A 56506-nucleotide genomic window follows, 5' to 3' on the forward strand; every position below is an offset into this window, starting at 1 on the left:
AGCCCTTAAACCCCACCCTCACGCACACCCCACCCCCTTAAAACCCACCCACACGCACACCCCACCCCCTTAAACCCCACCCTCACGCACACCGCACCGCGGGTCCGGCCCGTGCGCCCTCAGCGCGGCGTACCGGCGATTGACTAGACTCAAGGCATGCCCGAGGAGAAGAACGCCGCCGTTGCCGCATCTGGCCAAGTGCAGAAGCACAGCGGTGAAGCAGCGTTCTTCGACGTCGACAACACGTTGATGAAGGGCGCCAGCCTCTTCCATGTCGCGCGCAAAATGTACGAACGCAAGGCCTTTACCCTGCCCCAAGCGGCGGGCTTCGCCTGGAAACAGTTCAAGTTCGTGATGCGTGGCGAAAATATGGAAGACGTCCATGCGGTTCGCGACTCTGCCCTGACCCTCGCAGCCGGAATCAGCGTTGAGGACATCAAGGCGCTCGGCGAAGAGGTCTATGACGAGATGATCGAGTCGCGGATCTGGCCCGGAACGAAGGCTCTGGCCGAGCAGCATCTTAGGGTTGGCCGTAAGGTCTGGCTGGTGACGGCAACACCCATCGAGGTCGCAACCGTAATTTCCACGCGCCTCGGATTGACGGGTGCGCTGGGCACCGTAGGCGAAGTGCATGAAGGTATGTACACAGGGAAACTGGTTGGCGACATATTGCACGGTCCGGCCAAGGCGGTCGCCGTCCGGCTCGTTGCCGAACGGGAGGGCCTCGATCTGGACCACTGCTGGGCCTACAGCGATTCCGCCAACGACATTCCGCTCCTGACCATGGTGGGGCACCCCGTCGTCATCAATCCCGATGCCAAGCTGCGACGGCATGCCCGCGACAACAACTGGCCCGTGTACGATTTCCGTTCCGGTCGGCGCGCTGCAACCCTCGGACTGAAGGCCGCAACAGTGGGCGGCGCAATCTATGGCCTGTGGCGTGGCTTCTCACGCTTCCGCAGCCCCCGTCTATAGCTGACGCATCCCTCGCTCACATCCCACGCACCAGGACCAAACCCTCATCCACATCCCACCCGCTTGAACCAAACCCTCTCCCACATCCCGCGCCCTGATCCAGTAGGCCTGTGGATAACTTCTGCGCCCCGAGCCCCAAGTGCGTAACAATGCCATATGCAGATACCGATCCCCGTGCCCTCCCAGCTGAAATCCGCTCCCTTTACCCTCGCAGAGGCCATTGAGGCCGGCCTGACTCATCGAGACCTTTGGGGTCGGGTCAGCATAGAACCGGTGAGCAAGGGCATTTACCGGCCGTCGAGTTGGGACTTTGACCTCGAGGGAGCTGCGAAATCGCTTTCGGCTGCGAGCCCGGGGGCCTGGATTTCGCACATCACGGCCGCCAGGCTTCACGGCTTTCCGCTTCCTCCCTGGCTATCCGACTCAAACGAACTGCACCTCAGCAAGCCGCGGCGCCTCCCGGCAGTACGGCGGAAAGGGGTTACGGGGCACACTCTTGTGGTTGCTGAGGGCGAGATTGAATCGAATCGAGGGCTTTGGATCAGCACACGTCCCAGAACCTGGCTGGACCTTGCCCGCACGCTGCCTTTGAACGAACTCATCTGCGTTGGTGACCACCTCATTCGCGTGCCGCGAGCCGAGTTCGAACAGCGGGACACTGCATACGCGACGATTGACGGCCTCCGTGCGATGGTAGACCGCCACAAGAACCTGCAAGGCGTCGTCCGCGCGCGGGAGGCACTCGAACTCATGCGGGTCGGCGCGGATTCAGCGCCCGAATCCATGCTCCGCCTTGCCATGCTGGATGCCGGGCTGCCGGAACCGGAGCTGCAGATACCCCTCCGGATTGGCGACCGGCTGTCGCCTTCAGCCGACCTCGGTTACCGCGAGCGTCGGCTTGCCATCCAGTACGACGGCGGCCATCACCTTGAGGAGGAACAGATCCACAGTGACCGACGCAGGGACAAGGCGTTCCGCGCCGCCGGCTGGACTGTCCTTGTCTTTGGGAAGGACGACCTGGCTGACGGTTTCAGCGACGCGACAGGGAGAATCAAGGGCGCCCTGCGGAAAGCATGGACAGATCCCGCCATACAGGCTGGCTTCGCACGCCCGAAGGGGTGAACGAGCGTCCACACCAAACCCCGGGAACGTGAGAGAGCGCCAGCGGGAAACCCGGGGAACGTGAGAGAGCGCCAGCAACAAACCCCGGGAACGTGAGAGAGCGCCAGCGGGAAACCCGGGGAACGTGAGAGAGGGTCGGTGGGGATGCAAAAATGCCCGCCACCTCGAGAGGCAACGGGCATTCACGCTTGGTGAAGTATCTCTACTTCTTATTGCGGCGCTGGTGGCGAGTCTTGCGAAGCAGCTTGCGGTGCTTCTTCTTGGCCATACGCTTGCGGCGCTTCTTAATAACTGAACCCACGAAAGTTCCTTACAAACTAGAAGGTCCTGTCTGTTGGAACGGATCCGCGGAAGCAGACAGTACAACTGACAGATTCTTACATTGACGTAAAACGTTCCTTAACAGAGTACCGCTTCAAAGAGGTACCCCATGACCACGGTCCGCGAAACGGACCCCGGCGGCCTCAGGCGGTCTCGGTTTGTCCGTCGACCACAGCACCTTTAAGGTACTGGGCTACGGCTTCCTCCGGAACCCGGAAAGAACGGCCAAACCTGACGGCTGGCATTTCCCCTGAGTGAACCAGGCGATACACGGTCATTTTGGAAACACGCAGGACGTCGGCCACTTCGGCCACCGTCATGAAACGCGCATTCGAGAAGTTAGTCTCCGCGGACATTTCCCATATTCCTTTGCTCTCAGCCGACAGGACACCCCCAGGAAACGGTGTGACGATGCTGAGCCATCCAACAACCATGTGCTAGATACTCTAGAGGCTGATGGGGCCTAAGTGAAAGCTTTTCGAAGAAGTGGGACACTACTCCCCCGAGACCTCCCTGCGCTTCCGTGCGGAGGCAGCGAGCTGATCCAGTACCGACGCCGTGACGTCCCACTCCATGCAGGCGTCCGTGACACTCTGTCCGTACACGAGTTCCTGCTCGCCAGACAGCTGCTTGGCGACATCCAGGTTCTGCGCACCGCCCACCAGGAAGCTCTCCAGCATCACGCCGGCGATGGGGGAAGACGAACCGGCCTCCAGCTGCGCCCCGATTTCCAGCGCGACTTCAGCCTGGCGGTGGTGGCTCTTGCCACTGTTGGCGTGGCTGGCGTCGACGATGAGGCGCGGGTTGAGTCCCTTGCCAGCGAGCTTCGATGAAGCCGCGGCAACGTCGGCGGCAGAGTAGTTCGGCCCCTTGCGTCCGCCGCGCAGGATTACGTGTGTGTCCGGGTTTCCGGCCGTCGCCACCAAAGCTGCACGGCCGTCGTCGTCGATTCCCAGGAAGGCCTGCTCAGCGGCCGAGGCGCCGCAAGCGTCGATGGCCACCTGGAGGTCGCCGTCGGTGCCGTTCTTGAAGCCAATGGGCATCGAGAGCCCGGAGGCCAGCTGCCGGTGGATCTGACTCTCGGTGGTGCGCGCACCGATGGCACCCCAGGAGACGAGGTCTGCCATGTACTGGGGGCTGATGGGCTCGAGGAACTCGGTAGCAGTGGGCAGGCCCAGCGCCGTGACCTGCTTCAGGAATCCACGGGCGGCGCGCAGGCCGGCTGCGATGTCGTGGCTGCCGTCCAGGTGGGGATCGTTGATGAGGCCCTTCCAACCGACCGTTGTCCGCGGCTTCTCGAAGTAGGTCCGCATGACAATCAGCAGGTCTTCCTTGTGCTTCTCGGCCTGGCTCACCAGCCGACGGGCGTACTCGAGTCCGGCCTTGGGGTCGTGGATGGAGCACGGACCAACGATCACGAGCAGGCGGTCGTCCACGCCGTCCATGATGGCGCGGACCTGGTCGCGGCCACGGTCGACGACGGCAGCCGAGCGGGCGTCCAGCGGCAGCTCTGCGATGAGGTCCTGCGGCGCCGGAAGCGGCTCGAAGCGGGCCACCCGAAGGTTGGAGGTGGCGGGCTGTGCGGATTCGTCCGAGGTCAAGGTTTCGGGGGCGATGCTGGTCATTTCTGGGTCCTGTCCGGGATGCGGAGCGGGCCCCTTTTCAGAACCCGCCGGATATGGCGAAGGGCAGAGAATGATCTCTGCCCTGTTGGCTCTGAAGGAAAGTTGGATGCGTGTCAGTTAGACGCGGGCCCCTCCAGAGCCAACGAAAAATACGCATACCAACGGTTTGTCATAGCCACACCATAACCACTGCCCGTCAAGCCCGGCAAATCGTGTCCGTCATGATGACAAGAGTTTGCGCAGGAACTGCAACTGCTTGATCCAGTGGTGCTCCTGTCCGCCCTCGTGGTTGTTGAACCGGTAGACCTCCATGTCCTTCTCCGGGGACCCGCCAATAGCGCCGTAATTGTTGTAGCTCGCGAACACCGTGGACGGCGGGCAAATGTCGTCCATCTGGGCAGCCGAGAACAACGCCGGGACGGTTGCCGCCTTGCCCAGGTGCACGCCGTCGAAGTAGTTCAGTACGGCCAGCATTGGCTCGTAGCGGTCCCGGTGCCTGCCCAGGAACGACGCGATCTCCGGGTACGGACCGCGTGGGGCAATATCGATCGCACGGGGGAAGTCCTGAAGGAAGGGGACGTCCGGCAGCGCGGCGATAACGCCGTCGAGCCTTCCGGCCGTCAGCCCGGCGGCAGCGACGGTGATGCCGCCGCCCTGGCTCACTCCGGTGAGAACCACGGCGGAAGGGTCGACGGCGGCGTGGCTCTGCGCCGCTTCGACGGCGCGGAAGGCGTCCACGTAGACCCGGCGGTAATAGTAGTTGTCCTGGTGGTCCGCACCCCGGGTCATGAGGCCCGCGTAGTTGACCTCACCCGCCGAAGGGTGCGGATCCGGAGTGTCCCCGGAGACTCCGCCGTACCCTTGGCCGCGGGTGTCCATAATGAAGTGGGCATACCCGGCCTGCGCCCAGCGGGTGTTTTGATTGACCAGGCCGCGACCACCCGAGTAGCCGATGTACTCCACCACCACGGGAAGCCGCGTGCCGGGCTCCAGGTGCGCCGGAAGGTGCAGCCACCCCTTGATCCTGTCTCCTCCAAACCCCGAGAAGGTGACGTCGAAGGTGTCGATCACTGACAGATAGTTGTCCACCGGCTCGAAGACAGCGTCCAGCGGCAGAGCCCTGGCCTCGGCGATGGTACGGTCCCAGAACTGGTCCAGATCGGCGGGAGGTACGGCGCTGGAAGTGTAGTCGCGGAGCTGCTCAAGGGGCAGATCAAAGAGTGGCATGGGGACATCCTACGTCATGGTTTCGTGTGCCCCGTCACAGGGCTGGAGGCTCATGTGCCAAGCCGGCAGAAAGCAGCGAAAGCGCGGCCCCGGTTGATCACTGATGACCAACCGGGGCCGCGGTTTCGGCGCGTAACAAGCTAGCTGATGGCGGACTTCATTTCGTCCACAGCCTTCTTGCCGGCTTCTTCAGCCGAAAGCCTGTTGAACATGACCTCCGAGGTGTAGCGCTTGATTATTTCCTGGATGGCACCGGCGCCCTTCGGCGGTGCGGCAGGCGCCTCGCCAAGCTCGTCCTTGATGGCGCCGATGAAGTCCACTACCTTGACGTCGGCCTTTGCCAACTTGGGTGCGATTGCTTCGCGGACATCGGAGTTCGGGTAGACGCCGCGGTCTGCCAACAGGATTTCGCCGGCCTTGACGTTGTTGGTGAGGAAGTTGATGAACTTGGCGGTTTCCTCAGGGTGCTTGGTCCGAGAGGAAGCTGACCAGAACTGCGAGGCCTTGTACCACAGTCCGGCGTCGTCAGCCTTGCCCGTCTTCGACGGGAAGCGGAGGATCTGGAGTTCCCCACCCGCTGCCTTTTCGAGGGCCGGGAGCTGGTTGGACCACCAGAACGCCATGCCGTTCTTGCCGGTTGCCAGACCACTCTGGTCCAGCGGAGCGGCTTCCGCTTCAACAATTTCCGACGCCGACGGGACAGCCTTCTTCTCGCTCATGTCCTTCAGGAATTCCCAGTAGCCCTTGATGTCAGAGGGCTCGAAGCCGAGCTTGCCATCCTGGGTGTACAGCGACTTGCCGTTCTGTCGCAGCCACACGCCAAGCGAGGCCTCATCCGTGCCATAGGCTGCGGCACCATACGTACCCTTGGGAGACTTGGCGGTTACCTCTGCGGCGATACGCTCGAAATCATCCCAAGTCCAGGTCTTGTCGTCCGGCAGCGCTACGCCGGCGGCCTGGAAAACAGCCGGATTGGCGAGAATGGTGGCGGCGTTGATACCCGCCGCAATACCCGTCAGGCCCTTTTCACCCTTGCCGGCGTTCAGCGCGGCCTCGTCCATCTTGGACGTATCGATCTGGTACTTGGACAGGTCAAGAAGTGCACCGCGGGTGGAGTATTCGGTGATGTATTTCTCGTCCATCTGGATGATGTCAGGAGCATCATTGGCGGCCACCTGTGTTGCCAACTTGTCCCAGTACCCGGACCAGTCGCCAAACTCTGCCTTGATCTTGATGTTCGGGTTTTCGGCCTCGAATGCCTTGATGGCTTCCTGCGTCAGCTGGGCCCGCTTGTCGCCGCCCCACCAGGAGAAACGGAGCTCGACCTTGCCGTCTGCGCTCTTGGCCTCGGAACCTCCGCCGCAAGCGGTGAGTGCAAGGACTGCGGCAGCCGTGGCCGCGATCAAAGCAGAGGCACGGAGTTTGCGCTTGCTGCGTTTGGCCTTGGCAATCAAGGATTCTCCTGTTGTTGCTGCTGCGGGGGCGACTGCTTCACCCTCTGAATGTGCGGGCACTGATGTCTCCGATCTTCGTTGATCCTGATGCGATATGTATGAGAAAGCGTTTTCTTGAATTATGGTACAAGTCACATTCTTGTATTACAAGATACTGTCTTGTTCCTTTTTCCACAGAATTTCGACGGCGGCGTCTCGGCAGGGCGCCATGCCCCAGCAGGGGCGGCATGCCATCCGCTGAAGCCCGGGCGCCTACTTGATACCCGTGGTTGCGATGCCCTTGATGAGGAACCTCTGTCCGAAGAGGAAGACCAGGAAGACGGGCAACAGGGACACGATGGACATCGCGAAGAGCGAGCCCCAGCTGGTGGCCGACTGCGAATCGACGAACGCCCGCAGGGCAACCGGAACTGTGAACATGTCCGGATCCGTCAGGTAGATCAGCGCGCCAAAGAAATCATTCCAGGTCCAAATGAACGTAAAGATGGTGGTGGTGGCAAGCGCCGGAACCATCAAGGGCAGGATCACCCTGAGGAAGATCCTGGGATGGCCTGCGCCGTCAATGCGGGCTGCCTCGTCCAAGTCCTTGGGAATGCCGCGGATGAACTGGACCATGAGGAACACGAAGAACGCATCCGTAGCCAGCAGCTTGGGCACGATCAACGGCCAGAAGGTGTTCACCCAGCCGATCTGCGAGAACAGGATGTACTGCGGGACGATGACCACGTGGAACGGGAGCATGATGGTCAGCAGCATGATGCCGAAGAACAACTTCTTACCGCTGAACTGGAGTCGGGCAAAAGCGTAGGCGGCCATGGAACACGAGACCAGGTTGCCAACGATCGAACCCAGGACCACGATCGCCGAGTTGATCATGTAATGCCCGAACGGGTGGGTCAGCGCCGACCAGCCATCGGTGTAGTTGCTCATTTCCAGGTTGTTCAACCACAGACCCGGTTCCCGGAAAATGAGGTCGTTCGGGCGCAGGGAGGAGATCACCATCCACAGCAACGGATAGATCATCACTCCACCAACGATGATCAGGATGGCGTGCTTGATCAGGCCCTTGATGCGGGCACTGCGGCTGAAAGCCAGGTTGCCGCGGGATTCACGACGGCGAGGGTTCTTGTCGTTTTTGGCAGCGGAATCGCCGCTGGCCGCGGGAAGAGTCTGGAGCTTAGTCATCGTAGAACACCCAATACTTTGAAGCGATGAAGTTGATGGCAGTAAAGACACCGATGATGACCAGGAGGAACCAGGCCATTGCCGAGGCGTAGCCCATATCAAACTGGCCGAAGCCCTTTTGGTACAGGTACAGGGTGAAGAACATCGTGGAGTCGGACGGGCCACCGTTGCCGCCGGAGACGATGAACGCCTGGGTGAACGACTGGAACGAGCCGATGATCTGCAGCACGAGGTTGAAGAAGATGATGGGGCTCAGCATGGGCAGCGTGATGCGCCCGAACTGCTGGAGCGTAGTGGCACCGTCAACCTTGGCTGCCTCGTAGTACATGTTCGGGATCTGGCGCAGTCCGGCCAGGAAGATGATCATCGGGCTGCCGAAGGTCCACACGTGGAGCAGGATGATGGAGCCAAGGGCTGTGTTGGGATCCGAGATCCACCCCGGCCCCTCGATCCCAATCATTGCCAGCACTTGGTTCACCAGTCCCGTGGTGCCGAAGATCTGCTTCCACAGGATAGCTACGGCCACGGAACCGCCCAAAAGGGAGGGCAAGTAGAAGATCGAGCGGTAGAAGGGCAATCCACGCAGTCCCTTGTCCAGGACCAGCGCAATCACCAGGGCAACGGCCAGCTGGAGGGGAACGCCTACCAGCACATAGGTGAACGTGACCCGTAGCGAGTTGTGAAGCCGGGCATCGCCAAACATGCGGACGAAGTTGTCCAGCCCCACCCATTCCGGCGGCTGCAACAGGTTGTAGTCCGTGAAGGACAGGTACAACGACATGAGCATGGGTCCCACCGTGATGACGCCGAGGCCCAGCAACCATGGAAGGAGGAAGACATAGGCGGCCTTGTTGTCGCGGCCGTTCGCCTTCTTCTCTTCCTTGGTCATGGGGCCCTTGCGGCGGGTCATTGATGAGAGTTCGCCAATAGCGCTCATTGCTTCCCCCTCGCCGTCCCGCGAGCGCCTTGCGGCGTCCCCGCGTGTTCATATGCGGCCATGTGGTCTCCTTTGGTCATCGTGGCCATCCACGGAGTACGAAGTGTGGTTGGTGCTTGCCTGCAGGACGTCGCCGGTTTCTGGCGCTACCCCTCGAAGTGCCAGGATCCGGGTCCCGGTTTCAGCGGCTCCGTACCAAAGTAAACGTTTTCTTGACCCATGTACAGCCTTTTGCTAATTTTTGAGAAAGCGTTTTCTGATGAGGAAACCGCAGACACCCTCCAGCCTCCCTTGACCTCCGCCCCAGACCCAGTTAGGACACTTTCATGACGCAATCCTTGGCTGCCGCCTCCCCCAAGGATCCCGCGCGGCTCCCACGGATAGCCTTGGTGGGTGTCCACGGTTTCGGCGAACGGCACCTGGAAAACCTGGAAAGACTGGCCGCTGCCGGAATCCTGGAACTGGTGGCAGTAGCGGACCCGCAGCCACCTGCCGAGGGCACGCTCGCGACCGAAGTCGCGGTCTTTGCTTCCTTGGACGAGCTCCTGGCATCGGGTCCGGCACCGGACGTCGTCATCATCTCCACCCCAATCCAGACCCACGCTCCCTTGGCCCTCGCTGCCATCGCGGCAGGGTCCAACGTATACCTCGAGAAACCGCCGGTCGCCTCATTGGCTCAATACCGGGAAGTCATGGCGGCGGCCGCCGAGTCCGGTTGCTTGGTCCAGGTGGGCTTCCAAAGCCTTGGTTCGGACGCGCTACCGGCCATGGATGCCCTGGTGGCGGCAAGTACCATAGGCGAGGTCCGGGGCATCAGTGCCACTGGCATGTGGCTACGCGACAAGGCCTACTTCAAACGCTCCCGCTGGGCGGGTAAGCGCAGCCTCGACGGAACGGACGTGGTGGACGGAGTGGCCACCAATGCCTTGGCCCATGCGGTGGCTACCGGGCTTCGGCTGGCCGGCGCCCGTACCCTGGAAGACGTTAAGTCCGTGGACACGGACCTTTACCGGGCCAACGACACCGAAAGCGATGACACCTCCGTTGTGAGGGTCCGGACGACACACGGCACGGTGCTCACCTGCGCCCTGACGCTCAGCGCCCCTGAGCAGTCCGCACCCGTTGTTACCGTGTACGGCACCCTGGGCCAGCTCACGCTTTATTACACGGAAGACCGCGTGGAGATCACCACCCCGCAAGGAACCAGGACCGAATGCTACGGCCGGACCGACCTTTTGGAGAATCTGCTCGCCGCCCGGTCCGAAAAAGATTTGCTCAGCCCCCTGCGCGCCTCCGGTGCCTACATGGCGGTTTTGGAAGCTATCCGCACGGCAGAGGCCCCCCGCCCGATCCCTCCGCAGTTCATTACGTGGGAAGGCCAAGGGGACCAGGCGCACGCTGTAGTGCAGGGCATCGGGTCCCTGATCCGCCGGGCGGCCTTGGGCCAGGCTACGTTCGCCGAACTCGGGGTGCCCTGGACCTCCTCCGAGACACCCGGGCTCACCATCAACGGTGCCACGGTCGCCAATGTCCAGGACGGCACCCACATCCGGCCCACATCATCGCCACGGCCCTACCTCCACCCCGTGCGAACCCTGGCCGGAACCGTAGTCACGGAGCACGTGCCCGAAGACCATGTATGGCATTTAGGGGCCGGTGTAGCCCTGCAGGATGTGGACGGGATCAACTTCTGGGGCGGCCGGACCTACACCCGCGAAGCCGGGATGTATGTCTGGCGCGAGGACCACGGCAGGATCATCACGGACTCCGCAGAGCACGGTGACGGGTTCCGGAAGGAGCAGTTGAGCTGGCTCGGACCCGACCATTCACCAATACTCCGCGAACAGCGCGAGTGGCGGTGGGCCGCCGTCGGGAATTCAGCCTGGCAACTGGCGCTCGACTTCACGTTGGAGTCCGCCACTGGGCGTCCTGTGCTGCTGGGCAGCCCCGGTTCCAACGGGCGGCCGGAGGGCGGTTACGGCGGCTTCTTCTGGCGGCTCCCGCCGGTTGGCGACGCCACGATCTGGACCCCCGACGCCCGCGGCGAGGACGCGGTCCACGGGAGCGTCGCGCCGTGGCTGGCCTGGTCCGGAACGTTCGACGCCGGTCCCGCCGGAGCTGCGCATCCCGCCAACGATCCCGGGCTGGGTCACCCGGCAACACTCGTGTTCTTCGCCTCGCCACAGGCACCGGACCCTTGGTTCGTACGGCACTCGGGCTATCCCGGCGTCGGCTTGTCCCTGGCATGGGACAGCCCATTGGCCGCCGAACCTGGCCGCCCGGTCCACAGGACAGTGCGAGTGCTCATCGCGGACGGTTTCCTGGCAACGCACGACATTAAACAGCTCATCACCACTTTGGGGGAATCGGCATGACCGCACCTACTCAATCCACGCCGGCGCACTCTTTGGCGGAACCCGGCAACGTCGCCGACCGTGCCGTGAAGCGGCGTCGCGTCCTGGACATCCTTGACGCTGCAGGACGCGACTCACTTCTGCTCACTTCCAACACTGCCCTCACCTGGTACCTGGACGGCAGCCGTGTCCACATCAGCTTGGCCGGCGACCCCATCGCCGCACTCCTGGTGGACCGGACCGGCGACCATTTGGTGACGTTCAACAACGAGGCCGGACGCATCGCCGCTGAAGAGCTCCCGGAGGGGGTCAGCCTCGACACGGTCCCATGGAACGGCCAACTGCACGCCGCGGCGGCGAAGCTGGCGCTCGATGGCGATCCGCTGGTGGAAGCCGCTGTCGCTGCCGAATTGCGGGCCGCCCGGCAGCAGCTTTTGCCCGGCGAAGCCGCCCGGTATGCCCGGCTGTCGGCTGACGTAGCTCGCGCCATGACGGACGTCCTCCAGTCCGTGACACCGGCAACTACTGAATTTCAACTGGTTTCGGAGCTGGCTGCCCACATTGTGGCCATGGGCGCCGAGCCGCTCGTGCTGCTCTGCAATGGTGAGGCCCGCAGCAACTTCCGCCACCCGCTGGCCACGCACTCCGCCATCGGGCGTCGCGCCATGGCTGTGGTGTGTGCCCGCCGCAGTGGCTTGGTTGCCAACGCCACCCGCTGGGTGGCGTTCGACGCCGGCACCCCCGCTGAGCTCGACGCCGAGGCACGCATCGCAGCAGTGGAGGCCGACATCTTCCGGGCCACGGTTCCGGGAGTCCGGCTCAACCAGGTCTTCAGCGAAATCCAAGACGCCTACGCCAGGCACGGCTTCGGCGAAGACCAGTGGAAGCTTCATCACCAGGGCGGACCGGCTGGATATGCGGGCCGCGACCCCCGTGTCACGGCCGACGTCACGGACACGATCGTCCTGAACCAGCCGTTCACGTGGAACCCCTCGGGACACGCTGTGAAAATCGAGGACACCGTGTTGCTCACGGAATCCGGCGTGCGCGTCCTGACCGTGGACGAACGCTGGCCGACCACCGAAGTGGACGGCCGCCGTCGTCCCTTGACGCTTCGCCCCTGACCGGGGCCACCACGCACGAAAGGGGCGGGGTCACCATCACGGTGGCCCCGCCCCTTCGCGTGTGGCGGCCCAACTAGGTGACAGCAAGTGTCGCAATGAGCGCTCAATGCGACGTTTGCTGTCACCTACTTGGGCTAGCCGAGCGTCAGGATACCGTCCACCCGACGCGGGATGCCCAGGGGGTTGGCGTCGCGAAGGGCCGGGTGCAGCACACTTTCCGGCGCGTCCTGATACGCAACGGGACGCTGGAAGCGACGAACCGCCGTCGCACCAACCGAAGTGAACAGCGAGGTCGTGGCCGGGTACGGTCCACCATGCTGCTGGGCCCAGTTCACGGCCACTCCGGTGGGCCAGCCATCGAACAACACGCGCCCCGCCAAGCCACTCAGCTGCTCCACAAGCGCCGAGACGTCCTCGTCCGGCTCAGCGTGGACGGTGCCCGTCAGGCTTCCGGGAACCTTCGCAAGGGCAGCAGACAGTTCCTCCTGGTTGGCGTACTCGATGAGCAACGTCGTGGGGCCGAAGCATTCCTCCAGCAGCTCGTCCGGTCGTTCCAGGACGTTGGCCGCCGTAGTGGAAAAGACCACCGGCGCGGCACCATCCGAAAGGCTGTCCTGCTCCACCGAACCACTGACGACGGCGACACCCGGCTGCCCCGCCACGTTCCGGAGGCCGTCCGGATAGGCTTCCGCAATACGCTCCGTCAGCATGGCCGCGGTCGGCTTGTCCTTGCTGGCTTCGGCAAGCTGAGAGGCGAAGTCCGTGCCCGCCGGGATGAACACAAGCCCCGGCTTGGTGCAGAACTGGCCGGCGCCCATGGTGAAGGACCCCGCCAGGCCGGCGGCGAGCTGCTGTCCCCGTCCGGCCAATGCGTCGGCCGTGATGACCACGGGGTTCAGGCTGCCCAGCTCTCCATAGAACGGAATGGGCTCGGGCCGCGAAGCTGCGAGATCGAACAGCGCCCGGCCGCCGGGGATGGATCCGGTGAAGCCCACGGCCTTGATGGCAGGGTCCTGGACCAACGCGGTACCGGCCTCCCTGCCGCTGACCAAAGCGAAGATTCCGTCGGGAGCACCGGCCCTGGACAAGGCTTCCGTGACGATTTCCGCCGTCCGCTCAGAGAGCCGCAGGTGCCCGGAGTGCGCTTTGACGATCACCGGGCATCCGACGGCGAGCGCGGATGCGGTATCGCCCCCGGCGACAGAGAAGGCGAACGGGAAGTTCGACGCCGAGAACACCGCAACGGGGCCGATCGGACGCAGGATGCGGCGCAGGTCGGGCTTGGGCGGGGTGGTTGAGGGATCGGCGTGGTCAATGACCGCTTCAAGGTAGGCACCCTCGGTGATGACCTGGGCGAACAACCTCAGCTGGCCGCTGGTCCTTGCTACTTCCCCGGTCAGCCGGACCGTGCCAAGGCTCGTTTCGGAGTCGGCAATGGCCACAAGCTCGGTGACGTTGGCGTCCAACGCGTCGGCGACGGCGGTCAACCAGGAGGCGCGTTCGACGTCGGAAGCGGCTGCGGTCACCTTCGCCGCTGCCGTGGCTGCTGCGGTGAGCGAGGTCAGATCAAGAGTTGCTGTACTCAATGCGGTTTCCTTTGCTTTCAGGGGCTGACGTGTCATAGGCCTGTTCCAACGGCAAGGAGCCGCCGAACTCAAAGCCGAGTCCGGCAAGGCCCGCTGAGCCGAGCCTGATGGTGCCCGTTGTGTTGCTGATCCGTACCGGGGAAGGTCCGGCCAGGATTCCGAGTTGCCCGAATGAGGCGTCCTCCACGTCCTCGACGCTGACCGGCTCGGCCAAAGTGAGCGCCAGCTGGCCCGAGAGTTCAGGGAGCAGGTGCGGGGCCACCCGGATGCTGTGGGTACGGGCCAACTCAACGATCCTGCGGAACGGTGTTATTCCGCCCACCCGGACGATGTTGGGCTGGATGATATCTACGGCTTCGGCCTCAATGAAGTCGCGGAAGCGGTAGACGGTGTGGACGTTTTCACCCAAGGCAATGGGCACCGGCGAGTGCTTCCGCAGGCGGCGGTAGGCCCAGAGGTCATCGGCACGGATGGGTTCTTCCAGCCATTCCAGTCCGTACTCCCCCAACACCTCCAAGGCACGGAAGGTGTGGGCAAGGTCCCAGCGCTGGTTGGCGTCGATCATGAGGAGCCGGTCCGGACCAATGACTTCCCGGACAGCGGCCACCCGCTCGGCGTCCTCCCGGAGTTCGGGCTTTCCCACCTTGATCTTCACGGCCCTGTGCCCGGCAGCCACCCATCGCTGCGCCTGCTCCACGAGCTGCTCCAAGGTGTAGTGCAGGTTTACGCCGGAGCCGTACACCTCCACGGACTCCTGACGCTGTCCCAAAAGCCCGGTGACCGATGTTCCCGCCTGCCGCGCCTTCCAATCCCACAGGGCGAGGTCGACGCCGGCCATCGCGATGGTGGTCAGGCCTCCCCCACCGGCTTCATGGAGCCGCTTCCAGAGCTGGTCCCACACTGTCTCCGCATTGGCCTCAAGCCCAATGATGAAAGGGGCGATGTCGTGATCCAGGAGTGCTTTGACTGCCTGGGGACCAATCGTAGGGGTCCAGGAGAAACCGTGGCCCGTGCCGCCGTCGTCCGTTGTCAGAGTAGTCACAATGACATGGTTTTCGGGCGCCTCCGCACCCCAGCTGCGCAGCAGCGGAACAGTGATCAGGCGGGTAGCGAGGCCCGTGATGCGGGCTGGCATCAGCGTTCTGCCAGTTCGTGGCCCTTGGCCAGGATGGCCTTGAGCTCCAGCAGTTGCTCCTCCGTGGGATCAACCAACGGCGGGCGGACCGGCCCAACCGGCAGGCCTGCCAGGCGGAGACCGGCTTTGATGAGCGAGACGCCAAAGCCCGGCGTCTGGTCACGGAGGCGGACCAGTGGTGCGTAGAACCCTTCGAGGAGGGCGTGGCGTCGTTCTTCATCCCCGGACATGTAGGCGTCGTAGTAGGCCTTGGCGATCTCCGGTGCCATGGCGAAAGCTGCCGAGGAGTACAGGGGGATGCCCAGTCCGCGGTAGGCGCCCTGGGTCAGTTCGGCGGTCAACAGCCCGTTGAACAAGGCAAAGTCCGTGCGGCCGCTCGCGTTGATGGAGGACACGATTTCCTGGGCCAGGCCGACGTCGCCGATTCCGTCCTTAAAGCCAACCACCTTCGGGTTTGCAGTGAGGCGGGTGATGGCTTCAGCGGTGAACTTGGCGGTGCCCCGGTGGTACACGATGACGGGCAGGCTGCTGGCGGCAGCGACAGCCTCGACGTAGGCCACCACACCGTCCGTGGGGCCCGTGACCAGGTACGGCGGGAGCACCAGGAGGGCATCTGCGCCGGCTTCCTCGGCCACCTTGGCAGCGGCCAGGGCATGGCCCAGCGGTCCGCCGGCACCGGAGACCACCGGGACGGCTCCGGCAACGGCCTCGACGGCGGCAGTCACCACGGTGCGGATCTCATCGAGGGAGAGCGCATGGAATTCGCCGGTGCCACACGCCGGGAAAACGCCGCCCGGCCCGAACGGAAGCCGTGAGGTGATGTGCTCCTTCAGCAGGGCGACATCGACGCTGCCGTCCTCGGCGAAGGGCGTGACGGGAAAGAACAGTACGCCGTCGAAATTCATGGTGTCTCCTTGGTTGCTCCCGCCGGCACCAGGCCGGCATGGGACTCGTCATTGAGTGGTGCTTGGTTTACTGCAGTATCGGGGCCGGTGTACGGCGGGGTCAGTTCCGTACGCCAGGTGCGCTTCGGTTCCCAGCCCAGGAGCTTGCGGGCTTTGTCGATGGAAAACGCCGGGCTGGTTCCTGTGAGGTGCGCGGTGAGGGGCGCGCTGCCGGGAAGGAAGCGCGGGAAGAGTTCAGCCAAAGGCGCTGTGGCCAAGGCATCCTTCGCGCCAACGAAGAACACCTCGCCGTTGGGAATGGTGTCCATCTTCTCCAGCAGCACATCCAGGAATTCGGCAACATCCCGGGCGTCCACGTAGTTGAACAGGGCTGGGGCGGACAGCGCGGGATCGTCCAGGCGTTCGCGGACCGTGTGGCCTTGCTGCGTGGGCGCTCCTTCCCATTCCTCCGGGGAGATCACGAAGCACGGGCGGAAAGCGGCGTAGCGGATGTTGTTGCCCTGGGCCGCGGCGAACATCTGCACCGTCTGTTCGGCGATCAGCTTGGATAGCGCATAGGCGTTCCACGGCTTGGGCGGCGTCTGCTCGTTCAAGGGAAACGACGGCGGCAACCATCCGGCCGGCGAACCATAACCAAGGGCGGTGGGGCTGCTGGCGGTGATGATCTTCGGTACGCCGGCGTCGGTCGCTGCACTGATGACCGCGTAGGCGAGCCGGGTGTTCGTGCTGAAAATGACGTCCTCGGGCGCGCTGAAAGGTACGGCTATAGCAGCGAGGTGGATGACGGCGTCGGGCGCTGTTTCGCGGATAAGCCGCTCCGCCTCCCCCGGCGCCAGCAGGTCTGCGCTGAATTGCTCGACGCCGGCGGGCAGCTGCCTTGCCGGGATGGCATCGCGATCAACCGAAATGACCTTGTGGCCTGCTTCGGCGAGGCCGGCCACGACGCTGCGGCCGAGCCTGCCTGAACCGCCGGTGACGAAAATCCTGCTCATGGTCTGTCTCCTTGTTTGGGGGAAGCGGTCAGGACTGGTTGCGGCCGAGATCGACGCCGAGGCCGAGTTCGCTGATCCGGACGGGGAGTTCCGTCTCCAGGGATTGGTTTCCTGCGATGCCGACAGAGACCGAGCGAAGTCCGTCGATATAGCCGGACGGACGGCCCAGCGGGTCAATGCCGGGGCCGTTGAAGAGGTCCGAGAGCAGCAGGTTGTCGCCGCCGCCGTGGCCCCCTTCACCGTTGATGATGGGCACCTCGTAGGCAGCTTCCCAGTGGCGCTGGACCACCAGTCGTTCACCGTTCCGGCGTACGGCGTCGTCCTCCTCGATGGGGGTGGCGCTCGGGTCCACCACGGTCTTCTTATCGGTGCTCGACTCGACGGCGGCACGCTCCACCACTTCGAGTTCGGCGCGGCCCTCGGTGCCGTTGACCGTGACGCGGTAGCCCTCCCAGGGGCTGTGGGCGTTCAGCGAGTAGCTCAGGGTGGGCCCGCCCTGGTAGTCCACCACCAGGGCGAGGTTGTCCTCGATGGTGATGCCTTCGGTGAACACGTCCTGGTCGCGGAGGTAGCCGTCGAATTTTTCGTTGTCGTAGTACAGGGCTTTCAGCCGCTCGTCCTCGCGCATGTCCAGGCGGAAGGGGTCATGTTCCAGGCCGTCCACTGTGCCGCGCTCCGGGCGGGCCCCCAGGCCACGCTCCGCGGCGTTCTTGTCGCCATAGAAGCGAAGGCCGCCGGAGGCGAACACGCGCTCCGGCACATCATTGATCCACCAGTTGACGAGGTCGAAGTGGTGCGAAGCCTTGTGGATGAGCAGGCCGCCGGAGTTCTTCTTGTCACGGTGCCAGCGGCGGAAGTAGTCCGCGCCGTGCACGGTGTCCAGCACCCAGCTGAAGTCGATGGAGGTCACTTTGCCGATCACGCCGTTCTGGATGACTTCCTTGAGCGCGCTGTTACGCGGCGAGTAGCGGTAGTTGAAGGTGACCACTACGTTGCGGCCGGTCTTGGCGACGGCCTCGGTGATGCGGCGGCAACCCTCGACGTCGATGGTCAGGGGCTTTTCAACCACGACGTCGGCACCTGCCTCGAGCGCCTCGACGATGTAGTCCGCATGGGTGTAGTCGGGCGTCGTCACGATGACGCGCTCGATGTTGTTGGACCGGATGAAGTTGGTGAGTTCGCCCGGTTCGAAGGAAGCCACCGGATCGGTTCCGCCGAGCTCCTTGATGAGCGCCCGGTAAAAATCCACGCGGCCTTGGTTGACGTCGGACAACGCAACCAGCTGGGCCACATCGGAGTGTTGTCCGTAGATGGCCCGGATGTACATTTCCGAGCGGCCGCCCGTTCCGATCAGGGCGATTCGGGTCCGGTGGGTGCCCTGGGTCCGGATTGCCCCTTCTGCTGACAGGGTGCGGGTCTCGGCTGAGTCGACGTTGACCATGTTTGTGCCCCTTTCAAAAGGCAGGAGTGAACCGCTTGACGGCCCGGATACGTGTGGAAGAATATGCGAGAAAGCGTTTTCTCAGAGGGTTATAAGCTTTCTATCAAGACTCTGGTGGTCGCGTCAACCAGTACTCCAACGACGGAGCACTCGGTGGACGAACAAAGGGAAGGGGCCACATGGCACGCAGGAACACCAACAGGCGCGTTGGGATTGCCGACGTCGCGGAGAAGGCCGGCGTCTCACACGCAACGGTTTCACGCGTCATGAACGGTAACGCAGCAGTTGATCCCGGCATCGCCGAACGGGTGCGCGCCGCCGCGGCTGAGCTCAAGTACCAACCCAACCCCGTTGGCCGAAGCCTGGCCCTGGGAAAGACAGACACCATCGGGATCGTGGTCCCGGATTTGGCCAACCCCACCTTCCAGGCAATTCTTCGGGGACTCAGCATCGCCGCGGCCCAGGACGGGTATCGCGTCCTCATCGCGGATTCCTCGGAAGTCACCAGCGAGGAAGCGATCCTGGCCGGGGAAGCCCGGCGGCGCTGCGACGGCGTCGTGCTCTGCGCACCCCGCATGGGCGATGCCGAGCTCGAGGAACTGGCCCCAACCCTGCATCCGCTGGTCCTCATCAACCGCACCACGGTGGCCACCAACACCCCGAGCCTTAGCGTGGACTACAGCCAGGGCATCCAGGAATTGGCGCAGCACCTCGTGTCGCTTGGCCACCGCCGTCTGGCCTTCCTTTCCGGCCCTGAGCACAGCGCCTCGAACCGGCAACGCTTGGTTGGCTTGGAGCAGTTCCGGACGGAGCACCCGGAGATCGAACTGCAGATGCTCCCGGGCGGCTCCAACTTTGATTCGGGCCACGAATGCACCGATGCCATCATTGCCAGCGGCGCCACGGGCATCCTCGCCTTCAACGACCTCGTGGCCATGGGGTTGCTCAGCGGTCTTCACGAGCGGGGAATCCGGGTTCCGGAGGACATTTCCGTGACGGGCTTCGACGACATCCCCTTCGCCAAATACACCACCCCGCCACTGACCACAGCAGCCGTGCCCATCAATGAGCTCGGGAGCCTGGCATGGCGGCGGATGCGGGAGCAAATCCAACAGTCGGACACAGCCCCCAGCCAGGCGCAGGACGAGTTCTCGCCGCGGATGGAAATCCGCAAGAGCACCGCAGCCCCGGCCCTCAAACCCGCCTAGAAGCAACGCGGGGTCACTTATGGCCCTTTCGGAGGGCCTACATGGGCCATAAGTGACCCCGGGTTGCTCTAAGATTCGCGGGCTGAGCCCAGTCCCGCCTCCTTGTAGAAGCCCTGGATGTGGGCTGCCACCAGCTCGGCCGCCTTGCCGCCGTCGTGGTTGTTCACGGCGGCGAGGATGGCACGGTGTTCGCCTCTCAGCCGTGCGCAAGTCGCGTTCCAGTCAGGCAGGTTTTCCGTCAGCTCGCCCGCGTAGTTCTCGATCGCGCCGCGCAGCGAGGCCATCATGGCGCTGACCACCGCATTGCCCGCAGCCTCGGCCAAGGCCACATGGAAGCGGGCATCGAGGGCCAGGAAGGCCCCGATGTCCTGTGTTGAATCCATCTGCTCGAGCAGCTCCGCGGCCTCCCCCAGCGCCGGCGCATCCACTGTGGCACGTGCCGCGGCCCAGGACTCCAGCAGGACGCGGGTCTCCACGACGTCGGCCACGGGAAGGTGGCGGGTGGCCACATGCAGCCGAAGGGTGGAACCCAGCGCTGATCCGGGCTCGGCGATGACAATGGTCCCGGCGTCTTTGCCCGAACCGACGCCGGCGCGGACCACACCCATTGCTTCGAGAATCCTGACCGCCTCGCGCACGGAAGTCCGCGATACCTGTAGCTGCTCGGCCATGACCCGCTCCCCCGGCAGCCGCCCTCCCAGGACGAGGTCTCCATCGGACAACTGCTTCTCGATCCACTGCAGGACAAGTTGGTGCGTTCGCATATGGGAATACTAGTTGATGTGGTCCGACCACATGGATTACAGTGTGGTTAGACCACACAGCATTCAAGGGAGAACCGCATGACCGACACCCTCGATCCCAAGATCACGGCAGCGCCCGCCAACGCTGGCAGCGACGAAAACGTGACCCGCCCGCCCCAGCCGCGACCCGCCGTCGTGCGGCCCCCGGCACTGAAGAGGCGCGTTCCCAAAGTTTCCGACCTCGCGCCGCTGATGCAGTTCAAGAAGCCCGAATTCAGTAAGGCCGCCCGGCTCAAGCGCGCCAGCACAATCCGGGAGCTGCGCGACATCGCCAAACGCCGCACCCCGAAGGCGCCGTTTGACTACACCGACGGTGCCGCGGAAGAAGAGATCACCCTGCGCAGGGCACGCCAAGCCTTCCAGGACATCGAATTCCGCCCGGGCATCCTTCGGGACGTGTCCAGGATCGACCTCCGCACCGACATTCTGGGCAAGGAGTCCCGCCTTCCGTTCGGCATCGCACCCACCGGCTTCACCCGGATGATGCAGTCCGAGGGCGAATACGCGGGCTCGCAGGCCGCTGAAGCCGCCGGAATCCCATACACGCTCTCCACCATGGGCACCGCGTCTATTGAGGACGTTGCAGCGGCCGCCCCGAACGGCCGGAACTGGTTCCAGTTGTACCTGTGGACCGACCGGGACCGTTCGCTGGAATTGATCGAACGGGCAGCGAGGGCCGGCAACGACACCCTCATGGTCACCGTGGACACTGCCGTAGCCGGTGCACGCCTCCGCGATGTCCGCAACGGCATGACCATCCCGCCGGCGCTTACCGTGAAGACCGTCCTGGATGCTTCCTACCGCCCGGCGTGGTGGTTCAACTTCCTCACGCACGAACCCCTCACGTTCGCCTCGCTCTCGCGTTACACGGGCACCGTGGCAGACCTGATCAACTCCATGTTCGACCCCACCCTGACCTATGAGGACCTGGACTGGCTGCGCGAAACCTGGAAGGGCAAGCTGGTGGTCAAAGGCATCCAGACCGTGGAGGACGCCCGGCGCGTCGTTGACCACGGAGCTGATGGCATCATCCTGTCCAACCATGGTGGCCGCCAACTGGACCGCGCGCCCATCCCCTTTCACCTGCTGCCTGAGGTCACCTCGGCGCTGAAGGCAGACAACAGCAACGCCAACGTCATCCTGGACACGGGCATCATGAGCGGGGCGGACATCGTCGCGGCATTGGCGTTGGGCGCAGACTTTGCCCTGATCGGCCGCGCCTACCTCTACGGATTGATGGCCGGCGGACGCGAGGGCGTGGACCGGACCATCCAGATCCTGGAGAAGGACATGACCCGGACCATGGCACTCCTGGGCGTCAGCAAGGTTTCGGACCTGAACCCGGATCACGTGCGGCTCCTGCAGCGCTAAAGCCCCCATGTAAGTGACAGCACCTGTCGCATTGGGCCTCCATTGCGACAGGTGCTGTTACTCAGTTGGGTAGCGGGGGCGTTAGATGAGGCCTTGGGCGAGCATCGCGTCGGCTACCTTGACGAAGCCACCGATGTTCGCGCCCACCACGTAGTTTCCGGGCGCACCGTATTCTTCTGCGGTCGCGGCGCAACGGTCGTGAATGCCCACCATGATCTCCGTGAGGCGCTGCTCCGTGTGCTCGAAGGACCACGAATCGCGGCTGGCGTTCTGCTGCATTTCCAGCGCCGACGTCGCTACGCCCCCGGCGTTGGCGGCCTTACCAGGCCCGAACAGGATGCCGGCCTCCTGGAACACGGACACCGCCTTTTGCGTGGACGGCATGTTGGCCCCCTCAGCCACCGCAATCAGTCCGTTGCTGACCAGCTTGGCGGCAGCCTCGCCGTCGAGCTCGTTTTGCGTGGCGCACGGCAGCGCAACGGTGCCGTTGACGTCCCACACTGAACCGCCGGCAACATGGCTTGCCCCGGGCCTCCGGACCGCATACTCCGTGAGGCGCGCACGCTCCACTTCCTTGATCTGGCTCAGGAGTTCGACGTCGATACCCGCCTCGTCCACGACGTAACCTGCGGAGTCGGAGCAGGCCACCACGGTGGCGCCGAGGGACTGGGCCTTGGCAATCGCATGGATCGCCACATTGCCTGAGCCGGACACCACCACGCGCTGCCCGTCGAAGGAGGCACCCCGCGTCTTGAGCATCTCCTGTGCAAAAATCACGGTGCCATACCCTGTAGCCTCCGGGCGCACCAGCGAGCCGCCCCAGGAAATGCCCTTGCCGGTCAGGACGCCGGACTCATAGCGGTTGGTAATGCGCTTGTACTGGCCGAACAGGTAGCCGATCTCCCGGCCACCCACTCCAATGTCACCGGCGGGAACGTCGGTGTACTCGCCGATGTGGCGATACAGCTCGGTCATGAAGGACTGGCAAAACCGCATGATTTCGGCATCGGAGCGTCCACGCGGGTCAAAGTCGGATCCACCTTTGCCGCCGCCGATGGGCATGCCCGTGAGAGCGTTCTTGAAGATCTGCTCGAAGCCCAGGAACTTCACGATCCCCAGGTACACGGAAGGATGGAAGCGCAATCCCCCCTTGTACGGGCCGAGTGCTGAGTTGAATTCCACCCGGAAGCCGCGGTTCACGTGCACGCGTCCTGCGTCGTCGGTCCACGGAACGCGGAAAATGATCTGGCGTTCGGGCTCGCACAATCGCTCCAGGACGGCACCTTCAAGGAATTCAGGATGACGGTCGTGGACCGGGCCAAGGCTTTCGAAGACCTCGATAACAGCCTGGTGAAATTCCTTCTCCCCCGGGTTCCGCGCCAAAACAGTGTCGCGGACGGTTTCGAGCCTTGAATCCATGCGTCTTCCTATCCTAGGTGCGCCGGCCAGCGGCGGGACGAATCAGTCCCGCCCATGCTTGCACCCAAGGACATAGGATCTCCATCCGGAGCCAATATGACCCCGGCGATGGACTTAACACAACGGTAGAAAATCACTGCAAAGTCAAGGAACAGAAGGTTAACAAAAGCTCACAATGTGACAAGCGTCACGTTACAACCGAGTTACCGCTTGCGCCCGAACTTGGGCAGGTTGGGCAGGTTGGGCAGGTTCGCCAACAGGTCGGCAGCCTTGGTCGCCGCGCGGCCCACCGTGCGGCCGATCTGCTGCGGAACGGTGTCGTCCGACGCCGGATCCAACACGACGGCGGTGTCGCCCGCGTGGACCTTCGCGGCCTGGTTGATGGCTTCGGGAAGCGTTTGGGACTCAACGACCGGCTCCGCGGCGGCGGGCGCAGCCGGGGACGGTGCGGCAGGTGCGACGGCGGCGGGTGCCGCCGGGCCGACGTCGAACGTTTCAAGCCAGACCGCGACGCCGGCGAGCGGCTTGGGATTGAGCGCATAGAAGCGCTTCTGGCCCTGCGCACGCATGCTGACGAGGTCGGCCTCGCGGAGCACTTTCAGATGCTTGGAGATGGTGGGTTGGCTCGCAGCCAGTTCTTCCACCAGTTCGCCTACTGCTTTATCCCCAGAGCGGAGGGAGACCAGGATATCGCGCCTGGTTGCCTCAGCTATGACGGCAAATACGTCGTCAGTCACCATGCCTTACACCCTAGCGACATATACGCCACTTGGCATCCCTTGTTTCCTTGTGCATTCTCCTGGTGTCAGTCGAACCAGGGGTCCAGTCCATACAGAGGGAAGATCTCCTTGCGCGTGGCGATCACGGTGCGGTCCACCTCGTCCGCGGGATCGTAGCCAACCTCCCAGGAGCGCCACCAGACGTCGACGTCGTCGCCCATCTTTTCCGGAGCCCACACACCGTACGTTTCCTTGACGTAACTCCGCCACGCTTCGGGCACGGGAAGGCTCAGAGCCACGGGACGCTGGGTGACCATGCCGATCAGATGGCTCCAGGCGCGGGGAACCACGCCCGTGACGTCGTACCCGCCGCCGCCTGTGGCGATCCAGCGGTTGTCGCAGTACCGGGCCGCAAGGCCGGCGACGGCGGAGGCCGCCTCGCGCTGTCCGTCGACACTGAGGTTCAGGTGCGTCAGGGGGTCATCCCGATGCGAATCGCAACCGTGCTGGCTGACGATCACTTCAGGCTTGAAGGCGCCCACCAGCTGGGGCACCACTGCGTGGAACGCGCGCAACCATGCGGCGTCACCCGTGAAGGTGGGAAGCGCAACATTCACTGCGGTCCCGGGCGCGTCAGGACCACCGGTTTCGTTGGCAAAGCCCGTCCCCGGGAACAAGGTGAGGCCGGTTTCGTGGAGGCTGATGGTCATGACCCTGGGATCGTTCCAGAAAATGCCCTGCGTTCCGTCCCCGTGATGGGCGTCGACGTCGATGCTCACCACGCGCTGCACACCGCCGTCGAGCAACCTCTGGATAGCCATCGCGACGTCGTTGTAGACGCAGAATCCACTGGCCCGGTCACGGGCGGCGTGGTGCATGCCTCCACTGAAGTTGACGGCGCGCACGGCCCGGCCTGACAGGACGATGTCAGCCGCCAGCAGGGAACCGCCCGCGAGCCTGGCGCTGGCTTCATGCATCCCAGCGAAGGCTGGATCATCCTCGGTTCCCAGCCCACGGTCTTCCTCGGGGCGGGATGGGTCCTCGCTGACCCGCCGGACCGCCTCCACATACTCGCGGCTGTGGACGGTGAAAAGTTCGACGTCGGTCGCCAGGCCGGGTGCCTCCACCACCACATGCTGGTGATCGAAGAGGCCCAAAGACTGGGCAAGGCGGGCTGTCAGTTCAAGCCTCTGCGGTGCCATGGGATGGCCCGGACCAAAATTGTAGGCAGTCATGGCTGGGTCCCACACCACCGTCGTTGGCAGTGCGGAGCGCGTAATGCTGGAAGCAGTTGTTCCAAGCGTGGAGTTCATCCAGAACAGGCTACCTGAGGCTGGAACGGCACAACGCCCCGGTTACGCGCGCGAATAGTGGTTTACTACTCAGGAAAGCTTGTTTCAACCAAGGAAGAGCGCCATGTCCCAGAGCCAGTCGCGGTCCACCACCCCGACCAACTGGCAACCCAACCAGCAGGAGCGTGAAGGTCTCTGGATCTTCACCCGTGTGCGCGACTTCATCGACAACATTGCCAACACCTCACCGGCACGTTTGGCGTTGACCGTGTTCGCCGTGGTCATCCTGTTCTTCACTGGATTGCTTTCCCTCCCTGCGGCCGCAGCGGACGGGACTGTGACGCCATTGCACGAGGCAATGTTTACCGCGGTCTCGAGTGTATGCGTCACCGGATTGACCGTGGTCTCCACCGCAACCCACTGGACGTTCTTCGGCCAACTCGTCATCCTGGTGGGTATCTTCGTTGGTGGTTTGGGCACCCTGACCCTGGCCTCGCTCCTGGCACTCATGGTCAGCAAGCGCCTGGGCGTTCGCGGAAAGCTCATTGCCCAGGAAGCCATGAACAACGCCGGACGCCTGGGTGAAGTCGGTACCCTGCTCCGGATTGTCATCGTGACCTCCGTGGTCATTGAGGCAGTCCTGGCACTGGCACTGATTCCGCGCTTCATTGTGCTGGGCGAAGACTTCTGGCAGGCAGTATGGCACGGCGTCTTCTACTCCATTTCCGCTTTCAACAATGCCGGATTCACGCCTCACTCCGATGGCATCGTTCCTTACGAAACCGACCTCTGGATCCTGGTGCCCCTCATGCTGGGGGTCTTCCTCGGCAGCCTGGGCTTCCCGGTGGTGATGGTCCTCCAGCAGAACGGCCTCAACTGGAGAAAGTGGAACCTCCACACCAAGCTCACCATCCAGGTCTCCTTCATCCTGCTCGCAGCCGGTACCGTCCTCTGGGCCATGATGGAATGGGACAACGTCCGGACCATCGCCAATATGAACCTTGGCGACAAGATCACGCATTCCCTCTTTGCCTCCGTCATGACGCGGTCGGGTGGCTTCAACCTGGTGGACCAGAACCACATGGAATCCACCACCATGCTGCTCACCGATGCCCTCATGTTTGCCGGCGGCGGATCGGCCTCCACAGCGGGCGGCATCAAGGTGACCACCATCGCCGTCATGTTCCTGGCCATCATGGCCGAAGCCCGCGGTGACGCCGATGTGAAGGTTTACGGACGCACGATTCCCCAGGGCACCATGCGCGTGGCCATCTCGGTGATCGTCGCCGGCGCCACTCTGGTGTCTGTAGCCGCATTCCTGCTGCTCGCCATCAGCGGAGCGTCACTGGACCGGGTGCTCTTCGAATCCATTTCCGCTTTCGCCACCGTGGGACTCAGCACCAACCTCAGTGCCGAGCTGCCGCCGTCGGGCGTTTATGTCCTGACAGCGCTGATGTTCGCCGGACGCGTCGGTACCGTGACCCTTGCAGCCGGCCTGGCACTGCGCCAGCGCAGCCAGCTGTTCCACTACCCGGAAGAGAGGCCAATCATTGGCTAGTACCACGGGGGCCGCCAACCGCCCCGCACACAATGCTCCGGTGTTGGTCATTGGATTGGGCCGCTTCGGCTCCGCTACGGCCGAGCAATTGGTCAAGCAGGGTCGTGAAGTCCTGGCCATCGAGCGCGACCGCACGCTGGTGCAGAAGTGGGCTCCGGTGCTGACGCACGTCGTCGAGGCCGACGCGACCAACATTGATGCCCTACGCCAGCTGGGCGCACAGGAGTTCAGTTCCGCCGTCGTCGGCGTTGGTACCTCCATTGAGTCCTCCGTGCTCATCACCGTGAACCTGGTGGACCTCGGCATCCAGCACCTCTGGGTTAAAGCAATCACCCCGTCCCATGGCAAGATCCTCACCAGGATCGGCGCCAACCACGTCATCTACCCTGAGGCCGACGCAGGAGTCCGTGCCGCCCACCTCGTCTCCGGGCGCATGCTGGACTTCATCGAGTTCGACGACGACTACGCGATCGTCAAGATGTATCCGCCCAAGGAAACCGTTGGCTTCACGCTGGAAGAGTCCAAGGTCCGCTCCAAGTACGGCGTGACCATTGTGGGCGTGAAAACCCCTGGCGAGGACTTCACCTACGCCCGGCCGGAAACCAAAGTGTCCGGCCACGACATGTTGATCGTCTCCGGACACGTGGACCTGCTGGAGCGCTTCGCCGCCCGCCCCTGACCCCTCTGGAGTTTTTGTACAGCTAACGCCCTTAAGACACCCTTTTGAGAGCGTTAGCTGTACAAAAACTAGCCGAGTTGCTTGGTGATTTCGGCTGCGCGGGCTGCAGCGGCCCTCGCACCGTCAGCAATGATTTTGGGGATCCCGCCGTCGTCGAACGCAGCGATGGCGCGTTCCGTAGTGCCGTTGGGGCTGGTGACACCGACGCGAAGGGCATGCGGGTCCGCGCCCGGTTCGGCCAGCATGAAGCCGGCGCCCGCCACCGTCTCGCGGGCCAGCATGACGGACAGTTCTTCGTCCAAACCAAGCTCCACGCCGGCTGCTGCCATGGCCTCGGCGAGATAAAACGCATAGGCAGGACCCGAACCGCTGATGGCGGACAACGCGTCCACCTGCTCTTCGGGGATCTCCACCACCTTTCCGGCGCCTGCCAGCGCCTGCTTGGCATTTTCAAGCTGCTCAGGGGTGCAATGCGTTCCCGGCGAAACAGATACGACGCCGCGGCCCAGCCGGGCGGGCGTGTTCGGCATGGTGCGGATCACCGGTTGGCCTTCCGGCAGTGCCGCTTCCAGTTGCGCGATTGAGACGGCAGCCGCGACGCTCACCACGATGGTGTCTTTCGCCAAGGCAGGCCTGATCTCCCGGGCCAGGTCCAGGATGCCCACCGGCTTAACGCCCAGAATGACAATGCTGGAGCCCTTGGTGGCCAACTTGTTGTTGTCCGGCTCTTCCTCACCGGCGATCGCCGTCACGCCGTGGCGCTGCGCGAGTTCTTCGGCACGCTCCGCCCGACGGACCGTTGCAACAATGTCCGAGGGGTCCGTGCCCGCGGCGAGCAGGCCTCCCATGATGGCCTCGTTCATGGATCCACAGCCAAGGAATGCGATTCGGTTGCTCATGGCTCCATCATTGCAGTTGACCTCGGACGGGGTCGAATGGATTCCGGATTCACAGCTTGTTCCCAAGGTTATTGCAGGCGGCACTCATGCTTGGTCCGTAACTTAGTAGTTACCTCATTGAGGGTGCGAGTGATGAGGCGGGCATGGGGATGTCCGCCAGCAGCACCGGTGGCCGGACGGGTTTTCCCCCATTTCCCGATTCGGCCGCCGGTGCTTTCGCTTTTAACCGGCCCCTTTTAACCCGCCGTTCGGGTTACTGATCTGAGCTGCGAACCAGGGGAACCGTGAGATGTTGCCGGGCAAAACGCAATGTTTCGGCCAGCATTTCCTCCCGCTCGCCCGCCACTTTTGCCTTACGTGTTGAAATCTCAGCCACCACCACACCGTCAAAGCCCGAGGTCGCCAGGTGCTGCAAAGCATCCGCGCACTGCTGGGTTCCGGTACCGGGAACCAGATGCTCGTCCTTGCCCGAACCGGAGCCGTCGGTCAGGTGGACGTGGCGGAGCTTGCTGCCCAGGGCCTTGATGGCTTCCAAACTGTTGGCCCCGGCAGTGGCGGCGTGCGAGAAGTCCCAAGTGACGTCGTCGTAATCTTGCCCCAGCGGGTCCCAGTGCGGCAGGTAAGCAACCGCTTCCCGTCCCCGCACGCGCCACGGGTACATGTTCTCCACCGCGATGCGGACCTTGTACATGGTGGCAATTTCACGCACACCCTCGACGAAGTTCTCCGCGTAGTTGGACTGCCAGCGGAAAGGCGGGTGGACCACCACGGTGTCGCAGCCGACCTCAGTGGCCATCTGGCAGGACCTCTCGATCTTGTTCCACGCAGTCCCCCACACCTGCTGGGTCAGCAGCAGAGTTGGAGCGTGGATGGAGACGATCTCCTGGTTGTAGCGGTGGCTGAGCTGGATCAGGGCCGCGGGGTCCTGGCTCACGGCGTTGTTGGTGACCATCACCTCAACGCCCTCGTAACCCAGGTCCTGGGCCACGGCGAAGGCGTCATGGACGCTCAAGGGATAGACGGAGGCGCTGGAAAGCGCCACAGGGATCTGGCGGTCATTCACTTCAGGTTCGACGTCGTTGCTCATCTCAGGAGGCCAGCCCGCCTGCCGCGGGGGCTGGAATTGGGGAAGGGGCAGGGGTATTTACCGGCACCGGAAACTCTTTCACATCCGGCTGGGATTCATCGCTATCGGGGGTTGGGCCGCTTTCCTTGGCGGCTTTCTTCTTGGACTTGTCCTTCTTCTTCCTCTTGCCCACATGGGGTGCAGGATCCAAGGCTTCTTCGAAGACCAGCTGATCCAGGCGCCGCAGGATCAAGCCTTCCCGGAGGGCCCACGGACAGATCTCCATCGTGGGGAATTCGAACAGTTCAAGCGCCGCCTCAGCCACCAGGGCGCCTGCCAGCAACTGGCGCGCCCGGGCATCCGAAACACCTGGCAAGTACAGCCTGTCCTCCACTGTCATGGCAGAGATACGCTGCGCCCACAAACCGAGGTCCGCCGCGTGGAGCTCCCGCTTCACGTAGGGGCCGGCCGCACTGGGGGCAGCGCCGGCAATACGGGCCAGTGAGCGGAACGTCTTGGACGTCCCGGCCACAAGGTTTGCGCGGCCAAGGTCGTGGAAGTTGCGGACCACCGGTTTCAGCGTAGAGCGGATGTAGCGCCGGAGTTCCTTGACGCTCTTGGCGCTGGGCGGATCATCGTGGAGCCAGTCCCTCGTCAGACGGCTGGCACCCAACGGGACCGAGGTTGCGAACTCAGGGAGTTCGTCGGTTCCGTACGCCATTTCGAAGGAGCCGCCTCCGATGTCCAGATCCAGGATCGGGCCGGCACCCCAGCCGTACCAACGCCGGACAGCGAAGAACGTCATGGATGCTTCTTCGCTGCCGGTGAGTTCCTGGAGGGTCACAGTGGTCTCGTGCTTGACCCTGGCCAGGACCTCCGGACCGTTGGTTGCTTCGCGGATGGCGGAGGTACAGAAGGCAAGGAGATCCTCTGCCTTATGACTTGCGGCGAACTCCCAGGCCTCCAGGACGAATTCGATGAGCTCATGCTGGCCGGCGTCATTGATATTGCCGTCTCCGTCGAGGTATTGCACCAGGGAGAGGGGGCGCTTGTGGGAGGCGAAAGCTACCGGGCGCGCGCCGGGGTGGGCATCCACCAGGAGCAGGTGGACGGTGTTGGACCCGATGTCGAGAACGCCAAGACGCATTCTGCCATTATTCACCGATTCGAAGCCCGGTAAGCAACTTGACGGTGACGTTTCGCCGACGCGATGGAAGCCTATTGGCCGTCTTCGTGCTATTCCCCCTGATCCACTTCGTCGGCGCGCTCGAAGTCGCGCCTGATGTTCGCGATGCCCTCGGGATCGATTTCGAAGCCGAATTCGCTTCCCGGGTTGATGACCATGCCCAGCTCGTCACCGATGTTGCCAAGGATCGCTGAACCCATGGTGCCCAGGACGTGCGGCGCGGCTTCCAGGAAACGCTCGTCGACGCGGCTGGGGTGGCTGAAGACAGCCAAAACGGGCTGTCCGTCAGCGTTCGAGAGCACCAGCGGCTCAACCGAGGAGTCGGGGCCGTCTACGGCTTCCGAGCTGACAAGGTAGACCTCGTTGTTCAGGAACGCGAGGATGACGTCCACGGGGTTCGCATCCGGCTGGTCGGCCAGGGCGAGCTTCTCCTCGAGGTCGTTCAAAGGTTCGTTGTCCGGTGAAACCGTCTGTTCAGTCATGGTTCTACTCGACCACGATGCCAGCCGGGGCGCAATTCGCGAATGCTCCCCGGCCAGCCCCCCCGGCTACTTCTTGGCTGCCGCCTTCTTGGCAGGCGCTTTGCGGGTGGTGGTCCGCTTGACCGGCCCCTTGGCCCGCTTTTCGGCCAAAAGTTCGACGGCGCGTTCCCGGGTCAGTTCCTCAAGCGAGGTTGAGCGCGGGACAGTAATATTCGTGACACCGTCGGTGATGTAGGGTCCGAACCGACCTTCCTTAACCACGATGTTCTTCTCCGAAACAGGGTCCGGTCCAAACTCAGCCAACGGCGGTACGGCCGCCCGTGCGCCACGCTGTTTCGGCTGCGAGTAGATCTCCAGCGCCTGGTCCAGGGTGATCGTGAAAATTTCCTCTTCAGATCCGATGGACCGGGAGTCCGTACCCTTCTTCAGATACGGGCCAAAACGGCCGTTCTGGACCGTAATGGGGTTGCCCTCAGCATCCTCGCCCAAGACCCTGGGAAGGCTCATGAGCTGCAAGGCCTCATCGAGTGTCACGCTGTCCACCGTCATGGACTTGAACAACGAACCCGTACGGGGCTTGGCCTTGACCGGCTTCTTGGGAGGCTTGGGCTTGCCGTTCTTGTAGTACTCCACCGGCTGGTTGGCCAGCTGCTCTTCGGTCATCTCCGGGATGATCTCGGTAACGTACGCGCCGTAGCGGCCGTTCTTGGCCACCACCGTGTGACCGGTGTGGGGATCCGTTCCCAGGACGCGTTCCTCGGGGGCCGCCGTCTCCATCAGTTCCTTGGCTTTTTCCGCCGTGAGTTCGTCGGGAGCAAGCTCTTCCGGGACGTTGGCTCGGGCGGACTCAACCACCTCGCCTGTCTTCTCATCCACGGTGGGGATGGAGCTCTCCAGGTACGGTCCAAACTTGCCCACGCGCAGGGTGATGCCGTCGGCAATGGGAACCGAGTTAATCTCCCGCGCGTCAATCTCGCCAAGGTTGTTGACGATGCTGAGCAGGCCGGGATCGGCGTCTTCTCCGTAGTAGAAGTGCTTGAGCCACTCGGTCCCGGCAGCCTGGCCGTTGGCGATCTTGTCCAGGTCGCCTTCCATGTCGGCGGTGAATTCGTAGTCCACGTAGTCAGTGAAATGCTGCTCCAGCAACCGGATCACCGAGAACGCAATCCAGCTTGGAACCAGGGCCGAGCCCTGTTTGCGGACGTATCCGCGATCCTGGATGGTGGAAATTGTGGACGCGTATGTGGACGGGCGGCCAATGCCACGCTTTTCCAACTCAGCGGTGAGGGATGCTTCCGTGTAGCGCGGGGGCGGGGACGTCTCGTGCCCCACCGCCACGATGTCCGAAGCCGTCAGGGAATCGCCCTTGGCAACGTTCGGGAGGCGGCGGGCTTCATCGGAATCGTCGTCGCCGCGGCTTTCGTCCTTGCCCTCTTCGTAGGCGGCCAGGAAGCCGGGGAACGTGATGACCGTACCGGAGGCGGAGAACTCTGCGTCGCGTCCATCGGCGGCCACAGCGCCCAGGCGGATGGTAGCCGTTGAACCCTTGGCGTCAGCCATCTGCGACGCAACGGTGCGCTTCCAGATGAGCTCGTAAAGGCGGAACTCGTCACCGCTGAGCTGCTTGGCAACCTGGGCAGGCGTGCGGAAAGAGTCACCAGCGGGACGGATGGCCTCGTGTGCTTCCTGGGCGTTGGCGGCTTTGTTCGCATAGACGCGGGGGCTTTGGGGCACGTACTCCGGGCCGTACAGTTCGGCAGCCTGGCGGCGGGACGCGGTCAGTGCTTCATCGCTCAGCGCCGAGGAGTCCGTACGCATATAGGTGATGTAGCCGTTTTCGTACAGGCGCTGGGCAATCTGCATGGTGCTCTTGGACGAGAACCGGAGCTTACGGCCGGCTTCCTGCTGCAACGTAGAGGTTGTGAAGGGAGCTGCCGGCCTGCGGGTGTAGGGCTTGGTGTCAACCGAACGGACACGGAATTCAGCGTTTTCCAACCCGGAAGCCAAGGACGTGGCAAGTTCCTCATTGAGGTGGACCACGTTCGAGGAAGTGAGTTGGCCATTGTCGTTGAAATCGCGGCCGCTGGCAACCTTGGCACCGTCCACGGCAGCAAGCTTTGCCTTGAACGAGCCCGATCCTGCGCCGAACTGTCCCGTCAGGTCCCAGTAGGAAGCAGCCCGGAACGCCATGCGTTCGCGTTCACGGTCCACCACCATACGGGTCACCACGGACTGCACACGACCAGCCGAGAGGCCCCGGGCAACCTTGCGCCACAGGACCGGGGAGATCTCATAACCATAGAGGCGGTCAAGAATACGACGCGTCTCCTGGGCATCAACGAGCGCACCGTCGACGTCGCGCAGGTTGTCCATGGCCCTGTGGATTGCTTCCTTGGTGATTTCACCGAAGGTCATGCGGTAGACCGGAACCTTGGGCTTCAGGACCTCCAGGAGGTGCCACGCGATGGCTTCGCCCTCGCGGTCCCCATCGGTTGCGAGGTAAAGAGCATCAGCATCTTTGAGCTGTGCCTTGAGTTCGGCAACCTTTTTCTTCTTGTCCGGGGAGACGACGTAGTACGGCTTGAAGTCGTTTTCGATGTCGACGGCGAACTTGCCCAGCGACGTCTTCTTCAGTTCTGCAGGAAGGTCGGAGGGCTGCGGGAGATCCCGGATGTGGCCAATGGAAGCCTCGACGATGAAGCCCTCGCCAAGGTACTTGGCGATGGTCTTGCTTTTGGCCGGAGACTCCACGATCACGAGTTTCTTGCCGGTTTTTGCCTTGCTGGGCACGATGCTCCTACAGAAAAATGTGTAATTGGGCTGCTGCCCATATTGGCCTAGTTCACCATAGTTTGCAGAATCCTGCGCTTTGGGCCGGAAAACCAGGCGGTCCATCGGGGACCCATGATGGCGCTAGTGCCCCGGTGCCTCACGGTCGTCCGGGATCATCGACCACAAGGTTGCCATCCGCACAGCGCCCTCAGGAATCCGGGTGGGATCCTCAAGCTCGTACTCGCGAACAACCTCCCGGATTCTATCCGCAAGCTCTTTCCTTTGCGGGTTTGTCAGGTAGAGCAAATTGCTTGAAAGGACCACGGCTGCAGGTTCCTCGGCGGTCTCCCCCCTTTGCCGGCGCTCACCGCGCGCCTTGGCAAACGCCGAAGCCCGGCGCCGGAAGGCATCGAGTTCGAGATCCACCACAGCGATCTCCGGGCTGGCAACGCTGCCGCCTGAGATGGTGAAGTCCGTTCCGGCCGCCTTCCATCGCCTTTCGCGGGCGTCTCCGGAGTTCTCTGCAGGAGCCACGATTCCCCACTTCTGGAGGGCCCTCAGGTGGTAGCTCATGGCACTGGGGGTCAGGCCCGTCCTTGCAGCGAGTTCGGTGGCCGTGTGGCTTACCTGCGTGGCGTAGAGCTCTGAGATGACCTCGATACGGGCAGCGTGCGCCAGGGCGCGGATGGCCTTGGGGTCGGTGATCTCAACCGTCTTCTCTGCCCGCTTCCGCCGCGGAAGGTCGCCTGACGTTGAGGATGTCTCGTTGTTCGCAATCACTTCATCAGTGTAGTCAGCGTCACTTACAGGAGGACCCGTCCTCGACGAACGATGCCCGTCCGGGCCATTCATGAGCTTGGCCGGTCGGAGTCGGGAAGCAGGAAACCCTCCAAAACCAGGTTGGTGACTTCGTTGAAGAGACCTTCACGGAAAGCCGCCTCGTCGAAGGATTCGTCACCGCCCAGGAGTGCAACCAGCGCGGATACGATCTGGCGGACGGACAGTTGTCCATCGCATGCCGAGACGAAACCCGCCAGTTCGGTGCTCAGCAGATTGGTCCGCCGCAGGCCGGCACCCTGTCGCAGGAGAATGACTCCCGGGTGCTGGGCTCCTGGACGCTGGTGCCGTTCTTCGGTGACATCCTCGGCCACTATCAAATGAGCCTCTTGAATGGGATTGGCCGCCACCCAGTCCGCCCGCTCCACCGCCGCGCCCAGATGTGGACCGACCGGCTGCTCGATGGGGTAGGTGATCTCCTCGAACCGGCTGATGATTGGGTCGTTCCCGGGGCGGCGAAGCCAGATCATGCCAAAGCCGATTCCCTCGACATTCCTGGAGGCAAAGTCCTTGAGATAGGCGGCGTAGGCGTCCTTGTATTGTTCCCCGTCGCGGTTCTGCGATGCGTCCTGCAACCAGGTTTCCGCATATTGCTCCGGACCAACCTGCTCGCGCTGGATGAACCAGGCATCCAGGCCGGAGTCCTTCAGCCAGGCCTGGGGACGGTCCTTCCAGTCAGTTCCTGCAGCAACCTCCCAGTTGCCCAGCATCTGCGCTGTCCCACCGGGCTCAAGGACCGAGCAGATGGACTGCACAAGCGACGCCACGATCTCGTCACCTGGCAGTCCGCCGTCCCGGTAGGTGAACTGGTCCGCGGAGGACTCCCCGCCGGCACGGGGAGTGATCACAAATGGCGGGTTGGACACCACCAGGCCGAAATACTCCCCGGACACGGGTTCGAGCAAGGAGCCCAGCCTCAAGCTCACCCGGCTCTCAAGGTTGTTCGGGTCCAGGTCCAGCTCCGCCGCGTTGAGCAGCAGGTTGAATCGGGTAAATGCCAGTGCCCGCGCGGAGATGTCCGTTGCGGTGACGTGCTCACAGTGGTGCAGGAGGTGGAAGGTCTGGATGCCGCAGCCCGTCCCCAGGTCCAGCGCCCGCCCCGTGTGCTGCCTGAAGGTGGTTTGGACAAGGGTGGTGGACGCACGCCCGATGCCAAGAACGTGATCGTGCCTCAAAACTCCCGGTTGCTGATGGGCGGCGAGATCACTGGCCACCCAGAGTTCCGCGCCACCACTGCCGTCGGCATTGGCGTCCCAGCCATAGGGGCGAAGGTCCACTTTGGCTCGGACCATCCCGGAATCAAGCACAACCAGCCCCAAGACTTCGAGGCCGCGGGAGCCGGTTCCGGGCAGAGCGGCGTCAATGTCGCCGACAGTCTGCGGAACCGCCAGCAGCCACAGCCGCACTACGAACGCCAGCGAGCGGACGGCGGGGTCTTCGGACGCTGCCAGCCGTTCACTGGCCAACAACGCCGGTACCAGCTGGTCCCTGGACAACGCCTCCGAGGCGGACTCCCCCAGAAACTCCGCCACTCCATCCACTGTGTAGGAGATCGCACGAAGATCCGCGGCCAGGGCCAGGAGGAGCTCCGGCCGGTCACTGCGGGGAGCATCGTCAATGGAGCCGGCGGTAAACAAGGAAGCTGTGTCAGTCACCTTGCCAGTGTAGGGGCGGCGCGCCTGCCCCACGGGTTCCTCGGCCGCGCTATGTGGACAAACGGGGCCTCCCTGACCCGGTAGCGTTGGATTCATGCTCAACTTCTCCTCCACAGGGCGCGCCGCCGGCCTTGTTGCCCTCTCCGCGGCGGCTCTTCTCGGGGTCTCGGCCTGCCAGGCTCCCGTCAACATCCAGGACGCGGACGTCCCTGCGTGGAAGGGCAGAGTCCTCCCGGCGACGAGCACCGCCGTGCTGGAGGATTCGGGAAAAATTCTCAATCGGGATCCCTTGGTCAAGGAGTCCTCCAACGTCCCTGCCGGAAACTACACACTGACCATGGCGTGCGACGGCGGCGGCAAGGCCTACTTTGCGGTCTCTTCGGCCGGTAAGAAGATTACCGACGCCGCCGCAGCCTGCAATGCAAGCTTGGACGTCGTCAAAATCAAGGTGCCTGCGACGGGCCCCCTGAGCATCTCGACCAGCAGCGTGGACGCGCCGCTGATCTTCGCCTACCACCTGGTGCCCGCGACGAGCTAGAACGTTGCCGGCACTGCCCAACCCGGCCTTCAGCCCGGGCCCGCAGCGGCGTAAAGTCAGCTCATGGGCAGCAAAGCAGCTCCCTCCGTAACGGTACAGCGGCTGGCGAGGACCGCCGTCGTACTCTTGATGCTCTGCGGTAGCGTAGCTGCTTGCGAATACACCTATGAGGACGGCGGCCGCGGCGAGCCCAGCGCTACGTCGACTGCCGCGAACGTGGTCCTCCCACCGGATCCTGCACTGCAGGAAACCGTCACCGGGCAGGCCCTGGAGGAGTGGGCCGCAGCGTCTTTGCCCGAATCGCAGGGGCAGTCGTTTTATTCAAGCAACGGCCATCTTGCCGCCGGCGAAGCAAAGACCGAGCAAACAGTGGTGCTGCCTGGTGGCACCTATGCGGTGACCTTGGCGTGCCGCGGCACGCGCCGGGTGAAGTTCGCGGTGAAACTGGGCGAGGCCGAACTCATCGACCTCACCCTCGGTTGTGCCAACGCGCGGGTCAGCGTAGTCCAGCTGGAGAAGGACGCAGTGCTTTCCATCACCGTGGGGGCGGGGTCGGACGCCAACTTTGCCTACCGTGTGAGCAGGCTCTGAAGCGGGTTCACGCTGCGTCGCAGCCCCCGGGGCAGCGGAGTGTTTCCGGGCTTGACGCGCATTCGGCGCAGTAGAGGGTCAGCGTGCGGCAGCTCGGATTGGAGCAGTTCTCGAATTTGCTGGTGGGCGCAGCGCACCTCACGCACTCGCCGATGGTCTTGGCTTCGTCACTGAATTCGACGTGCATGCGCTTGTCGAACACATAAAGGGAGCCCTCCCACAGGCCCTGGTCCTTGAACGTCTCCCCGTAGCGGACTATGCCGCCATCCAGTTGGTAGACCTCTTTGAAGCCCCGGTTGACCATAAGGCTGGAGAGCACTTCACAACGGATTCCGCCCGTGCAGTAAGTGACCACAGGTTTGTCCTTGAGGTCGTCGTACTTGCCGGAGTCGAGTTCCTTGATGAAGTCATGGGTGGTGTCCACGTCCGGAACGATCGCGTCCTTGAATTTACCGATCTGTGCCTCGAAAGCATTACGGCCATCAAAGAAGACGATGTCTTCGCCGTTGGACTTCTTGGCATCCACGAGAGCGTGAAGTTCCTCAGGCTGGAGGTGCCTGCCGCCGCCGACGACGCCATTCGCGTCAACCTTCAACTCGCCGGGCGCACCGAAGGACACGATTTCGTCGCGGACCTTGACGCTGAGCCGCGGGAAATCATCTGCGCCGCCTTCTGACCATTTGAAGTCGATGTCGTGGAACCCCTTGTACTCCCTGGTGGTCTTCACGTACTGCTTCATGTTGTTCAGCTCGCCGCCCACGGTGGCGTTGATGCCGTCCTTGGAAATGAGGATCCTGCCCTTGAGGCCAAGCTTTTCGCAGAGGGCACGCTGCCATAGACGCACAGCGTCAGGGTCTGCGATCGGAGTAAAGCCATAGAAGAGCACAATTCGGTTCAAAGCCACTGTTAAAGGGTACTTGGTGCAGTAAAACGCAGGTGCGGCGGATAGCCCACGTCACAATTCCATAAGCAACGATTCTTCCGTTGACATCGCTCTGTTCCTTCAGGGAGCGCTGGCATAGTCTCTCTACATGAGTCCAGACGCCTTGGTTGAAGACATTGCGCACCTGTTGGAAGTCTGGGTGGCCGGCTGGTCCGGCTGCCGGGGCTACGAGTCGCGCCAGGAAGGCCGCTTTCCTGCCGCTTTTCGCGCCGACAAGACCGGTGACTGGGAGTACTTCGCCCATGATCCGTCCGATGACGAGTTCGCTGCCTTGGCGGGCAAGACAGCAGAATCCCCTAGCCGGATCCTGACCATCCTCACCAATGACGTCCAACGGTACAAATACCTTGCCGAACAACACGGGCTGACTGTGACGTCGGCTTCCCAGACCATGATGATCGTTGACATGGAAACCCAGGACGCTGAAGATCCATGGCTCCCCGACGACGACCTCGAACTTGCCACCTCCGAATCCAATGGCGTCCATCACGCCGTAGTGCACGCAGGCGAACAGGTGGCTGCCAGCGGAAGGGTCTACGTGGTGAACGGCACCGCCGTGTTTGACAAGATCGTCACCGAGCCGGGGTTCCAGCGTCGTGGGCTGGGCAGCTTCATCATGAAGGCGCTGGCTGCGCAGGCTTTCTCGCACGACGTCGAAAACGGCCTCCTCCTGGCATCCCTTGACGGCCAGAAGCTGTACTCGCACCTGGGCTGGGACGTTGTATGCCACGTCCTCATGATGTCGGTCAGCGGAGCAGAAGGTTCGGACCTTTCCGGGAAGTAAGGCTCGCCGCTTTGCGGCACTGGCCGAGGGCGGTTCCCTGGGGTGCCGCCGTCGGGCGTCGCTGCAGGGTGACAGAATGATTTGGTGGCTGCACCCAATTCCTTGATCTCCTTGCTGGGCCGGACCCCGGATCCTGAGCAGCTGCGCCATGTCCACACCATCCCGGCCCGGAAGGCAGTCAACGAGCCCTGGCCGGCTTGGGTACACCCCGATGTCGTGGCCAGCTACGGAACCCTGGGCATCCACGAACCGTACCGGCACCAGATCCAAGCTGCCGATATCGCCCACGACGGACAGCACGTGGTCATTGCCACAGGAACAGCTTCCGGAAAGTCCCTGGCCTATCAGTTGCCGGCATTGGATGCGATCCACCGTTCCGAATTGCGGGTCCTGTCGGACCCCGGAAAAATCCACGACGACGGCGCCGTCACCCTCTATCTCTCCCCTACCAAAGCACTGGCTGCTGACCAGCTCGCAGCGATCCGTGCGCTGAACATGCCCACTGTCCGTGCCGAATCATACGACGGCGACACGGACCTCGCCTCCCGACGCTGGATCAGGGACCACGCCAATTTCATCCTGGCGAACCCCGACATGCTGCACTTTGGAATCCTTCCCAACCACACGTGGTGGGCAAGGTTCTTCCGAAGGTTGCGCTACGTGATCGTCGACGAGGCACACAGCTACCGCGGGGTCTTTGGATCGCATGTAGCAAACCTCATGCGACGGCTGCGGCGGATCTGCGCCTACTACGGTGCAGGGACTTCCTTTCCCGAGCCGGTTTTCATCGCGGCCTCCGCCACCGCATCCGATCCCGCCGTTTCCTTCGGACGGCTCATTGGAGCGCCGGTCCGCGAGGTGTCTGAAGATTGCTCCCCTCATGGATCCACTACCGTGGCGTTCTGGGAGCCCGCGCTGACCGACCTCAAGGGTGAAAACGGAGCCAAACAACGCCGGACAGCAGTCGCCGAAACAGCTGACATCCTGGCCAACCTGGTTTCCTCGCGGATCCGAACCATCGCCTTCATTAAATCCCGGCGCGGGGCAGAATCCATCGCTTCCATCACCAAAAGACTCCTGGACGAGGTGGACCCCAGCCTCCCTGGCCGGGTGGCCGCCTACAGATCCGGCTACCTCCCTGAAGAGCGGCGTGCCCTGGAGCAAGCACTCAGGTCCGGCCAACTGCTTGGGGTGTCGAGCACCTCTGCCCTGGAACTCGGAATTGATATCTCCGGGCTGGACGCTGTGCTGGTGGCCGGTTGGCCCGGCACCCGCGCTTCCCTGTTCCAACAGATTGGCCGGGCAGGACGGGCCGGGCAGGACGCAATCGCCGCTTTTGTTGCCAGCGACGATCCCCTGGACACCTACTTGGTGAACCACCCGGAAGCTATCTTTGACGTGTCTGTGGAAGCCACTGTGTTTGATCCCGGCAACCCTTACGTCCTTGGACCACATCTGTGTGCAGCGGCCGCTGAACTGCCAATCGGCCCGGCGGAGCTCGATCTTTTCGGCCCGACGGCAGAGGGTTTGCTTGAACGCCTGGTGGCGCAGGGGTACCTGCGCAAGCGGCCCGCCGGCTGGTTCTGGACCCACCCGGAAAGTGCCGCCGGAATGGTGAATCTGCGGGCCGACGGCGGCGGGCCTGTCAGCATCGTGGACGCCGAAACCGGCTCCCTCCTGGGAACGATGGATTCGCCCCAGACCCACTACCAGGCCCATACGGGCGCAATCTACGTTCATCAAGGCGACAGCTACCTTGTGGAGGATCTCAACGAGACCGACCATTGCGTCATGGTGCGGCGGGTGAACCCCGATTTCTACACCACTGCGCGGGACGTGACGCAGATCGAGGTTCTCGACACAACGCGCTCGGTTCAATGGGGTGACATCACGGTTCACTTTGGCGATGTCAAGGTAACCACTCAAGTTGTGTCCTTCCAGCGAAAAGCGTTGATTTCAAATGAGATCCTTGGCGAAGAGCCCTTGGATCTGGGTGCCCGTGAGCTGTTCACCAAGGCCGTCTGGTTCGTGGTGGAGAACAGATCACTGCATGGAGCCGGCCTGGTTGAAGCCGAGTTCCCTGGTGCGCTCCATGCGGCAGAGCACGCCGCCATCGGGCTCCTGCCCTTGGTGGCATCGAGCGACAGGTGGGATATCGGGGGCGTTTCCACGGCCCTGCATGCCGACACCGGGGTCCCGACGATCTTTGTCTACGACGGACATCCGGGCGGCGCCGGCTTCGCGGAGCGCGGTTTCGAAAAAGCCAAAACATGGTTGACCGCCACCCGGGACGCCATTAAGGCCTGTGAGTGTGAAACCGGCTGCCCGTCCTGTGTCCAGTCCCCCAAATGCGGCAACAAGAACAACCCCCTGGACAAGGCAGCCGCCATCACCCTGCTTGGTGTCCTGCTCAAGGATGCTGTCTAAGCACCCGACGGTGAACGAGGTGGCCCCGCCCTTGCACGGCCCGTAGCTACGCCCCATCTGAAGGGATAGGCCAATTCGGTGACGACCTCCACCACCTCGCCGCCCGCCACCACACAGGAGCTCAAGATTGCGTTGTGATGCCGGACCACCTCCGCCGCCACGGCACACGGCTCTCCCGATGTCAGCCCCCGGGCAGCGTCTGCCCCCGCCAGGGCGGCCAAGTCGGCGGCTGATGCCGCCCGTGACGCCATCACTCCTGCTTGGGCCAAAAGCAGCACGCTGAGCAGGAGCGCCGTCACCACGGTTCCCAACGCCAGGGCGAGCACCGATCCTGACCCACGCTCACTGTCAAAACTGAAGGCCCGCCGGGTCACGGTGTTCCTGCCTCTGCGCGGGCGGAGGCAGACGCCGTCAGTCTCCACGGGATAAGCGACCCCATGGTTCCCCCGACCGGTGATGAAGCAGTAACTGTCAGCCAGCCGCCGTCGGCTGTCAGCGATGAGCTGGCGTCCTCCCCGGCAAGCCGCGTGACGGTGTCCTCCACAACAGCCGCCGTTTCGCCCCGCGCGGAAGCCCGGGCACCGGCCCTCGCTGCCTCCTCCAACCGCAGTTGCGTGATGGCCGCAGCGCCGCCCGCCAGCAGGAAAGCCAGCAGCAGCACCACTGCCGGTAACGCGACAGCGAACTCGGCAGTCACGGCTCCGCGCTCCTGAGCTGCCGGGACAGTCTTCCTGCGGACAGGCAGCGCCTCCATCATGGCAAGGACAGGGCCGTACGGATCACGTTGAGCAGAAAGCCCCGGACTTCTTCGCTGCGAAGGATGACCACCAACAAACCGGCCAAACCAACGGCTGCCAAGGTGGTGATCGCATACTCCGCGGTGGCCATGCCCCCTTCCGAGCCCATGAGCCGCCTGGGGGATCCTGTCCGGGGCCGTCTCCGACGCCGTACGGGGTCACTCGCACGCTCCGGATCGCGGACTGTCACAATGGCTTGCCGTGATTCAGAGTATGTGAGGGCGGGGGCGTTGCGGGCAACCGGCCCGGCAGCAGGTGGACTGAATGTTGTTGTCACGGTGGGTTCCTTTCAAAGGGTGCCAGCGGTTCTGGCTGATTCGACTCTTCCGTGGCCCAACAGGGGCCGAAAGTACGCGATTCCTGCAAGTGGATAACCCCTCCAAAATGACGATTGTGGAGGAAGAGTGCTGGCCGGGGTGGCGAACCACAGTTCACGCCGAAGGAAGCATGGCGATCAGCACTGGAGCGATGCCCAGGCAGATGAAGGCCGGCAAGGAGCAAAGCCCCAACGGCACAACAAGCTTGACGCCCAAAGCAGCCGCCCGCTTTTCAGCGGCCCTGAAGCTTTCACGCCGTTCCCTGGCGGCCTGGGCGTACAGGATCGATGCTGACGGTGCCCCGGTGAGCGCAGCGAAGGCGAGTGCCTCCTTCAGCCGCAGCACCTCCGGGGAGTGCTGTGCAGGGGCGCGCCAAGCAGTTTCCCAGTCGGCGCCAATGGCCAACGCACCCACGACGGGTCGCAGTGACTGGCCGATGGGAGGCGAAGCCGCTCCGGCCAGGAGGTCCAAGGCCCTACCGATGCCGGCTCCGGCGTCCAGCATGGAAGCCACCAGCTCCAGCATCATCGCCGGATCGCGTAGGCCGTCCGTGGAAGTCCCCGCACTGCCCGAAGCTCCACTGGCCATCGACGAAACGGGAGGGCCGGCAAAGAGCAGAGTGGCCCGGGTGGGGACAGCTAAGGCGATGACCGCAGCGATGGCCAGGGCTCCCACCATCAACAGGGTCCCTGTTCCAGGCATCAGATTCCTCCCGCTGCGGCGGCGACCAGCTTGGAAGACCAGATACGGCCGGCAACCGTGAGCAGCAGTCCGGCAGCCAAGGTGGCAATGCCCCAAGGGTTACCCAGCAGGATGCCCAACGGGTCCACGCCAGGACCATTCCGAGAACCAACCCGAACAATGGAAGCCATGACAACAGCCGGACGGTGGCCTTGGGTCCTGCGAGCGCGGTCTGCCGGGCAGCCTCGGCGTCTTCCTCAGCTTCGAGCTGCGCCGCGAACCGGGTGAGGAGATCTGCAAGCGGACACCCGCTGGCTTCGGCTACGTCCAGGCAAGCTGCCAGTTCCATCCACACGCGCCGCTCTGAACTGCCCCGCAGGGGGTAAGTTTGCGCTGCCGTTCGACGGATCGCATCAGCGGGAGAATTCCCCAGCGTGGAGGCGGCACGCGCAGCGCCCAACACCTTCAAGGAGTCAGCGGATAGAGCTGGCGGACGGGACGGGAAATCCGCTCCACGTCCACTACCGGTTTGCGCGGCATGTTCCCTGGCGCATCGCGGAGCGTGGACAAGCCACAGCTCTTCCCACAGCCCGGACGTTCCGCGGCCGCCGCGGAGCAGGGCCGCCAGCTGCTGGACCAGGACCACCAGTTTGAGCGCGTTGGGAGGACGGTGTCGCAACAGTCGTCGGGCCCGGAAAGCCCCTGACGGATGCGCGCTCGTGTCCCCTTGCTGGCCCAGGCTTAATATCCTGCGACGGCGGCTTGCCTCGTCACCGCTGAACTGCAGCCAGACGGCATAGACCAGGACAAGAACGATGATGCTCATCATGTGCCCAGGCCCAGGGTAAGCCGGCTGGAGAGCTCCGGCCACGCAGGCCCTTCTTCTATTCCGTCGCGGCGCAGGGTCAACGCGGGGACCACTTCGGGACCTTGGGGTGTCTGTGCCATCATTCCGATGGAAGTCACTTGACGTCCCGTCCGGCCTCTGGCCACGTGGATCACAACGTCCAATGCCGAGGAGACCTGGAGCTGAACGGCTTCAGCATTCATTCCCGCGAGCGCACCGAGGGCGACAAGCCGTGCAGGCACCGATTCGGCCGTGTTGGCGTGAATGGTGCCACCTCCGCCCGTGTGCCCGGTGTTGAGCGCCGTTAGGAGTTCCCGTACCTCGGCGCCACGGCATTCTCCGACAATCAGCCGGTCGGGCCTCATACGCAGTGCCTGACGGACCAGCTCAGCGAGGTCCAGGCTGCCCTCCCCTTCCAAATTGCGGTGGCGCGACTCGAGGCAGACCACGTGCGGGTGGACCGGGTTTAGTTCGGCGGCATCCTCGATCAGAACCAACCGTTCGTCCGGATGGCTGAGCCCCAGCAGGGTGGAAAGGAGTGTGGTTTTTCCGGAGCCCGTTGCGCCGCTGATCAGGAAGCTCAGTCGCCGTTCGATGATGGCTCTGAGTACCTCCTCTATTTTTTCGGAGAACATGCCGCTTGCCCTCAGTTCGGGCAACGTAAACACCTGTTCCCGGCGTATTCGGATGGACAAGAGCGTCCCGGCTGTGGAGATGGGCGCAAGGACTGCATGGACGCGATAGCCCCCTTTGAGCCGGACGTCGACGCAGGGCGAACCGTCGTCCAGGCGACGTCCCCCTGCGGCAACCAGCCGGGATGCAAGTGACCGGACGTGGTGCTCAGCGTCGAACCGCAGCAGACTGCGTTCCAGGCCCCGCCCCCGGTCGAACCACACCGAGTCCGGTCCGTTGACGAAAATGTCGGTGACCAAGGGGTCTTGGGCGAGTTGTTGCAAGGGCCCCAATCCGCTCAATTCAGCATTAATGGACTCGGCGGCATCCAAGGCACCGGCTGTGCCCAGCAACCTGCCACTGGCCTGTATGGCTGCCGCCACCGTCGACGGCGTGACCGGTCCCCGGCCGGCAAGTACCGATTCACGAACCGTCTCGAGAAGCACGGTGTCCAGCTTTGGAGCGTGCCGGCGGCGCTGCCCTTCAAGGAACCGGCTCATCGGAGGACTCCGTTCAGTTCCAGCACGTCCTCCGCGAAGCGGCAGACGTCCTTTCGGCGGCCAAGTTCAAGCAGCCTGCCGAGCTCTGTCCCGGCCCCCACTCCGCGTACCTCAGGGACCACGCCAACCAGCGGGATCCCGAGTGACTCGGCGATGAAAGCCGGCTGTACCGGCGACGCATTGCTCCCGCGTACCAAAAGGCGAATGTCCACGGGCGGGAGCTCATCCAGGATCCGGCCGGAAGCTACCGCTGACCTCAAGTGACCGGTTGTGAGGAGCAACAGATTGTCGCAGTCCCACGAGAGTCTTCCCACACCCTCGCCACTGCGTCCGAGGTCCACAATGATGAGCTCGAACCCCCGGCGGGCAGCATCCATAATTGCCACCACAGCTGCCGCATCAGGAGTTTGCACCGGTTCACGGGTACCGGGCCAGGACAAGTACCGGAAACCACCAGCGGCAGGCAGGGAATCCCTGAACTGTGCAGGGTCAATGCTTCCCCTGCTTTCCTGGAAGTCCGGCCATCGAAGGCCCGGGACCGGTTCATCCGTGACCGCAAGCTCCAGTCCACCTCCCCATGGATCGCCGTCGATCAGCAAGGTGCTGACTCCTTGGGAGGCCGCGGCCTGGGCAAGCCAGATCGCGGCCGTAGAGGCCCCCGCACCACCACAGCCACCAACGATCCCGGTCATAGTTCCACCGGGGTCGGGCGAACCCGACATGGTCAAGTGTTCAGCAAGCCACGCTGCGGCTTCGGGAAGGACTGCCACGCGTTCAGCTCCCAGCGCGGTGGCCAAACGCCATAATCCCTCTCCATCGCCGCCCTTGCCCAGCAATACAGAAGGGGCCCTCCGACGTGGTGGCAGTTCACGAATATCACTGCCCACCAAGACAACATCGGCGCCGTCCCATCCATGGGCGGCCTCCGCGACGCTCACGGCTGTTCGCAGAGTTCCACCTGCCGCAGCCACTATCCGCTTTGCTTCTTCCTGGAGGTATGGATCGGCCGAAACAAGGAGCACCCCGGAGGTCTCCCGCGGCAGCCAATAGCCGCCCGGGTCCCCCTCCTCTGGCTGGTCGATGGGTTGCCTCTGCCGACGAATTCGCTTGCTCATGACAACACACTGGCCTAACCCCCAAGCTCGGATAAGCTCCCAAAGCCCGTATGTGCAAAACCTCGCCCATTTGCAAGCCGGAAGCTGCTTGTGGAGGACAGGTCACGCGTTCAAGTCCGGCCTGGGCAGCAAACCGCTGCCTGAACGGCAGCAGTCCCTCCAACAGGGCAGAATGGGACGCATGTACTTGCTGCTTGCCGCCCACCCGGACGGCGCAGCCATACAGAGGATCTCTCCCGCGGGGAAAGCTACTGCGGACGCACGCGTCGTCCGCCGTGGTGAGTTGCCCGGCGTCGTCCGTGAGCTCGAAACCCAGCGGCCACGCTGGGTATGGCACCGCGCCCAGGACTGGTATTCGGGACTGCTGGACCACGGCATCGAGCTGGAGCGGTGCCATGACCTGGCGCTCTGCGGAGCGATACTGGCCCACTCGGAGTTCACTGCCCACACGGACTACGCCCGGAACGCGGTTCACCTCACCCAGGACGACGACAGCCCACCCCGCATCCTCCAGCCACCACCGCCCTCCGCGGATCAAGGCGCACTGTTTGAGGACCTCACGCCGTCGGATCCCAAAGCAGGCTTGGCGGAACTGAAAGCGGAATTCGCGGCCCAACAAGAAGCAATGGCACAGGTCGGCACCGACCACCAGCGCAGGCAACGGCTGCAGTTGTTGCTCGCTGCCGAATCAGCGTGCGCGATCATCGCCGTCGAAATGCAGCACGCCGGCGTCCCCTGGCGGGAAGAGTTGCACCAGCAGATCCTGGCTGATGTTCTTGGCCCCCGCCCTTCCCCTGGCAACCGGCCTCCGGCTTTGGAAGCGCTCTGCACAGAGCTTCGGACCATCCTCAACTCCCCCAGCCTCAACCCGGACTCGCCGCAGGACCTCATGCGTGCGCTCCATCGCAACGGCATCGAAGTGAAAAGTACGCGGCAATGGGAGCTCCAGGAGTCCAAGCATCCTGCCATCCAGCCCCTGCTCGCCTACAAGAAACTCTCCCGCCTCCACACCGCCAACGGCTGGGCCTGGCTGGACGCGTGGGTGCGGGACGGGCGTTTCCACCCGGAATATGTGGTGGGTGGCGTGGTGTCGGGCCGTTGGGCCTCGCGCGGGGGCGGCGCCCTGCAAATTCCCCGCAACATCCGGGCGGCGGTGCACTCGGACCCGGGCCACAAGCTGATCGTCGCTGACGCGTCGCAGCTTGAACCGCGGGTCCTGGTGGCCTTGGCCCAAGACACGAAAATGGCCGAGGCAGCCCGCGACAAGGACCTTTACGCGGGCATCGCCGCCCAGGGTTTCGGTGGCGACAGGGCCAAAGCGAAAGTCGCCCTGCTGGGCGCTATCTACGGCGCCACCACAGGCGAATCCGGCAGGCTCATGCCCCAGCTGGCCCGCACTTATCCCCGCGCTGTGGGGTACGTGGAACAGGCTGCCCGGGAAGGCGAAGCCGGCAGGACGGTGACCACGCGGCTCGGACGAAGCAGCCCGCCGCCGTCGGCCGGTTGGCTGCGGAGCCAGCAATCAATCACCGCAGAGGAACAACGCCGGGCCGACAACCTGGCCCGCTCCCGCGGCCGCTTCACCCGGAACTTCGTGGTCCAGGGCTCGGCAGCTGAGTGGGCAGCGTGCTGGCTCGCAGAACTACGACGTCGGTTGCGGGCCTTGCGCGTCGAAGGCTCACCGTCAGGGGAACTCGTCTTTTTCCTGCACGATGAAGTCATGGTCCACGCTCCCGATGACGCCGTGGACGCCTGCATCAGGGCCATTGAAGAGTCCGCCGTTGCAGCCAAGGAACTCATGTTCGGGCCGATTCCCGTGGAATTTCCGGTGAGTGTCGCCGTCGTCGACTCTTACGACAAGGCGAAGTAGCCGCACATTAGCGGCAAGCGTGCGGACTTTCCAGTCACATCTCGCCAGATGAGGTGCCGTGACCTGGGCATGACGGGCGACTTTGGTTCCCCGCCGCTTCCCGATACTTTCACTGGGTAAGTGGCCTTAGGAGTCCACGGTGCATGCAAGGAAGCATTACAAGGGGGAAGCATGGCAGGCAGGTTTGAAATTCTCGCTGACAACGGTCAGGGGTACCGGTTCCGCCTCACGGCCGCCGATGGGACTGTGGTGGCTGAGTCACCGACATTCCCACACCTCGACGGGGTGGTGGCCGGCATTGAAGCCGTCCGGGAGAATGCGGCAACGGGGCTGATCGTTGATCGTTCGACGCCGGCACGCAAGGCCGCGTAACGACCACACCGACGGCGTCCTCAGAGGTCGATGTCGTGGAGTTTGGCCCGATCCCAGGGAACGGTCCAGCCCAGCTCGTCGAAAAGGCCGCTGAGGACCATCCCCGTGAAGCCCCACACCACAACACCGTTGATGGTGAATCCCGGACTCGTGTAGGTACGACCGAAACGGGAGATCGTGGCCGTGACCCGGTTGGCGGGGTCCAGGAGGTCGCGGACAGGAACCCGGAAAACCTGGGCGGATTCGGCGTAGTCCACAACGCGGACCGGCGACGGCGCATCCCACCACGCCAACACAGGTGTGACGCGGAAATTGCTGCGGATGAGTCCAAGCTCGGGGATGACCCCCAGGACGCGCACACCGCTGGCGTCGAGCCCTGTTTCTTCCACGGCTTCACGCAGGGCAGCCGCAACCACGGACTCGTCCTCGGGGTCCACGCTGCCGCCAGGAAAAGCCACCTGCCCGGGGTGGTCGTCCAGAGTGTGCGCGCGTTCCAGGAGAAGGACGTCAAGGTCGGCGGGCGCGATCGGGCGGCCTGACTCGGCGGGGACGTCGTCCAGAACGCCAAAGAGCATGAGGACCGCGGCTGCACGGTTGGTCTCAGCCGTGACGGGGAGCATGTCCCAGAGGGCAGAGTGCTCCTGCTGACCGGCCTGGAACCTTGTCACCAAGGCGGTCAGTTCCTCCAGCGCGGTCACCCGGGCCTCCTTTGCGATTCCATCCGGATTTCGGCGGCGCGGTGTGTTTCGGCCAGCAGCTTTTCCAGCAGTTCCTCATTGCCCGGGGCGAGCTCGTATTTCAGGAGCTTGGCGGCCTTGACGGGATCCGTTTCGCCTTCCCCGTAGCTTGGGCACAGGCTGGCGACCGGGCATGCGCCACAGGCCGGTTTCCGGGAGTGGCACACCCGGCGCCCGTGGAACACCACCCGGTGCGAGAGCATGGTCCAGTCCCGAGGCTCAAACAATTCCGCCACATCGAACTCGATCTTCACGGGATCGTCCGAAGTCGTCCACCCAAACCTTCGCGCCAAACGGCCAAAGTGCGTATCCACGGTGATGCCCGGAACTCCGAAGGCGTTACCCAGCACCACATTGGCTGTTTTGCGTCCGACGCCGGGAAGCGTCACCAGGTCTTCGAGCCTGCCCGGGACCTCGCCGTCGTATTCGTCCACCAGCCGGGTGCTGAGCGCCAGGACGTTCCGGGCCTTGGCCCTGAAAAAGCCCGTGGGCTGAAGAATTGCCTCCAGCTCAGCGGGGTCGGCCTCGGCCATGGCCCGGGCATTGGGGTAGCGGGCAAACAGGATCTTGGTGACCTGGTTGACCAGCACATCCGTGGTTTGGGCGGACAGGACCGTGGCCACCACCAGTTCGAAAGGATTCGTGAAGTCCAGCTCTGCGTGGGCGTATGGATACTTCTCCGCGAGAACCCTGTTGATCTTGCGCGCCCGGCGTTTGAGTGCGAGCAACGAACCAGCTTCGGCGATGGCCACGGCGTCCCTTCCTAGCCGCGTTCGATGTTGCTGAGCTCCCGAAGAACCCCCAGCTTGCCATCGGTGTCCTGGACCAGGAACTCATGGCCCCGGTCTTCGAGTGCGAGCACCCAACCACCGGGTTCGATGGTGAAGGACGGGGCGCCCGTGCGCTCGTCATACGTGGTGCGGGGCTGGGCTACGGCGAACCAGAACGCCTCATAATGTGGCGCATCCGATTCCTCGGGGCGGCTCGCGGGATCCACGGTGGCACCGATGGTGTCGCTGACCCTGCGGGTGTCTCCGGAAACGATCGGGGTAGCCATGGTGGCCGCCCAGGGCTGCTGGGCAGGCTGTTGGCTTACGGGCTGCTGGGCGTGCTGGGTAGTGGCGGGCTCGGAAGCGGTGGAGGGGGATTCCGCAGGCGCACCGGCGGGCTGCTCGTCCTTGGCGGAAACCTCCGGCTTAGTCGCCGGTACCGCGGCCGAGGCGCCCGCCCCTGAAACTCCTGCGACGGGTTCCTGGCCGACGGCCGGCTCCCCGAGCGGCTTGCTGTCCGCAGAATGCACGACGGCGGGGGCTTCCGTTGCCTGCGACGGACCGCTTCCGTACGTGGCCGGCGGGGCAAAGGGGCTGGGTGTGCCCACGCTGGTGGCACTGACAGCAGCTGCACCCGGCGCCTGCGTGGCGGTGTTCGGCTTGGGCGCTTTGGGGGCCTTCGGGGCTTTGGGAGCGGCAGGCTTGCGGCTGGGCACAGCTGCCTCGCGGGCAACCACATGGGCCGGAATCTCAGCACGACCCTTGAAATCGGCCGAGAGGAAGGGAAGATGCGGAGCCAGGACGGTCGCAGCAAGCAAGCCAACCGAACCAACCAGACCCAAAAGGACGCTGCCGTTGAAGGAGTTGGCAATCGTCAGGAAGAACAAGGGGAAAGCAAAGGCCGCCGTGACTGAGGCGAACTGGTCAACGGAAAGCGAACCCACTCGGACAATGGTTCCCGGCTGCAGTCGGCGGGCGACGAACAGTGCCACCACGACCAACGGCAGGATGATCCCAAGAAGCAGGAAGAACAGGTTTCCGAGGTTCCAGAGGTTGTAGCGGGAGCCGAACATGGGCAACAGCGACGCGACAAACATCAGGAGCGTCGAGCCAAAGACGGTGAGGTCCCGGATGGTGAAAGGTCCGGCCACGGCGTCGAACTTGGTCGAGCCACTGGGCGTAGCGTCAGTCTTTCCCGAGGCGGCAGGAATGCCCTGCGCAGCATTGGCAGCAGCGGGGCTGGCAGCTGCTTTGCCATCTGGTCCAGTGGCCGTTCCAGCCGTGGTGTCCGGTCCCGTCGGCTGTGAGTCGTGCGGTCCTGGGCTCAGCTGGTTCATGTATTTCTCCTTTGTACGGCGGCGCCTTGGGCAGTCCGGTCCGGTGGTTTCTGCGGGATTCCGCAGGATCGCCGGACACGCCTGAGGGTGCGTCCCAAGACCTCTTCAGCCTATGCCACCCCCCTGACAGCCTTCTAGCTGAAAACGGTCATACGGCATCGCCCACAGCGAACTCCAAGGTTACTTACAGAAAGTAGCCCCGGCTTCGGCCGCCGGGAGCGCTGGGCGCGGACCGCCGTCGTACGTCATGTAAGCGTTTCCCAGCCGCCCGAGGCGCCATTCGGCGCTAAAAATATGCCGCTCGCTGCCGTGTTTGTGACCACGCACACGTAGGACGTCTCGAGGCGATAGTGTGGAAGGCGGACAGTACTCTGCGGGGCCTGACGGCGGGCTCCGCGCAGCAAAGATCGATGAATAATGAGGTTCACCATGTCCCAGGACACCACCGGATCCACGGCCACCGCTGCAGCTTCATCGGCTCAGAACGGACAGGCCGCACACGTAGAGGCCCTTGAAAACCTCCTTCACGAGAACCGTAAGTTTGCGCCATCGGCAGAGTTCACCGCCAAAGCCGTGGCCACAGCTGACGCCTACAAAGAGGCCGAGGCCGACCGTCCCGCATTTTGGGCGAAGCAGGCCCGTGAGCTGCTGACGTGGAGCAAGGACTTCACCGAAACCCTGGATTGGTCCAACCCGCCCTTCGCCAAGTGGTTTGTCGGCGGCGAAATCAACGCTGCCTACAACGCCCTGGACCGCCACGTCGAAAACGGCCTGGGCGACCGCGTTGCCATCTACTTCGAGGGCGAACCCGGCGACACCCGCAGCTACACCTACGCGGAGCTGACCGAAGAGGTCAAGAAGGCCGCCAACGCATTCGAATCGCTCGGCGTGGCCAAGGGCGACCGCGTCGCCGTGTACCTGCCCATGATTCCCGAGGCCGTCATCACACTCCTCGCCTGTGCCCGCATCGGCGCCGTGCACTCGGTGGTCTTTGGCGGCTTCTCCGCCGACGCACTGCGCTCCCGCGTCGAGGACGCCGAAGCCAAGCTCGTTGTCACTGCCGATGGCACCTACCGCCGCGGCAAGCCCTCCCCCCTGAAGCCCGCCGTGGACGAAGCCCTGTCCAAGGAAGGCCACACCGTCCAGAACGTGGTGGTGGTCAAGCGCAACGGTGAGGACGTCAACTGGGTTGAGGGCCGCGACCTGTGGTGGGACGACACCGTAGGCGTCGCCGGGACCGAGCACACCGCCGTCGGACATGACTCCGAGCACCCGCTGTTCATCCTGTACACCTCCGGCACCACCGGAAAGCCCAAGGGCATCCTGCACACCACCGGCGGCTACCTCACCCAGGGCGCCTACACCCACAAGTCCGTGTTCGACCTCCACCCGCAAACGGATGTGTACTGGTGCACCGCCGACGTCGGTTGGGTCACCGGCCATTCCTACGTCACCTACGCGCCGCTCATCAACGGCGCCACCCAGGTCATGTACGAAGGCACCCCCGACTCCCCGCACCAGGGCCGTTGGTGGGAAATCGTGGAGAAGTACAAGGTCTCCATCCTCTACACCGCACCCACCGCCATCCGCACCTTCATGAAGTGGGGCCGGGACATCCCGGACAAGTACGACCTCTCCTCCATCCGCGTGCTGGGTTCCGTGGGCGAATCCATCAACCCCGAGGCGTGGATGTGGTACCGGGACGTCATCGGCGGGAATGCCGGCAAGAACGGCGAGAAGAAGGAACACCCCGCGCCGATCGTGGACACGTGGTGGCAGACCGAAACGGGCGCTCAGATGATCGCTCCGCTGCCCGGTGTCACTGAAACCAAGCCCGGCTCCGCCCAGGTTCCGCTTCCCGGCATTGCCGTGGACGTGGTGGACGAGAACGGTGCTTCGGTGGCCAACGGCGAAGGTGGCTACCTGGTGGTCCGCGAGCCGTGGCCGTCCATGCTCCGCGGCATCTGGGGCGACCCCGAGCGTTTCAAGGACACCTACTGGTCCCGCTTCGAGGCCATGTACTTCGCCGGCGACGGCGCCAAGAAGGATGAAGACGGCGATGTGTGGCTCCTGGGCCGCGTGGATGACGTCATGAACGTCTCCGGCCACCGGCTCTCCACCACGGAGATCGAATCCGCGCTCGTCTCACACCCGTCCGTCGCTGAAGCAGCCGTGGTTGGTGCCGCCGACGAGACCACCGGGCAGGCCGTCGTCGCGTTCGTCATCCTCCGCGGCGACGCCGTGAACAACGGGGACGAAACCGTGGTGGAACTGCGCAATCACGTGGGCAAGGAAATCGGCCCGATCGCCAAGCCGAAGCAGCTGCTCATTGTTCCGGAGCTGCCCAAGACACGTTCGGGCAAGATCGTCCGCCGTCTCCTCAAGGACATCGCAGAAGGCCGCGACACCGGGGATGCCACCACCCTGGCCGACCCCGGCATCATGACCCAGATCGCGGAATCGCTGCGAAAGTAACGTCACCGGGTCCAAACGCACGACGACGCCGCTCGCCTCCCGAGGTGAGCGGCGTCGTCGTGCGTTCTAACGCGTTTAACCAGTGGCTGCGTCCTAGACTGGTGCCAGACCCAGCCCCATGTTTGACGAGGTTCCCAGAAAGGCCCTGATGCTTCAGGCAGCACGCCACTCCGCCATCATCGAAGCCGTCCAGCGCGAGCGCGTGGTGAGGGTCTCCGACCTCGCACAACTCCTGGGCGTCTCCCCCATGACCGTCCGTCGCGACATCGAGGCCCTTGAGGAAACCGGCCGGGTGGAACGCATCCACGGTGGGGCCAAGCTCCCTGGTGACGCCAGCACGCATGAACCCGGCTTCGAGCTGAAGTCCACCCAGCTCCCGGTGGAAAAGCACGCGATCGCGGTGGAAGCTGCCTCCATGGTCCAGGAGGGCATGGCCATTGGTCTGGGCGCCGGGACCACCACGTGGGCGTTGGCGAAGGAGCTCGTCAACGGTCCCCGGATCACGGTGGTGACCAACTCGGTGCGGATCGCGGACCTGTTCCACCACGGTGCGTCCTCCGGTCCGGGGCGGTTCGGTTCAACGGTGATTCTGATCGGCGGCGAGCGCACTCCCTCCGACGCCTTGGTGGGGCCGATTGCCACGGCTTCCTTGAAGCAGCTGCACCTCGATGTCCTCTTCCTGGGTGTGCATGGCATGGACGCGCAGGCTGGCTTCACTACCCCCAACCTGCTCGAAGCAGAGACGGACCGCGCCTTCATGTCCTCGGCGCGCAGCACCGTGGTCCTTGCCGATCACAGCAAGTGGGGTGTGGTGGGGATAGCCTCGATCGCAGCGCTGGAGGAGACTGACGAGCTCATTACGGATTCCTTGCTGGGCGATGACGCGCGCAGGGTGCTGGAGGAGAACGTGGCGCGGCTGCGGATCGCCGCCGCCGCACCCAACTAGGTGACAGATAACGCTCCAATGACGGCCCATTGCGCCGTTTGCTGTTACTCAGTTGGGTCTCATACCGGGGGTGGAGGCCGGGGCGCGCAGTTCAACCGGCAGACGGACGCCGCACGGCAGTGCCCTTGGGGATGCTGGATATATGAACGCCATCCTCCACGCCCAGCAACTAACCAAGCATTATCCAGGCAGCTTCGCGCTGGACCGCGTCGACTTCACCGCGAATGCCGGCGAATCCATCGCGATCATCGGCCCCTCGGGTTCCGGTAAAACGACCCTTCTGCACTGCCTCGCCGGGATACTAAGGCCCGACGCCGGCACGATCACCTTGAGCACTCCTTCGGCACCGCTGCGTCTGGACACTTTGGGGGACGCAGCGTTGTCCCGACTGCGCCGTGAGGAGTTCGGCTTCGTCTTCCAGCAGGGCATGCTCCTGCCCGAGCTGACCGCCCTCGAAAACGTCGCTCTGGCACTCATGTTGAACGGCACCGACCGCGCTACGTCCGAGTCCCGCGCTGCGGAGTGGCTCGCAGCATTGGGCTTGGCGGGCATGGAACAGCGCAGGCTGGGTGAACTGTCCGGTGGTCAGGTGCAGCGAGTGGCCATCGCCCGCGCGCAGGTAACCGGCGCCAGGGTGGTGTTTGCCGATGAACCGACCGGCGCCCTGGATTCAGCAACGTCAACCGAAGTTCTCGACGTCCTGCTTCATTCCGTGGCCGCCAATGGGCGCACGCTCCTGGTCGTCACCCACGATCCCAACGTGGCCGCACGCTGCCAACGTGTCGTGGAACTCCGGGACGGCAGGATCGTGGCGGACAGCGCCGGAGTAGTGCCAACCACCACCAGCCCTTCTCCTGCAACCACCAGCTTCAAAGGCGCCTTCAATGTCTAGCCTCACCATGGCCCTCCGGCTGACCCCCTATCTGGCGCGAAGCAGTGGGAACAGTTTCCGGGAAACAGGACTACGCGACGCCGGCCTGCCCATCCTTGCCTTCGGGACAGTGACCGCGCTGCTGCTCACCGTCGCGGGCGGCTCCCAGGTTTTCTGGTCCTGGACTGACGACATCGCAGGCACCTACCAAGCGTTGGCCGTCGTCGCGATGGTCCTGCTCATCATCCCGCTGCTGACGCTCGGCGCCTCGGCCGCACGACTGGCCGCCCGGCGTCGTGATGACCGGCTGGCGTCCCTGCGCTTGCTGGGTGCCAACAGCGCGACCGTCGTCTGGATGACCGTCATTGAATCGACTGTCCTGGCGGCGGTCGGGGCACTGGCCGGTGCCGGACTGTACGCGTGCGCGGCTCCCTTCCTGGGCTTGATCCAGTTCCGTGGGCAGGCGATCGGCAGCCACGCCTGGTTGTCCGTCCCGTCCATCCTGGGCTGCATCCTGGCCGTTTGCATCCTGGCGGCGGCGAGCGCCGCGCTTGGGCTGCGGAAGGTTGTGGTGACTCCGTTGGGCG

At 63.7% G+C, this 56506-nt stretch carries 51 protein-coding genes and 1 pseudogene (1 of these 52 cut by a window edge); 18 read left to right on the forward strand and 34 right to left on the reverse strand.

Annotated elements, in window-relative coordinates:
- Positions 1 to 156: 156 nt before the first annotated feature.
- Both ACFUOZ_RS17205 and ACFUOZ_RS17210 read left to right on the forward strand, forming a co-directional pair.
- Positions 157 to 975, forward strand: coding sequence for an HAD family hydrolase (locus tag ACFUOZ_RS17205; protein WP_377550324.1), 819 nt, complete (start codon positions 157 to 159; stop codon positions 973 to 975).
- 156 nt (positions 976 to 1131) lie between these two features.
- The gene (locus ACFUOZ_RS17210) at positions 1132 to 2097 is read left to right on the forward strand and encodes a DUF559 domain-containing protein (protein ID WP_377550326.1); all 966 of its coding nucleotides are present in this window, start codon (positions 1132 to 1134) and stop codon (positions 2095 to 2097) included.
- Between the two features lie 202 nt (positions 2098 to 2299).
- Here the strand turns inward: ACFUOZ_RS17210 and ACFUOZ_RS17215 are convergent, their stop codons facing one another.
- The 7 genes from ACFUOZ_RS17215 to ACFUOZ_RS17245 form a co-directional block, all read right to left on the reverse strand.
- Positions 2300 to 2398: a 30S ribosomal protein bS22 gene (locus ACFUOZ_RS17215; RefSeq protein ID WP_003792170.1), complete on the reverse strand. Its 99-nt coding sequence runs from the start codon at positions 2396 to 2398 to the stop codon at positions 2300 to 2302.
- Between the two features lie 163 nt (positions 2399 to 2561).
- The gene (locus tag ACFUOZ_RS17220) at positions 2562 to 2774 is read right to left on the reverse strand and encodes a helix-turn-helix domain-containing protein (protein WP_021474348.1); all 213 of its coding nucleotides are present in this window, start codon (positions 2772 to 2774) and stop codon (positions 2562 to 2564) included.
- 138 nt (positions 2775 to 2912) lie between these two features.
- Positions 2913 to 4043, reverse strand: a complete 1131-nt coding sequence (locus ACFUOZ_RS17225) for a 3-deoxy-7-phosphoheptulonate synthase (RefSeq protein ID WP_377550328.1) — start codon at positions 4041 to 4043, stop codon at positions 2913 to 2915.
- A gap of 219 nt (positions 4044 to 4262) precedes the next feature.
- Positions 4263 to 5270, reverse strand: coding sequence for an acetylxylan esterase (locus tag ACFUOZ_RS17230; protein ID WP_377550330.1), 1008 nt, complete (start codon positions 5268 to 5270; stop codon positions 4263 to 4265).
- 140 nt (positions 5271 to 5410) lie between these two features.
- A complete protein-coding gene (locus ACFUOZ_RS17235; RefSeq protein WP_377550464.1) occupies positions 5411 to 6721 on the reverse strand; it encodes an ABC transporter substrate-binding protein in 1311 nt (436 codons plus the stop codon).
- Positions 6722 to 6976: 255 nt separating this feature from the next.
- Entirely contained in the window at positions 6977 to 7909 is a 933-nt protein-coding gene (locus tag ACFUOZ_RS17240) for a carbohydrate ABC transporter permease (RefSeq protein WP_377550332.1), read from the reverse strand.
- Positions 7902 to 8846: a carbohydrate ABC transporter permease gene (locus tag ACFUOZ_RS17245; RefSeq protein ID WP_377550334.1), complete on the reverse strand. Its 945-nt coding sequence runs from the start codon at positions 8844 to 8846 to the stop codon at positions 7902 to 7904. The genes ACFUOZ_RS17240 and ACFUOZ_RS17245 overlap by 8 nt, the downstream gene beginning before the upstream one ends.
- A 326-nt stretch (positions 8847 to 9172) precedes the next feature.
- Here ACFUOZ_RS17245 and ACFUOZ_RS17250 point away from each other — a divergent pair, with 326 nt between their 5' ends.
- A complete protein-coding gene (locus ACFUOZ_RS17250; RefSeq protein WP_377550336.1) occupies positions 9173 to 11221 on the forward strand; it encodes a DUF6807 family protein in 2049 nt (682 codons plus the stop codon).
- Positions 11218 to 12324 (forward strand): M24 family metallopeptidase, encoded by a 1107-nt coding sequence (locus ACFUOZ_RS17255; RefSeq protein ID WP_377550338.1) that lies wholly within the window; start codon positions 11218 to 11220, stop codon positions 12322 to 12324. Before ACFUOZ_RS17250 ends, ACFUOZ_RS17255 begins: the two co-directional genes overlap by 4 nt.
- A 134-nt stretch (positions 12325 to 12458) precedes the next feature.
- Here the strand turns inward: ACFUOZ_RS17255 and ACFUOZ_RS17260 are convergent, their stop codons facing one another.
- From ACFUOZ_RS17260 to ACFUOZ_RS17280, 5 genes are read right to left on the reverse strand one after another with little or no spacing between them, the layout of a single operon-like run.
- The gene (locus ACFUOZ_RS17260; protein ID WP_377550340.1) at positions 12459 to 13910 is read right to left on the reverse strand and encodes an aldehyde dehydrogenase (NADP(+)); all 1452 of its coding nucleotides are present in this window, start codon (positions 13908 to 13910) and stop codon (positions 12459 to 12461) included.
- The gene (locus ACFUOZ_RS17265; protein WP_377550342.1) at positions 13891 to 15045 is read right to left on the reverse strand and encodes a mandelate racemase/muconate lactonizing enzyme family protein; all 1155 of its coding nucleotides are present in this window, start codon (positions 15043 to 15045) and stop codon (positions 13891 to 13893) included. Before ACFUOZ_RS17265 ends, ACFUOZ_RS17260 begins: the two co-directional genes overlap by 20 nt.
- Entirely contained in the window at positions 15045 to 15950 is a 906-nt protein-coding gene (locus tag ACFUOZ_RS17270; RefSeq protein WP_377550344.1) for a 5-dehydro-4-deoxyglucarate dehydratase, read from the reverse strand. Before ACFUOZ_RS17270 ends, ACFUOZ_RS17265 begins: the two co-directional genes overlap by 1 nt.
- Complete coding sequence (locus ACFUOZ_RS17275; protein ID WP_377550346.1) at positions 15947 to 16942, reverse strand: NAD-dependent epimerase/dehydratase family protein; 996 nt, start codon at positions 16940 to 16942, stop codon at positions 15947 to 15949. The genes ACFUOZ_RS17270 and ACFUOZ_RS17275 overlap by 4 nt, the downstream gene beginning before the upstream one ends.
- A gap of 28 nt (positions 16943 to 16970) precedes the next feature.
- A complete protein-coding gene (locus tag ACFUOZ_RS17280) occupies positions 16971 to 18383 on the reverse strand; it encodes a Gfo/Idh/MocA family protein (RefSeq protein ID WP_377550348.1) in 1413 nt (470 codons plus the stop codon).
- A 179-nt stretch (positions 18384 to 18562) separates the two neighbouring features.
- Here ACFUOZ_RS17280 and ACFUOZ_RS17285 point away from each other — a divergent pair, with 179 nt between their 5' ends.
- Complete coding sequence (locus tag ACFUOZ_RS17285; RefSeq protein ID WP_377550350.1) at positions 18563 to 19591, forward strand: LacI family DNA-binding transcriptional regulator; 1029 nt, start codon at positions 18563 to 18565, stop codon at positions 19589 to 19591.
- A 68-nt stretch (positions 19592 to 19659) separates the two neighbouring features.
- On the opposite strand, the gene ACFUOZ_RS17290 is transcribed toward ACFUOZ_RS17285, so the two are convergent.
- Complete coding sequence (locus ACFUOZ_RS17290; protein WP_377550352.1) at positions 19660 to 20355, reverse strand: FadR/GntR family transcriptional regulator; 696 nt, start codon at positions 20353 to 20355, stop codon at positions 19660 to 19662.
- Positions 20356 to 20433: 78 nt separating this feature from the next.
- Here ACFUOZ_RS17290 and ACFUOZ_RS17295 point away from each other — a divergent pair, with 78 nt between their 5' ends.
- The gene (locus ACFUOZ_RS17295) at positions 20434 to 21765 is read left to right on the forward strand and encodes an alpha-hydroxy-acid oxidizing protein (RefSeq protein WP_377550354.1); all 1332 of its coding nucleotides are present in this window, start codon (positions 20434 to 20436) and stop codon (positions 21763 to 21765) included.
- Between the two features lie 81 nt (positions 21766 to 21846).
- Here the strand turns inward: ACFUOZ_RS17295 and gdhA are convergent, their stop codons facing one another.
- The 3 genes from gdhA to ACFUOZ_RS17310 all read right to left on the reverse strand — a co-directional run bounded on the left by gdhA (position 21847) and on the right by ACFUOZ_RS17310 (position 25216).
- The gene (gene gdhA, locus ACFUOZ_RS17300) at positions 21847 to 23184 is read right to left on the reverse strand and encodes an NADP-specific glutamate dehydrogenase (RefSeq protein ID WP_377550356.1); all 1338 of its coding nucleotides are present in this window, start codon (positions 23182 to 23184) and stop codon (positions 21847 to 21849) included.
- A gap of 203 nt (positions 23185 to 23387) precedes the next feature.
- Positions 23388 to 23924 (reverse strand): ArsR/SmtB family transcription factor, encoded by a 537-nt coding sequence (locus ACFUOZ_RS17305; protein ID WP_377550358.1) that lies wholly within the window; start codon positions 23922 to 23924, stop codon positions 23388 to 23390.
- Between the two features lie 65 nt (positions 23925 to 23989).
- A complete protein-coding gene (locus ACFUOZ_RS17310) occupies positions 23990 to 25216 on the reverse strand; it encodes an acetoin utilization protein AcuC (RefSeq protein WP_377550360.1) in 1227 nt (408 codons plus the stop codon).
- Between the two features lie 103 nt (positions 25217 to 25319).
- On the opposite strand from ACFUOZ_RS17310, the gene ACFUOZ_RS17315 reads away from it, so the two are divergent.
- Together ACFUOZ_RS17315 and ACFUOZ_RS17320 are read left to right on the forward strand one after the other, a co-directional pair.
- Positions 25320 to 26753, forward strand: coding sequence for a TrkH family potassium uptake protein (locus ACFUOZ_RS17315; protein ID WP_377550362.1), 1434 nt, complete (start codon positions 25320 to 25322; stop codon positions 26751 to 26753).
- Between the two features lie 40 nt (positions 26754 to 26793).
- Positions 26794 to 27432 carry a TrkA family potassium uptake protein gene (locus tag ACFUOZ_RS17320; protein WP_011775951.1) on the forward strand — a complete coding sequence of 213 codons (639 nt, stop codon included), beginning with the start codon at positions 26794 to 26796 and terminating at the stop codon, positions 27430 to 27432.
- A 68-nt stretch (positions 27433 to 27500) separates the two neighbouring features.
- Here the strand turns inward: ACFUOZ_RS17320 and proC are convergent, their stop codons facing one another.
- The 7 genes from proC to ACFUOZ_RS17355 form a co-directional block, all read right to left on the reverse strand.
- Positions 27501 to 28331: a pyrroline-5-carboxylate reductase gene (gene proC / locus ACFUOZ_RS17325; protein ID WP_377550364.1), complete on the reverse strand. Its 831-nt coding sequence runs from the start codon at positions 28329 to 28331 to the stop codon at positions 27501 to 27503.
- 253 nt (positions 28332 to 28584) lie between these two features.
- Complete coding sequence (locus tag ACFUOZ_RS17330; protein ID WP_377550366.1) at positions 28585 to 29418, reverse strand: sugar phosphate isomerase/epimerase family protein; 834 nt, start codon at positions 29416 to 29418, stop codon at positions 28585 to 28587.
- A 1-nt stretch (position 29419) separates the two neighbouring features.
- A complete protein-coding gene (locus ACFUOZ_RS17335) occupies positions 29420 to 30544 on the reverse strand; it encodes a Ppx/GppA phosphatase family protein (protein ID WP_377550368.1) in 1125 nt (374 codons plus the stop codon).
- Positions 30545 to 30633: 89 nt separating this feature from the next.
- Positions 30634 to 31065, reverse strand: a complete 432-nt coding sequence (locus tag ACFUOZ_RS17340) for an SseB family protein (protein WP_377550370.1) — start codon at positions 31063 to 31065, stop codon at positions 30634 to 30636.
- 66 nt (positions 31066 to 31131) lie between these two features.
- The gene (topA, locus tag ACFUOZ_RS17345; protein ID WP_377550372.1) at positions 31132 to 33855 is read right to left on the reverse strand and encodes a type I DNA topoisomerase; all 2724 of its coding nucleotides are present in this window, start codon (positions 33853 to 33855) and stop codon (positions 31132 to 31134) included.
- A gap of 123 nt (positions 33856 to 33978) precedes the next feature.
- The gene (locus ACFUOZ_RS17350) at positions 33979 to 34689 is read right to left on the reverse strand and encodes an ArsR/SmtB family transcription factor (RefSeq protein ID WP_377550374.1); all 711 of its coding nucleotides are present in this window, start codon (positions 34687 to 34689) and stop codon (positions 33979 to 33981) included.
- Entirely contained in the window at positions 34686 to 36329 is a 1644-nt protein-coding gene (locus ACFUOZ_RS17355) for a methyltransferase (protein ID WP_377550376.1), read from the reverse strand. Before ACFUOZ_RS17355 ends, ACFUOZ_RS17350 begins: the two co-directional genes overlap by 4 nt.
- A 94-nt stretch (positions 36330 to 36423) precedes the next feature.
- On the opposite strand from ACFUOZ_RS17355, the gene ACFUOZ_RS17360 reads away from it, so the two are divergent.
- Positions 36424 to 36867, forward strand: coding sequence for a hypothetical protein (locus tag ACFUOZ_RS17360; RefSeq protein ID WP_377550378.1), 444 nt, complete (start codon positions 36424 to 36426; stop codon positions 36865 to 36867).
- A 63-nt stretch (positions 36868 to 36930) separates the two neighbouring features.
- Positions 36931 to 37458: a hypothetical protein gene (locus ACFUOZ_RS17365; RefSeq protein ID WP_377550380.1), complete on the forward strand. Its 528-nt coding sequence runs from the start codon at positions 36931 to 36933 to the stop codon at positions 37456 to 37458.
- Between the two features lie 7 nt (positions 37459 to 37465).
- Here ACFUOZ_RS17365 and ACFUOZ_RS17370 read toward each other — a convergent pair whose 3' ends face one another.
- Complete coding sequence (locus ACFUOZ_RS17370) at positions 37466 to 38362, reverse strand: rhodanese-related sulfurtransferase (protein WP_377550382.1); 897 nt, start codon at positions 38360 to 38362, stop codon at positions 37466 to 37468.
- Positions 38363 to 38489: 127 nt separating this feature from the next.
- On the opposite strand from ACFUOZ_RS17370, the gene ACFUOZ_RS17375 reads away from it, so the two are divergent.
- Together ACFUOZ_RS17375 and ACFUOZ_RS17380 are read left to right on the forward strand one after the other, a co-directional pair.
- Positions 38490 to 39185: a GNAT family N-acetyltransferase gene (locus ACFUOZ_RS17375; RefSeq protein WP_377550384.1), complete on the forward strand. Its 696-nt coding sequence runs from the start codon at positions 38490 to 38492 to the stop codon at positions 39183 to 39185.
- A gap of 84 nt (positions 39186 to 39269) precedes the next feature.
- The gene (locus ACFUOZ_RS17380; RefSeq protein ID WP_377550386.1) at positions 39270 to 41612 is read left to right on the forward strand and encodes a DEAD/DEAH box helicase; all 2343 of its coding nucleotides are present in this window, start codon (positions 39270 to 39272) and stop codon (positions 41610 to 41612) included.
- On the opposite strand, the gene ACFUOZ_RS17385 is transcribed toward ACFUOZ_RS17380, so the two are convergent.
- The 7 genes and pseudogenes from ACFUOZ_RS17385 to ssd all read right to left on the reverse strand — a co-directional run bounded on the left by ACFUOZ_RS17385 (position 41609) and on the right by ssd (position 46541).
- Positions 41609 to 41986, reverse strand: a complete 378-nt coding sequence (locus ACFUOZ_RS17385) for an Rv3654c family TadE-like protein (protein ID WP_377550388.1) — start codon at positions 41984 to 41986, stop codon at positions 41609 to 41611. The two genes, ACFUOZ_RS17380 and ACFUOZ_RS17385, sit on opposite strands and share 4 nt — an antisense overlap.
- The gene (locus ACFUOZ_RS17390; RefSeq protein ID WP_377550390.1) at positions 41983 to 42309 is read right to left on the reverse strand and encodes a TadE family type IV pilus minor pilin; all 327 of its coding nucleotides are present in this window, start codon (positions 42307 to 42309) and stop codon (positions 41983 to 41985) included. Before ACFUOZ_RS17390 ends, ACFUOZ_RS17385 begins: the two co-directional genes overlap by 4 nt.
- A gap of 56 nt (positions 42310 to 42365) precedes the next feature.
- Positions 42366 to 42602, reverse strand: coding sequence for a DUF4244 domain-containing protein (locus tag ACFUOZ_RS17395; RefSeq protein WP_377550466.1), 237 nt, complete (start codon positions 42600 to 42602; stop codon positions 42366 to 42368).
- A 238-nt stretch (positions 42603 to 42840) separates the two neighbouring features.
- Positions 42841 to 43428, reverse strand: coding sequence for a type II secretion system F family protein (locus ACFUOZ_RS17400; protein ID WP_377550392.1), 588 nt, complete (start codon positions 43426 to 43428; stop codon positions 42841 to 42843).
- Positions 43428 to 44236: pseudogene (locus tag ACFUOZ_RS17405) on the reverse strand (type II secretion system F family protein). Before ACFUOZ_RS17405 ends, ACFUOZ_RS17400 begins: the two are co-directional and overlap by 1 nt.
- Positions 44233 to 45426, reverse strand: coding sequence for a TadA family conjugal transfer-associated ATPase (locus tag ACFUOZ_RS17410; RefSeq protein ID WP_377550394.1), 1194 nt, complete (start codon positions 45424 to 45426; stop codon positions 44233 to 44235). Before ACFUOZ_RS17410 ends, ACFUOZ_RS17405 begins: the two are co-directional and overlap by 4 nt.
- Positions 45423 to 46541: a septum site-determining protein Ssd gene (ssd, locus tag ACFUOZ_RS17415; protein WP_377550396.1), complete on the reverse strand. Its 1119-nt coding sequence runs from the start codon at positions 46539 to 46541 to the stop codon at positions 45423 to 45425. Before ssd ends, ACFUOZ_RS17410 begins: the two co-directional genes overlap by 4 nt.
- A gap of 181 nt (positions 46542 to 46722) precedes the next feature.
- Between ssd and ACFUOZ_RS17420 the strand changes: the two genes are divergently transcribed.
- Both ACFUOZ_RS17420 and ACFUOZ_RS17425 read left to right on the forward strand, forming a co-directional pair.
- The gene (locus ACFUOZ_RS17420; RefSeq protein ID WP_377550398.1) at positions 46723 to 48411 is read left to right on the forward strand and encodes a bifunctional 3'-5' exonuclease/DNA polymerase; all 1689 of its coding nucleotides are present in this window, start codon (positions 46723 to 46725) and stop codon (positions 48409 to 48411) included.
- A gap of 171 nt (positions 48412 to 48582) precedes the next feature.
- Positions 48583 to 48783, forward strand: coding sequence for a DUF1508 domain-containing protein (locus ACFUOZ_RS17425; RefSeq protein WP_262275982.1), 201 nt, complete (start codon positions 48583 to 48585; stop codon positions 48781 to 48783).
- A 20-nt stretch (positions 48784 to 48803) separates the two neighbouring features.
- Here the strand turns inward: ACFUOZ_RS17425 and ACFUOZ_RS17430 are convergent, their stop codons facing one another.
- From ACFUOZ_RS17430 to ACFUOZ_RS17440, 3 genes are read right to left on the reverse strand one after another with little or no spacing between them, the layout of a single operon-like run.
- Positions 48804 to 49481 (reverse strand): NUDIX hydrolase, encoded by a 678-nt coding sequence (locus ACFUOZ_RS17430; RefSeq protein WP_377550400.1) that lies wholly within the window; start codon positions 49479 to 49481, stop codon positions 48804 to 48806.
- Positions 49478 to 50272 carry an endonuclease III gene (gene nth, locus ACFUOZ_RS17435; RefSeq protein ID WP_377550402.1) on the reverse strand — a complete coding sequence of 265 codons (795 nt, stop codon included), beginning with the start codon at positions 50270 to 50272 and terminating at the stop codon, positions 49478 to 49480. Before nth ends, ACFUOZ_RS17430 begins: the two co-directional genes overlap by 4 nt.
- A gap of 11 nt (positions 50273 to 50283) precedes the next feature.
- Positions 50284 to 51627, reverse strand: a complete 1344-nt coding sequence (locus tag ACFUOZ_RS17440) for a hypothetical protein (RefSeq protein WP_377550404.1) — start codon at positions 51625 to 51627, stop codon at positions 50284 to 50286.
- A gap of 429 nt (positions 51628 to 52056) precedes the next feature.
- Between ACFUOZ_RS17440 and acs the strand changes: the two genes are divergently transcribed.
- From acs to ACFUOZ_RS17460, 4 genes are all read left to right on the forward strand, one after another.
- Positions 52057 to 54102 carry an acetate--CoA ligase gene (gene acs, locus ACFUOZ_RS17445; protein WP_377550406.1) on the forward strand — a complete coding sequence of 682 codons (2046 nt, stop codon included), beginning with the start codon at positions 52057 to 52059 and terminating at the stop codon, positions 54100 to 54102.
- Positions 54103 to 54250: 148 nt separating this feature from the next.
- The gene (locus ACFUOZ_RS17450; protein WP_377550408.1) at positions 54251 to 55048 is read left to right on the forward strand and encodes a DeoR/GlpR family DNA-binding transcription regulator; all 798 of its coding nucleotides are present in this window, start codon (positions 54251 to 54253) and stop codon (positions 55046 to 55048) included.
- Positions 55049 to 55190: 142 nt separating this feature from the next.
- Complete coding sequence (locus ACFUOZ_RS17455; RefSeq protein WP_377550410.1) at positions 55191 to 55940, forward strand: ABC transporter ATP-binding protein; 750 nt, start codon at positions 55191 to 55193, stop codon at positions 55938 to 55940.
- Positions 55933 to 56506, forward strand: the 5' end (the start) of a protein-coding gene (locus tag ACFUOZ_RS17460) for an FtsX-like permease family protein (protein ID WP_377550412.1). Its footprint extends 797 nt past the window's final position; 574 of the gene's 1371 nt are visible here — the first part of the coding sequence; the start codon lies at positions 55933 to 55935; the stop codon falls past the right edge of the window. The genes ACFUOZ_RS17455 and ACFUOZ_RS17460 overlap by 8 nt, the downstream gene beginning before the upstream one ends.

This window comes from Paenarthrobacter sp. NPDC057355, from assembly GCF_042667405.1.
Taxonomy (GTDB): Bacteria; Actinomycetota; Actinomycetes; order Actinomycetales; family Micrococcaceae; genus Arthrobacter.

Excerpts from the sequence above, each read along its gene's own strand:
- ACFUOZ_RS17205 (WP_377550324.1), top strand. The coding sequence starts at position 157 with ATGCCCGAGGAGAAGAACGCCGCCGTTGCCGCATCTGGCCAAGTGCAG.
- ACFUOZ_RS17210 (WP_377550326.1), top strand. The coding sequence starts at position 1,132 with ATGCAGATACCGATCCCCGTGCCCTCCCAGCTGAAATCCGCTCCCTTT.
- ACFUOZ_RS17220 (WP_021474348.1), bottom strand. The coding sequence starts at position 2,774 with ATGTCCGCGGAGACTAACTTCTCGAATGCGCGTTTCATGACGGTGGCC.
- ACFUOZ_RS17225 (WP_377550328.1), bottom strand. The coding sequence starts at position 4,043 with ATGACCAGCATCGCCCCCGAAACCTTGACCTCGGACGAATCCGCACAG.
- ACFUOZ_RS17230 (WP_377550330.1), bottom strand. The coding sequence starts at position 5,270 with ATGCCACTCTTTGATCTGCCCCTTGAGCAGCTCCGCGACTACACTTCC.
- ACFUOZ_RS17240 (WP_377550332.1), bottom strand. The coding sequence starts at position 7,909 with ATGACTAAGCTCCAGACTCTTCCCGCGGCCAGCGGCGATTCCGCTGCC.
- ACFUOZ_RS17245 (WP_377550334.1), bottom strand. The coding sequence starts at position 8,846 with ATGAGCGCTATTGGCGAACTCTCATCAATGACCCGCCGCAAGGGCCCC.
- ACFUOZ_RS17250 (WP_377550336.1), top strand. The coding sequence starts at position 9,173 with ATGACGCAATCCTTGGCTGCCGCCTCCCCCAAGGATCCCGCGCGGCTC.
- ACFUOZ_RS17255 (WP_377550338.1), top strand. The coding sequence starts at position 11,218 with ATGACCGCACCTACTCAATCCACGCCGGCGCACTCTTTGGCGGAACCC.
- ACFUOZ_RS17265 (WP_377550342.1), bottom strand. The coding sequence starts at position 15,045 with ATGCCAGCCCGCATCACGGGCCTCGCTACCCGCCTGATCACTGTTCCG.
- ACFUOZ_RS17270 (WP_377550344.1), bottom strand. The coding sequence starts at position 15,950 with ATGAATTTCGACGGCGTACTGTTCTTTCCCGTCACGCCCTTCGCCGAG.
- ACFUOZ_RS17275 (WP_377550346.1), bottom strand. The coding sequence starts at position 16,942 with ATGAGCAGGATTTTCGTCACCGGCGGTTCAGGCAGGCTCGGCCGCAGC.
- ACFUOZ_RS17280 (WP_377550348.1), bottom strand. The coding sequence starts at position 18,383 with ATGGTCAACGTCGACTCAGCCGAGACCCGCACCCTGTCAGCAGAAGGG.
- ACFUOZ_RS17285 (WP_377550350.1), top strand. The coding sequence starts at position 18,563 with ATGGCACGCAGGAACACCAACAGGCGCGTTGGGATTGCCGACGTCGCG.
- ACFUOZ_RS17290 (WP_377550352.1), bottom strand. The coding sequence starts at position 20,355 with ATGCGAACGCACCAACTTGTCCTGCAGTGGATCGAGAAGCAGTTGTCC.
- ACFUOZ_RS17295 (WP_377550354.1), top strand. The coding sequence starts at position 20,434 with ATGACCGACACCCTCGATCCCAAGATCACGGCAGCGCCCGCCAACGCT.
- gdhA (WP_377550356.1), bottom strand. The coding sequence starts at position 23,184 with ATGGATTCAAGGCTCGAAACCGTCCGCGACACTGTTTTGGCGCGGAAC.
- ACFUOZ_RS17305 (WP_377550358.1), bottom strand. The coding sequence starts at position 23,924 with ATGGTGACTGACGACGTATTTGCCGTCATAGCTGAGGCAACCAGGCGC.
- ACFUOZ_RS17310 (WP_377550360.1), bottom strand. The coding sequence starts at position 25,216 with ATGAACTCCACGCTTGGAACAACTGCTTCCAGCATTACGCGCTCCGCA.
- ACFUOZ_RS17315 (WP_377550362.1), top strand. The coding sequence starts at position 25,320 with ATGTCCCAGAGCCAGTCGCGGTCCACCACCCCGACCAACTGGCAACCC.
- proC (WP_377550364.1), bottom strand. The coding sequence starts at position 28,331 with ATGAGCAACCGAATCGCATTCCTTGGCTGTGGATCCATGAACGAGGCC.
- ACFUOZ_RS17330 (WP_377550366.1), bottom strand. The coding sequence starts at position 29,418 with ATGAGCAACGACGTCGAACCTGAAGTGAATGACCGCCAGATCCCTGTG.
- ACFUOZ_RS17335 (WP_377550368.1), bottom strand. The coding sequence starts at position 30,544 with ATGCGTCTTGGCGTTCTCGACATCGGGTCCAACACCGTCCACCTGCTC.
- ACFUOZ_RS17340 (WP_377550370.1), bottom strand. The coding sequence starts at position 31,065 with ATGACTGAACAGACGGTTTCACCGGACAACGAACCTTTGAACGACCTC.
- ACFUOZ_RS17350 (WP_377550374.1), bottom strand. The coding sequence starts at position 34,689 with ATGAATGGCCCGGACGGGCATCGTTCGTCGAGGACGGGTCCTCCTGTA.
- ACFUOZ_RS17360 (WP_377550378.1), top strand. The coding sequence starts at position 36,424 with ATGCTCAACTTCTCCTCCACAGGGCGCGCCGCCGGCCTTGTTGCCCTC.
- ACFUOZ_RS17365 (WP_377550380.1), top strand. The coding sequence starts at position 36,931 with ATGGGCAGCAAAGCAGCTCCCTCCGTAACGGTACAGCGGCTGGCGAGG.
- ACFUOZ_RS17375 (WP_377550384.1), top strand. The coding sequence starts at position 38,490 with ATGAGTCCAGACGCCTTGGTTGAAGACATTGCGCACCTGTTGGAAGTC.
- ACFUOZ_RS17400 (WP_377550392.1), bottom strand. The coding sequence starts at position 43,428 with ATGCCTGGAACAGGGACCCTGTTGATGGTGGGAGCCCTGGCCATCGCT.
- ACFUOZ_RS17410 (WP_377550394.1), bottom strand. The coding sequence starts at position 45,426 with ATGAGCCGGTTCCTTGAAGGGCAGCGCCGCCGGCACGCTCCAAAGCTG.
- ssd (WP_377550396.1), bottom strand. The coding sequence starts at position 46,541 with ATGAGCAAGCGAATTCGTCGGCAGAGGCAACCCATCGACCAGCCAGAG.
- ACFUOZ_RS17420 (WP_377550398.1), top strand. The coding sequence starts at position 46,723 with ATGTACTTGCTGCTTGCCGCCCACCCGGACGGCGCAGCCATACAGAGG.
- ACFUOZ_RS17425 (WP_262275982.1), top strand. The coding sequence starts at position 48,583 with ATGGCAGGCAGGTTTGAAATTCTCGCTGACAACGGTCAGGGGTACCGG.
- ACFUOZ_RS17440 (WP_377550404.1), bottom strand. The coding sequence starts at position 51,627 with ATGAACCAGCTGAGCCCAGGACCGCACGACTCACAGCCGACGGGACCG.
- acs (WP_377550406.1), top strand. The coding sequence starts at position 52,057 with ATGTCCCAGGACACCACCGGATCCACGGCCACCGCTGCAGCTTCATCG.
- ACFUOZ_RS17450 (WP_377550408.1), top strand. The coding sequence starts at position 54,251 with ATGCTTCAGGCAGCACGCCACTCCGCCATCATCGAAGCCGTCCAGCGC.
- ACFUOZ_RS17455 (WP_377550410.1), top strand. The coding sequence starts at position 55,191 with ATGAACGCCATCCTCCACGCCCAGCAACTAACCAAGCATTATCCAGGC.